Source organism: Phocaeicola massiliensis B84634 = Timone 84634 = DSM 17679 = JCM 13223 (genome assembly GCF_000382445.1).
GTDB classification, from domain to species: domain Bacteria; phylum Bacteroidota; class Bacteroidia; order Bacteroidales; family Bacteroidaceae; genus Phocaeicola; species Phocaeicola massiliensis.
In genome coordinates, this window is sequence record NZ_KB905472.1 from 1778741 (window position 1) to 1826898 (window position 48158).

A 48158-nucleotide genomic window follows, 5' to 3' on the forward strand; every position below is an offset into this window, starting at 1 on the left:
TTGATACTTGGCAATATCTTCCAATGCATTTACCTGCCGGAATTTTGCCCAAGCTTCGGGACTGTTGATAACGACAAGCGTATCACCTACTTTTACATTCTGCCCTTCCTTCACTAAGAAAGTATCTATGCGTCCCGGCAATTTACCGGAAATGCGAATCTCGGTGGCTTCTATTTGTCCTTGCAATATCACAGGTTTATTGCTCATGGCAATAATACCGATAACAGACACGACCACAACCGCTACCAGTACCACCATGAAAGCAACGGCTAATTGTTTCTTTTGCTTTTCCATATTTTAAATTATTCTTTTATTATTGGAGAATCCCCCGATTCATAAGTAGGAAATATAAAATCTTCCGTCTTTCCTGCACGACTGTATTGCCAAAAAGTCTCGGGCACTCCACAGGTAGCAAGCAAAGAAGCCAACGATACATCATATTGATAATATGCCATCAGAAAGGCTATCTGGATTTTAGATAACATCGTTTCAGCGTCTATCACTTCGGTGGAAGTTGCCATGCCTTCCTGAAATGATTTTTTACGAATTCTCACCAATTCACGGCTCATCTCAATCGTTGTATTCAAGGCAGCTACATTATCCCGGGCATTCTGAATCTCACTATACAGTTTATCAACCAACACACTCAGCTCATTCCGGGCTTTTTCTCGCCCCAAAGTAAGTGTTTGTTTTGTCAGTCGAGCCTGACGCACATTTGCCTCACGATTCAGGCCATCAAATATATTCCACGTAAAGCCCACTCCTACCATTGTGCGAGGCATCAGATTACGAGGAAGATTATCGGCATACAGAGTTTGCTTACCGAAAAGTGCAATATTTGGAACATAAGCACTCTTACTGATTTTTAATTGGTTATCTGCCATCGACTCTTGTAATCGAAGTTTATTTACCATATAATTATTGCCACCTATCAAGTTCTTAAAGTACAATTCATTCGGCAAATCATCATTCATAAAAAGTGGAGAAACAGGATTGATAACAGTAACATCTTCCACATTCAAAAGAACTTTCAAAGCATTCTGAGCTACTGTCAAATCTTTACGTGCAGACTCCAGTTCACGTTTAGCCTCATCCATACTGACCTGAGAGAAAAGACGTTCCGCTTTGTTTATCATACCGTTAGCCTCCAATTTCAGAGCGTTCTGATAATGCTTCTGAAGACCATTATAGGTTTCTTCACGCACTTTTACTACGCGTTGTGCCAAACGAAGGGCATAATAAGCAGCTACCAAATCTGTCTGAAGAACGGCTTCCGTTTCTTCACGGTCTACTTGTGCGAAATCCACCATACGATTCCCTATTTTAGTGGCAAAGACTCGCTTTCCACCAGTAAAAACAGGCCAAGTGATATTGGCATCAATAGTAGTCAAGTTACGTTGAAGCAATGGAAAGGTCAGTGTATGTGTTCCAATATTGTCTAAAATAGAAGAAATAAACCGGTCGTCAGGCAAAATGGAATGAACAAAATCTTTCGCCGGATCCGTAAATTGTTTTAATGGTTCTTTCACCTCTATGTTGTTAGACAAATGTACATAAGCTCCGGTTGCATTAAGAGATGGATACCAAAAAGAATTCATCTTTTGGCGTTCACTGCGTGCTATGCCCACCGCCTTATCAGCCATCTGCAATGTCCGATTCCCCTTATTCATCAAGGAGACGGACTGTTCCAAAGTTAAAGACACCTCCCCACTCTGCGCCCACAGTCCAACAGGAAGGAATAAAAGACATAAAAATAGTTTGTAATAATACATATAGGCTTTTGTTTCTGTTATGATGTAGTAAACAGAAAACAAAAGAGAATGTTTAAAAGAAAAAGAAAAGTAAGAAGCCTACTATTTATTGAACAATTCAAAAGTAAACTTGAACCCGAAAGTATCGAAACGTCCGTTAATAGTACTCACAAACGCACCTACATCAAAGATATGTGTACCTATCCCATACCCCAACTCTATATAGGGATTTAAATGAGGCATGAACAAGACACCTGCATACAACCGCTCCTGTTGAATCATCCCCAACCAGCGATTCAATGGCTTCAATAGAATGAACGGTGATTCGTAAGTAAGATTGCCACGCCAATACTGACGGGAAGAGTTGTACCAACGTCCATCCAACAATTGAAAAGTTCCTCCGATTTCATCATTCCAACCTTCCGGCAAATTATGACGGGAGAAGTTGGCGAAATCCACAAAATACACATCATTCTGTTCTGTAAACATACCACCGCCTATACGGTAACCTAAACTACGGATACCTCCTAATTTTAAATTTTGCTGAACATCAACTTCCCAACGTTCATGCGAACCGGTACTACCTAACACCCCTTTGATACCACGTTCATAATCTAATGTAAACGTAGGCATTTTCGAACCTACATTCATCTTACGATGTCCATTCATATAATAATACATTCCGGGAGTCCACTCAATACGTACACGGGGTGCAAAGGTATTATACTCCGAGCGAATACCTTTTAGTGCCAACCAATCCTCTTCAGGCAAAGGCTTCTCTACCTCCAATCTTTTCTTATTTGCCAAATAACGCCAATGGATAGAGACACCCGCCTTGATATACAAACCATTCACCACTTCAATATTATGGAACAAATTCAAATACACATCTTTAAAATAATCCAGTTCCACTTTATCAAAATTGAATGTACTATCAGGCAATTGTTTTAATTGGTCCAATACCACGCTACTATAAATACGGTTACCATTACCCACATTGATTTCAAATCCCGCCTGTTTCTCGGGCCAATACTGAAACTCTGTGTCTGCCTTTACATAAAGCTCTTTACGCGTGAAGTTATAACCAATCTGCGGTACAATCCTTAACAAACGCCCTGTATGCTGGAAGTAACGGTTATATTTAAACTTCTGCTTATAAGAGAAGCCCCGGCTATGACTGTAACTGAACAGCACCGGATTGATAAGCGGAGAGCAACGAACACTGCCAATACCAGCCAAGTTAACATTGTAGCTACTGATAAGAGCATCACCCAATTGCCCCCAAAACTCGATACTTTTACTCTTTTTCTTTTTAGGTGTATGCAATATCGTATCACGACGCATAGCAAATTTTTTATATAAGCTATCTTCATCTACAGACAAAGGCAAAGGGCGAAGTTCCTTGAACTTATCTTTGTCCGTTATCAACTGAGCCGAGTCACAAGTCAACTGATAAGACTCCGTTAAATCATGATGATGCTTTTTACTCGACTTACGTCTGGCTTCTCCCTGATTATAATAATGTATCTCATGGTATTTCATCCAGGCATTGCAATTCATCTCCAGATGATTTCCTAAAAATTTAAATATCAAATTCAAATCAAAACGCACAGGCAGAAATTCTTCATCACCTTCCTCCCCCATTATAATATTTACCTTAAAATTTATCACATCATATACTCCTTCAATATAAAGTTGGCGGATAGTCCATACCTGATCGCTTACCCACATATATCCACTGACCAACTGAGTTCCTTTAAATTTAGGAATAATAAGTATTTTATATTTCTGGCAATCATTAGGACCGGCTACCGAATCGAGTAAATAAGTATAATACCGACTAGCCTTCTTATCAAGAGGTGACAAAAGTTTATCCGACATCAAAGATGAAGAATAGATATTCATATTCAAATACTCCGCTATATCGGCAATCTGTCCCCGGTCACGAGGAAAAGTGGAAGACACGGCTTTTATCTTACGATCATAGATATCAGGAGCCGTATAATGCATCTCACTCACAGACTCTATCATATAATCGTTCACATTCTTCTCAAACCGAAACATAGAAGGCACATAGCGAATAAGATGATTCCTCTTATGGACCTTGAGTTTTCCTTTTAAATACAAATCGGCTTTATATTCATCAATGATGCGTGAATAGAAAGGAGAAAACTGAAATATATTCTGAAGTATAGAATCGGCAACCACAGGTTTATCGGGTATACGCTTCTTTGACCTTTTGGCAGACATACCCAAAGGAAGAAGCAAACATAATATCAGTATCCCAATAATCCGTATATATTTCATTAAGTCTTGTTTTCTTTATCCGAATAGCAAATATACAATAAAAATATTACGACCTTAAGAAAAACAAAAAACTTTAGCTACTTTTGCATCTGAACTATTAACCCTTAAAGACCATGAAACATTATTCTATTTTAGTCCATTTATTACTGTGGGCGGTTTCCACCTCATTATCAGCACAAAATCTCTTCCCCACTCCGGCAAACTACCAAAGGAATAAGGGTGAATTTATTATTACGAAGGCTACTAAAACTTACGGAAATCAAACGTATGCCGACAAAATAGCCTCACAAACCTCTTCTAATTTAACACAATCTAATGAAAATGCTGTAGCAAACGTCATCGCTTTTTTCATAGAACCACAACTGAAACTGGCAGAAGAAGGATATACCCTGCAAGTGAAAACAGATAGCATTATACTGAAAGCCGCTACCGAAGCCGGGCTTTTTCACGCCAAAGAATCCTTATTACAATTGTCGCGTTTCGGAAATGGAAAGGTAAAGTGTTGCACTATCAATGATGCCCCCCGTTATCAGTGGCGTGGTTTCATGCTGGATGAAAGCCGTCACTTCTTCGGCAAAGAAAAAGTGAAGCAATATCTGGACATCATGGCTTCGCTCCGTCTGAATGTATTCCACTGGCATCTGACCGATGAACCGGGATGGAGAATCGAAATAAAAAAATATCCCAAACTGACTCAGATAGGTGCCGTCGGTAATTATCATGACCCGAAAGCACCTGCCACATTCTATACCCAGGAAGATATAAAAGAAATAGTAGCTTATGCCGCTGAACGACAAATTATGGTAGTTCCTGAATTTGACATGCCCGGCCATGCCACTGCTGTATGCCGCGCTTATCCTGAATATTCGGGAGGCGGTGAAGGCCGTTGGCAACATTTCACTTTCCACCCTTGCCGGGAAGGAACTTACCGGTTTATCAGTGACGTACTGGATGAAATCGTGAGCCTGTTTCCTTCTCCTTATATACATATAGGTGGTGATGAGGTACACTACGGCAATCAAAGTTGGTTTACCGATCCTGAAATTCAGAACTTTATTAAAGAAAAAAAATTAGTAGACGAGAAAGGACTGGAACATTACTTCCTCCGCCGCGCTGCAGACATCGTAGCTTCAAAAGGAAAAACCATGATTGGTTGGGATGAAATAATTGATGCCGGTATCTCACCCCGCAAAGCGGTAGTAATGTGGTGGAGGCACGACCGCCAACACCAGCTGGTAAAAGCCTTGGAAAATGGTTATCGGGTCATATTGACGCCACGTCGTCCCATGTATGCTGATTTCACCCAGTTCGGTGCCCACAAAGTGGGACGCCAATGGGCAGGATATAACACCATAGAAAACTTATATAACTTCCCCGAGCCGATATCCCATTTGATGAAAGGATATGAAAACCAAGTCATGGGTATGCAAATGTCTTTATGGACAGAAAGAGTAGCCGACTTCAAACGATTGGATTTTATGGTCTTCCCACGCCTGATAGCTTTGGCAGAAGCAGCTTGGACACCTGAAAAAGCAAAAGAATGCAGCATGTTTATGCAGCGTCTGCCCTACTTCCTGAAATACCTGGATAGTATGGATATCTATTACTTCAATCCCCTAAACCCGACTGAACGTGAAGAGCCCGGGGCTCCCGAAAAAGAGGATGTACTACAAAACGGATAACCGGCTTTCATCATAACTTCTATCATTTTGCATATAAAAGTGTGTCAAAACGCTGATAATACTGTCATTCTGAACTTTGCGAAGAATCTGCAAACATAAAGTAGATGTAAACAGCTCCTTCACTTTGTTCAGAATGACAAAATGATACACCATTTTAGTTTTGGCACATTTCCCATAACATTCAGCAGACAGCATTCGGAAAAAATGAAGTACACATAAGTTCACTCCCTACTGCAAAACAAATCTCTTAAGTAAACTGAAAATTGATAATCAATATAGCAAATATTTAATCAAAAAGCAGTAATTTTGCACCGCAACAACCAGTAAAAGAAAGACAACATGTCAAAAATGAGATTTTTTGCTCTTCAAGAACTTGCCAACCGACGCCCTGTCAAGGTTGACTATCCTTCTGAGAAGTTATCTGATTACTACGGCGACCACGTTTTCGACCGTAAGAAAATGCAGGAATATCTGCCCAGTGAGGCATATAAAGCAGTTATAAACGCGATTGAAAAAGGAACTCCCATCAACCGGGAAATGGCTGATATGATAGCCAACGGTATGAAAAACTGGGCAAAAACCTTCAACGTTACTCACTACACCCATTGGTTCCAACCCCTGACAGACGGAACAGCCGAAAAGCACGACGGCTTTATCGAATTCGGTGATGACGGCGATGTAATAGAACGCTTCTCCGGCAAACTGCTCATCCAGCAAGAACCTGACGCCTCATCTTTCCCTAATGGCGGAATCCGAAATACATTCGAAGCACGCGGCTATACGGCATGGGACGTTTCTTCTCCTGCTTTTATTGTAGACAGCACATTGTGTATCCCCACTATTTTCATATCCTATACAGGCGAAGCACTTGACTATAAAACACCTTTGCTGAAAGCACTCGGTGCAGTGGACAAAGCAGCAACCGAAGTTTGCAAGATGTTTGACCCGAATGTAAAACGCGTGTATGCAAATCTGGGTTGGGAACAAGAATATTTTCTGGTAGACACCGTACTTTATAACGCACGCCCCGACTTGTGTCTCACCGGCCGCACCCTGATGGGACATTCTTCTGCCAAAGACCAACAGTTGGATGACCACTATTTCGGCTCCATACCTTCCCGTGTCACCAATTTCATGAAAGAATTGGAATTGGAATGTCACCGTTTGGGTATCCCGGCCAAAACACGTCACAATGAAGTTGCCCCCAATCAGTTCGAACTGGCCCCGATTTTTGAGGATGTCAATTTGGCAAACGACCATAATCAATTGGTTATGGATTTAATGAAACGCATCGCCGCCAAACATAATTTCACTGTACTACTTCACGAAAAACCATTTAAAGGAGTTAACGGTTCGGGTAAACATAACAATTGGTCACTCTGCACCGATACCGGCATCAATTTATTCTCTCCGGCAAAAACTGCCGAAGGAAATATGTTGTTTCTCACCTTTATCGTTAATGTGCTGATGATGGTATACAAAAACCAGGACTTGCTCCGCGCTTCCATTGTAAGTGCCGGTAACAGCCACCGTTTAGGAGCCAATGAAGCTCCCCCTGCCATCCTGTCCATTTTCTTGGGACGCCATTTATCCCACATGTTGGACGAAGTAGTGGCACGCCTGAGCGATGCCAAACTTACTCCCGATGAAAAGAAGGCATTACAGTTAGGTATCAGTCGTATCCCTGCCATCTTGCAAGACAATACCGACCGCAACCGTACCTCCCCCTTTGCTTTCACCGGAAACCGCTTCGAATTCCGTGCTGCAGGCTCTTCTGCCAACTGTGCTGCCTCCATGATTGTCATCAATGCAGCCATGGCTCACCAACTGAACGAATTCAAGGCACAAATAGACCGACTAGTGTCTGATGGAATGGAACAGGAAGAAGCATTATATAAAGTATTGAAAGAAACTATTATTGCTTCTCAAAACATCCGCTTTGAAGGCGATGGTTATTCAGATGAATGGAAAGATGAAGCAGCCCGTCGCGGACTGACCAACATTTGCCATGTGCCCGAAGCCATCATGAAATTCAACGACCCGCAATCACGTTCGGTATTGATTGGCGAAAAAATATTCAACGAAAATGAATTAAATTGCCGTATCGAAGTAGAACTCGAAAAATTTACCAAGAAAGTACAGATTGAGAGTCGTGTGTTAGGCGACCTTGCCATTAACCATATCGTCCCCACAGCAGTAATATATCAAAACAGATTATTAGAAAACCTACGTGGACTGAAAGAGATATTCTCTACCGAAGAATACGAAGAAATGACAGCCGACCGCAAAGATTTGGTACGTGAAATCCAACGCCGCATCCTCTCTATCAAAAAAGCCGTACATGATATGACCGAAGCCCGCAAGGTAGCCAATCACCTCGGCAGTCAGGTTGAAAAGGCATTCAGCTATGAAGAAAAAGTCCGTCCCTACCTTGAAGAAATTCGGGAACACATTGACAGTTTGGAACTCGAAATCGATGACGAAATCTGGCCATTGCCTAAATATCGCGAATTATTATTCACGAAATAAAGTAAAAGGGAGAGCAATCTCCCTTTTTCCGTTATTTTTCTAAGTTAAATTTCTTCTTTCATTATTTTCTTTCTATATTTGTGCTCTATAACACGGTTTTATAGCACACCTATGGTAAAAAAAGAATTATCAGAAACAGAGATTGCCGAAAGTATACCTGATTTGTGGCAACCTTTAACTCAAGAACAAAGAGAGTTCTTGGCTCAGAATTTTACAATACAAAAATATAAAAAGAATGAAACCATTTATTGTGAGGGAGAAACTCCCATGCACTTGATGTGCCTCCTAAGTGGTAAGGTAAAAATTTACAAAGAAGGTGTAGGCGGACGTAGCCAGATTATACGGGTTTTAAAAACAAAAGAATATTTTGCTTACCGCGCTTATTTTGCCGAGGGCAATTTTGTTACGGCAGCATCTGCGTTCGAACCGTGTACTATCTGCCTAATCCCCATGCCGGCCATTATGAAATTAGTGAAAGCAAATGCTGAATTAGCATTGTTTTTTATCCGCCAGCTCTCAATTGATTTGGGCATCTCAGACGAAAGGACAGTCAACTTAACCCAGAAACATATCCGTGGCCGTTTGGCCGAATCGCTTCTTTTCTTGAAAGAAACCTATGGATTGGAAGAGGATGAATCTACATTGAGTATTTATCTTTCACGCGAAGACTTAGCTAATTTATCTAATATGACAACATCGAATGCTATTCGCACACTTTCCAACTTCGCTACTGAAAAATTAATCACAATCGACGGTAGAAAGATAAAAATCATAGATGAGGAAAAGTTGAAAAAGATTAGTAAGATAGGATAAAATTTCCTGCTTCCTTCTTTTTATTTAATATCATTGCACTCTCATCACTGTAAGGGGGATGTGGTAATTATCCACTACCTTCTGATTTAGGGTCCCCCTCCTACAGAAACAATCGCTTTCACACAGAATCTCTACAGACAGGAGCTTTCAATTCCCATTATGTGTGAAAGGAACCACACCTTTACCGGCTTGCCGACATAATGTCATCTTTCGGGTCAGCTGACACTATACCCTCCGATTTCCAAGCTCTGCATACGTTTTGAACTCTCTAAGTCGTTTCATTAACCAGACTAAACGTTTTCCTCCTTTCGGTTATGCCTGTCTGTCAGTCGAACTACTACAGTCTTCCACCGTGGACTGTATAGTCCGTTGCCGTAGACTGTACAGTCCATTGTAGCAGACTGTACAGTCCGCTGTCGGAGACTGTAATAATCTTCCGTTTAAAAGACCTTGGCCGACCCTAAGAAACGGCTTACTCTTCCCTTGGTTACGATACGCTATAAGGAGATAAAACAGTGATTTAAATCCCCAAGAAAACAATGCGGCTCCATCTTTCCCAAATAAGACCGGACCGTCACGGAAAGCACTACGACCTTTTAAAAGCCACAAAACCTTAGGACACTACTCTGAAAATACACAGAGCTTTCATTGCCATACTGCAACCGGAACTTTCAGAGTATCCTCATATTAACTTCCCGATGTTTGTGAAACTCCCCCCTCCCTTCTGCACAAAATAAAAATCTCTTCCACCAAAAAACAATTTTCTTTTTCGGCTGTTCTTATCATAAAACCAAAACCAAAAAACTATGAGCAAAGGTAAATTATGGGGAATAATCCTCTTTATATTAATAGTACTGGGATTCGGCATCTGGCTGTACACTAGTTCTAATGTAAAAAAAGATGTAGACAAGGAAGGCATAGAAATATTAGATGATATGACTATCCCTGCCGTAAACTAAATAATAAACACTAACTTAAACTTTTTCATTATGGCTAAAGAAACAGTAAATATCCTAAAGGATAAAATTGACATCGTAGAGTTATTGGCTCAACTAAATGCAGCCTTGTCTGAAGAATGGTTGGCTTTCTATCAGTATTGGGTAGGTTCTTTTGTAGTAGAAGGTGCCATGCGCGGCGACGTACAACGCGAATTCCAAGAACATGCTGCCGAAGAATATAACCATGCAAAACTATTAGCCGACCGCATTATCGAGCTGGAAGGTGTGCCCGTGCTCGACCCGAAACAATGGTTCGACCTTGCACGTTGCAAGTACGACGCTCCCGTAGATTTCGGTTCGGAAGTCTTATTGAAACAGAATGTCGAATCAGAGCGTTGCGCTATCTACCGCTATCAGCAAATTGCCGAATTCACCAACGGAATTGATTTCACTACCTGTGACATTGCCAAACATATCATGGCTGAAGAAGAAGACCACGAACAAGATTTGCAGGATTATTTGAATGATATTGCCCGTATGAAAGCATATATCTTAAAAAAATAGCCACATCTGCCAATGTGCTTCCCATAGATACAGGAAGAGAAGAAAGGGATGTGTCAAAACTAAAATAGTCTATCAATCGTAAACTGTAGGAGTAGGGTTTGCCTGCCCGAACCGGCAGTCATGCCCTTGGGAGTAATATACAAACAAGCTGTTTTTCGGACGAGCGAATCGCGCCCCTACCAACAAAATGACAGCATTATCAACGTTTAGACACAACCCCTTCATTGTATCATTTCATCACCTTTATAAAGCTTGACGAATACGAATCAACTTAGTCAACAATCCTTCCAGCAAATCAAGCTTTAACATATTAGCTCCATCGCTTTTTGCAACGGTGGGGTCTTCATGTGTTTCCATAAACAGACCATCTACCCCCACTGCTACTCCCGCTTTGGCAATCGTCTCTATCAATTGAGGCATACCACCGGTCACTCCACTGGTTTGATTGGGTTGCTGCAACGAATGAGTCACATCAAGAATCACAGGATGTCCGAAAGACTTCATCTCAGGGATACCACGATAATCCACCAACAAGTCCTGATAACCAAATGTAGTACCGCGTTCGGTCAGCATCACTTGGTCATTACCGGCTTCCACCACTTTATCGGCTGCAAAGCGCATGGCACCGGGAGAGAGGAACTGTCCCTTCTTTATATTAACAATCTTTCCGGTCTGTGCTGCTGCGACCAATAAATCGGTCTGACGACAAAGGAATGCCGGAATCTGAAGTACATCCACATATTCGGCTGCCATTGCCGCTTCTTCGGCAGAATGAATATCGGTCACTACAGGAACATCAAAGGTCCGGCTCACTTTCTGTAAAACTTTCAACGCTTTTTCGTCACCGATGCCTGTAAAAGAATCCAGACGTGAACGGTTCGCCTTACGATACGAACCTTTAAAAACGTATGGAATGTTAAGTTTATCAGTCAGCTTCACTACATGCTCGGCTATACGGAGAGCCATTTCCTCACCTTCTATCACACATGGACCGGCCAACAGAAAGAAATTGTCACTCTTCTTTAAATCTGAAATTGTTATCATATTTATTTCTATACTTTGAGAAATTATTCATCTTACATCATTGCCCTATCAATTAGGAATGATCAATGTAATAGCTTCCGGCATAATAGACACTTCCAAGGGAAAATGCCTGTCCAAAATTCGTCCATCCAGACTAACGGAAGCATTCTGCGCACGCAGAATCTTAACTTTACGCGTACGATATGGTTTCACCATTTTATGATTCAGAATTCGTCCCTTCAGTAGCATTCGTAGCCCTGAAAGCAACTGCAACAATTCGGGACGGTATATAACAGATACATCAAGCCAGCCATTATAAGGAACCGCACTCGGAGTAAGACCATAGCCACGGGCACTACCTACACAAACAGTCATAATACGACCACGGATATGTTCATCATTGACACGCAAATGCATACGATAAAGCTTACGCTCAAACAACAATAAAAACATGGAAGCAGCAAATGAAAGTTCGCGAATTCCCCAAAAGCGACGAGTTCCATCTGAGATTTGCACTATGCGGGCCCCCAGCCCAATGTAAATGGCATTAATGAAATAACGATTAGTATGCTGTTCACCATCAAAAAAGTTACAACACCCCACATCAATCTTTCTCAGACGACGATTGATAACCCAGTCCACCGCCTGCTTATAATTATCTTCATCCAATCCCCAATATTTGGCAAAATCATTGCCTATGCCATTGGGAATAATCCCCAAAGCAATATTCTCCTTGTCTTCGGCTGAAGAACTCATAATACCATTGACAGCGTCATTAATAGCACCGTCTCCACCCACCACTACAATGGTTCGATAACCGTTATTGGCCAATGTCCGCGCCAACCGCTCCACAGAGCCGAACCCCTCCGACTGAACATAATCAAATACGACTTTACGGCTTTCCATATAGTCTCGTATCTCATTCCATCTCTTTTGAGTCTTCCGGCTACCGGCTTTCGGATTATATATGATTCCCCACCTGCTTGGTTCTACGGCCATAATATCTAACTTTTAGTATCCAACAAATTCATTATCTTCTCAACTTTCTCTTCCGTGGACATCCGGGCATCCAACCAATGAATGGTAAATCCCCTACGTTCCATTCCACGAAACCATGTCATCTGCCTCTTGGCAAACTGATGAATGGCGGTTTCTAGCTGACGGAACATATCATCGAAAGAGAGCACTCCGGTGGCATATAAAGTCAGGTACTTATATTCCAAACCGTAGTATATCAAGTCTTCGGAAGCAATCCCTCCTTCCAACAAGGCTTTTACCTCGTCCACCATTCCCTCGTCAAGGCGTTGCTTCAGCCGACGGGTAATCTTCTGCCGACGTAATTCTCTATCAATATCCACTCCTATTATCAAGCTATTCAACACAGGGAACTCCCTGTACTCAGGCGGTTGCTGCTTGTAATATTCTTCAATTTCAATAGCACGGATAGCCCGCTTCACAGTATCCACATCAGTAGAATTATGCAATTTCTTGTAGGTTGACAGCATTTGCGTCAGCTCTTCCAAAGACTTATCAGCCAATGAAGTACGTAATTGGGGATTTTCAGGAACCGGCAGCAACCTGTATCCTTTCAGCACAGACTCCAGATACATACCCGTGCCACCACATAAAACCGGTAATTTACCTTTTTGTTTAACTTTATTATATGCCGCAAGAAAATCTCGCTGATATTCGAATACATTATATTTATACCCGGGGTCTACAATATCAATCAGATGATAAGGCACTTGATGACCGTTTACGACATAATCAGCCAAGTCTTTCCCTGTTCCGAGATCCATCCGGCGATATATCTGTCGGCTATCTCCGCTAATAATTTCAGTGTCGAGCTTGTATGCTAATGCAACCGCCAATGGGGTTTTTCCCGAGGCAGTAGGGCCCAATATCGTTATCAAATCATAATTTACCATCTAAAAAATAGTTCTGCCACTGTTTCTCTTAATCCAAAACAGCTTTTCGGTTAATAATTGCACAAAGATAACGAATTTGTGTAATCTACAACCAAGAAAAGGAATAAAAGTCACAGAATTACTTGTCAGATACAGCTTGTTGCAGAGTTTTCCACGTTTTCATACTTAATATCTTCACAAACCGGATATTATTACTTCCCTCCTTTGCCCAATTACATATTTGAATGGAGCGTTTCTCAGAATCGGGATGCGTACTCACCCACTCGGTCAATGAAGGCAACTCCTCCTCTTTAGATAGCCTGAACAAAAATTCACCAAAAGGTTCCGGATTTATTCCTGATTGTAAAAGATAAAAAACGGCTGTTTTATCGGCCTCACTTTCCAATGTACGGTCATAGGCAGTAGAAGAAAGAAGCTTGGCAGTACTTCTCAACACTTCTCCGCTTTGTCCCCCCGATGCCATACCCACTAAAGCCGAAAGTCCTACTTCCTTCACTAACTTCTTCATGATATGACCTTTCTGCATATGAGCTATCTCATGAGCCATCACCCCACATAATTCTTCTTGATTTTCGCATTTAGCAATAAGCGAAGTAAAAACAACAAGATGATTATCAGGAAATGCAAAAGCATTTACTTCATTACTTTGTACAACGTGCAATTTTATTTTATCACGTTCTATATCATTGGCCTCACACAAATGTGACAACAACGAATCCAATGGAGCAAGAACTGTGTCCGACTCCAGAAAAACAGCAGATCCGGAGTACAAATCCCAATACATATCTCCCAGTTTCTCCTCGATAACTGTCTCACGCAAATCAAAAACCGAAAGCCAGTCTACACGCGAAAAAGAGAATAACACAATTAAAAACAACATTGCCGATACAATCGACTGCAAAAATATTTTCTTTATCATGGCTTACAAATCAAATCTGTCAAACCTCCGTAAACATACCACTCTATCTGTTTGCCCTTTCTTACTTGTACGGCAGAAACCACCGTAGCGACCAAATCTACAACATTAAAAAGTACAACGGTAAACAGGTAAGCGAAATAAAAAGAAGTAAGTTCCACATCTCCAAAAAGCAAACCGACCGTCCACCAAAACAACACACTATTAGTACAGAATAAAGGAAGCTGAGATACCAATGCCTGTGTGCAATGCCAGCGCACAAAATACGTCCGATGCCTATTGGCTAAATAAAAAACAGCTGTTGCCAGCAAGTTTATAATAGGAAAAGGTAATCCGGCCATCACAGCCAATAATGCCATTAGATAACTGTTTGAGGCAGCCTCCAATTCATGTTCTGCGGGTTTATAGTATATCATAAGCCTTTATAAATATTCCAACACCAATTAATTAATACAAGAAAAAGGAAAATAATGAAGATGCGTTTTCGGATAAAAATCCGTCCAACCCATAAATAAAAACGAAAAAAAGAATCTTTTCCCTTAATGATATCCAATAAAATCCACCCAGGAACCAGCAACATCAATACTGCCAGTAAGACACCATTCGGGTTAAGTAGTAATGATTCCTTCCAATGCCCTTGACAGAGTGCTATGAGAGCCCGTGTAGAACCACACGCAGGACAAGGAATATGGAAAAACTGCTTAAATAAGCATCCTCTCCACACTCCTTCTTCTGCATGCATGGACGAAGCAGCAAGCCATACATACCCGGCAGCACAAGCAACAACCGAAAGCATGTACAGACCCTTTTTCGTCATTAAAGTACCATTTGAAGTTTTTGCATATTTTTGTCGCGGGCAGCTCCCATGATAAGGAACCAGTCTACAATAGTCCAAATACCAAAACCACCGCAAGTAATTAACTTAGCAATTCCCAATCCTGTATCTCCGATAAAGAAGCGGTCAATACCCAACGAACCGGCAAACAGAGAGATAATCAAGCAGATGGTGGGATCTTTAAACTGCATAACCTGCAACATTGACCATTTTGAATCGTCAGCAGCAAGCAACATGTCTCTGATTGCTGCTACTTGATAATCGGGAAAGAACTTTCCGTTTGCCATTATAAAGGCATCTACTTTTTGTGCATCCATAACTTCTATTTGTTTAATAATATTCATCGAATAGCACAAAGATATAATTATATTTAATATATGCCACATCTTTTCACAATAAATTGCAGATGAGACATAAAAAAGCCGTCCAAATTACTTTGGACGGCTTTTATTATATGGATTATAAACTGATTAGCAGTTTACAGAAGCCATGTGAGCGATCAAATCCAACACTTTGTTAGAGTAACCGATTTCGTTGTCATACCAAGAAACCACTTTAACGAAAGTATCAGTCAAAGCGATACCGGCCTTAGCATCGAAGATAGAAGTACGAGTATCACCCAAGAAGTCAGAAGAAACAACTGCATCTTCAGTGTAACCCAATACACCTGCCAATTCGCCTTCAGAAGCTTCTTTCATAGCTGCACAGATTTCAGCGTATGTAGCCGGTTTAGCCAAGTTTACTGTCAAGTCAACTACAGAAACGTCCAAAGTCGGAACACGCATTGACATACCAGTCAATTTACCGTTCAATTCAGGAATAACTTTACCTACAGCCTTAGCAGCACCGGTAGATGAAGGGATAATGTTGCCAGAAGCAGCGCGACCACCTCTCCAGTCTTTCATAGAAGGACCGTCAACTGTTTTCTGAGTAGCTGTTGTAGAGTGAACAGTAGTCATCAAACCGTCAGTGATACCCCATTTGTCATTCAATACTTTAGCGATAGGAGCCAAACAGTTAGTAGTACAAGAAGCGTTAGAAACGAACTGAGTACCCTTAACATAAGTTTTTTCGTTTACACCGCAAACGAACATCGGAGTGTCATCCTTAGAAGGAGCAGACATAACTACATATTTAGCACCAGCTTCGATATGAGCCTGAGCTTTTTCTTTAGTCAAGAACAAACCAGTAGATTCAACTACGTATTCAGCACCGATTGCATCCCACTTCAAATCAGCCGGATTTCTTTCAGCTGTTACGCGGATTGCATTGCCGTTCACGATCAACTTGCTGTTTTCTACGTCAGCTTCGATAGTACCGTCAAATTGTCCGTGCATAGTGTCATACTTCAACATATATGCTAAGTAATCAACCGGGCAAAGGTCATTGATACCTACGATCTGAATATCGTTTCTTTTCTGAGCTGCACGGAATACAAAACGGCCGATACGACCAAATCCGTTAATACCTACTTTAATCATTTTGTTTAAATTTTAAAGGTTTTATAATATAGCTTTTAAACACTCTACGTTGGAATGTTGTTAAACGTTTAATATTTATTTCCTAAACGCGGTGCAAAAATAAGAATTTGTTTTTATATTCGCACATAAATTCATATTAAAATAAAAAAAAATGGGAAAAAGTAGCTTTTTGCAAGATTTTAAAGCATTCGCAATGCGCGGAAACGTCATTGACATGGCAGTCGGTGTCATCATCGGTGGTGCCTTCGGTAAAATAGTATCTTCCATTGTAGCCGATGTTATCATGCCTCCCATCGGATTACTGGTCGGAGGCGTAAACTTTACAGATTTGAAACTACAATTAAAGCCTGCCGAAGTGGTTGACGGTGTAGAGAAAGCCGCTGTAACCCTCAATTATGGTAATTTCCTCCAAGCCACGTTTGATTTCATCATCATCGCTTTCTCTATATTTTTATTTATCAGATTACTTGCCCGCCTGAACCGCAAGAAAGAAGAAGTTCCGGCTTCTCCTGCAGCACCTCCTGCCCCAAGTAAAGAAGAAGTGCTGCTAACCGAAATCCGCGATTTACTGAAAGAACAGGCAGACAAGAAATAACAGGAAGATTTTAGAATAGAAAAGGAAGGGGATTTTTACACATTCGTATGTGTGGGCCTATTTTATATATGTGTAGCTTCACGCTTACGAACGTGTAAGACGATGTTTTTCATGTCATTGTTACCAGTTCGGCAACTGCAATTGCCGGATTAGCCAATCCCGTTTTTGCTTTATTGTGAAAGCAAGATGAAGCTACAGCATATCAAAGCATGAAGTTTTTTACGCTCATCTACAAAAATGCCTCTACGGTATGACGGTTTTATAGTTTTTCTGAGTATCTTTGCGGCACGAAAACATTTACATATCATAATAATATGCAAGAAAAAATCATTATTCTCGATTTCGGCTCACAGACCACACAGCTCATCGGCCGTCGTGTCCGCGAACTGAATATGTATTGCGAGATTGTGCCCTACAACAAGTTTCCTCATGATGATCCCTCGGTTATCGGTGTCATCCTGTCAGGAAGCCCTTTCTCTGTTTACGATGAAAGCGCATTTAAAGTTGACTTAAGCAATATTCGTGGAAAATATCCCATTTTGGGTATCTGCTATGGCGCACAGTTTATGGCATACAGTAATGGCGGAAAAGTAGAACCGGCCGGTACACGTGAATACGGACGTGCCCATCTCTCTACCTTCGAACATGAGAACCCCTTATTGAAAGGTATCCGCGAACAGTCTCAGGTATGGATGAGCCACGGAGATACTATCACAGCTATCCCCGAAAACTTTAAAATCATCGCTTCAACAGATAAAGTCGCTATCGCTGCTTATCAAGTAAAAGGAGAAAAAGTATGGGGCGTACAGTTCCATCCGGAAGTATTCCACAGTGAAGACGGTACCCGGTTATTGAAAAACTTCGTAGTAGATATCTGCGGTGGCAAGCAAGACTGGAGTGCAAGTTCATTTGTTGACACCACTGTGGCAGCTCTGAAAGAGCAAGTGGGTAACGACCGCGTTATTCTTGGCTTAAGCGGAGGTGTAGATTCATCTGTTGCAGCTGTATTATTGCACCGTGCCATTGGCAAGAACCTGACTTGTATCTTTGTTGACCACGGCTTATTACGCAAGAATGAGTTTAAAAACGTAATGCACGACTACGAATGTTTGGGATTGAACGTAATTGGTGTAGATGCCAGCGACAAGTTCTTTAAAGACTTGGAAGGCGTGACTGACCCTGAACAAAAGCGTAAAATTATTGGCCGTGACTTTGTAGAAGTATTCAATGCCGAAGCACATAAAATAACCGACGCCAAATGGTTGGCACAAGGCACTATCTACCCTGACCGCATTGAAAGTCTGAACATCACAGGAAAGACAATCAAAAGCCATCACAACGTAGGTGGTCTGCCCGAAGAAATGCACCTTAGTTTATGCGAACCTTTACAATGGCTTTTTAAAGATGAAGTACGCCGTGTAGGTCGTGAATTAGGCATACCCGAACATCTGATTACCCGTCATCCGTTCCCCGGTCCGGGTCTAGCTGTACGTATCTTAGGCGATATTACCCGCGAAAAGGTACGCATCCTGCAAGATGCAGACGACATCTTTATCCAAGGTTTGCGCGACTGGATGGTAAAAGATGCCACGGGCAATGATATTGCTCTTTACCACCAAGTGTGGCAGGCAGGCGCCATCCTGTTACCTGTACAAAGCGTAGGAGTAATGGGCGATGAACGTACTTACGAACGTGCTGTGGCTCTGCGTGCCGTAACCAGTACCGATGCCATGACTGCCGACTGGGCTCATCTTCCTTACGAATTTATGGCTAAGGTTTCAAATGATATCATTAATAAGGTAAAAGGCGTAAACCGCGTTTGCTATGATATCTCATCCAAACCACCCGCCACAATTGAATGGGAATAACCTAAATATACTCACTGTAGGGAGGAAACTTCCTGTTCCTTCCTACAGCGAATGATTAAAATCTCTCAATAAACTATGGCAGATAATTATATAGAAAGACAGTTCGAACAATATCAAGCTAAAAAGGCCGCTTGGCAAAAGCCTCTCAAACATACTTCCAAGAAGACAAATTCCAAAAGAGTTTTTATAACCGGAGGAGCCAACGGCATTGGCAAAGCCATTGTAAAAGCATTTCGACAGAAAAATTATCCGGTAGCATTCTGCGATAAAGATGAAACTTCAGGACTGCAAACTGCCAAAGAAACAGGAGCTGCATTCTATCTTGTAGACATACAGAATAAAGAAGCCCTGGAAAATTGTATGCTAAAAATCATCAAAAGATGGGGAGATATAGATATCTTAATCAATAATGCAGGAGTGAGTCTCTTTTCTGACCTCACCGAAACAAGTGTAGAAGACTTTGACCAAATCTTATCCATCAATCTCCGACCGGTGTTTATAACCTCAAGACTTCTTGCCATCCACCGCAAAGCTCAAGATTCTCCGCAACATTATGGCAGAATCATCAATATCTGTTCCACGCGCCATTTAATGAGTGAACCGGGAAGTGAGGGTTATGCCGCCTCTAAAGGAGGAATTTATTCACTCACCCATGCACTTGCCTTATCGCTTGCCAAGCAACATATAACTGTCAACTCCATCTCACCGGGATGGATACAAACACAAGAATATGAACTTCTCCGCCCCGAAGACCATACACAGCACCCTTCCGGCCGGGTGGGAAAACCGGAAGATATTGCCCGGATGTGCCTGTTCCTTTGCCAGGAAGAAAATGATTTCATCAATGGTGAAAACATAACAATTGATGGCGGAATGACCAAAAAGATGATTTATATAGAATAAATCATCTCTGCCTTTATCTGCATATTTCCTTTTCCATCGCCATTTTTTCCGGCTTCAGCACCTTCTTCCCTATTTAGTACTCGAATGCTTCTTACTTTTGTCTCAAACTTAAAAGACAAAATATGAAGATAAACGTACATTCCATGTTATTATTCAGCCTTGCCGCACTACTTTCTTCCTGTGCCACCGAAGGCAATGACAAAAAACAAGACTTTATTGTAAAGACAACACAAGCTGTCCCGGTTTTACATCAAGAAGAGAAAGAATTCTCCTTTATTGCCCAGCCTTTCCGCACTTCCGAATTATCCTTTCGGGTGGGCGGTCCCATTGACCGTTTCGATGTATATGCCGGTAACCGATACAAACAAGGCAGCATCATAGCCGAAATAGACCCGCGTGATTTCCGCATTCGTAAAGAACGTGCCGAAGCAATCTACCATCAGGCAAAAACAGAGTTTGAACGTATACAAAAGCTATATGATAAAGGAAACATCTCCGCAAGTACTTACGAAAAAGCAAAAGCAGACTATACCACTGCCAAAACAGCTTTCGATACCGCTTCATACGAACTGGAAGATACACGCCTTATCGCCCCATTCAACGGTTATGTAGGTGAGGTATATATAGAGAAATTTCAGGATGTGAAGGCTACGCAACCCGTCATTTCTTTTATTGATATCGACCAACTTAAACTGGAAATTTACGTCACTCAAGACATTGCTTATACAGCGCAAGCCATGGATACAATACAAGTACGATTTGACGCACAACCCGATAAGGTATATAAAGCACAGATAGCGGAAATTTCCAAAGGAACCACCCGCAACAATCTCTCCTATCTGTTAACTGCTTTACTCCCCAATAAAGAAGGAAAATTACTGGCAGGCATGTCCGGCAAAGCAAAATTGAATCATCCTTCGAAAACACCGGATATTACCAATGGAGTAGCCATCCCCCAAACGGCTCTTTGCCATCGTCCTACAGAAGGCGATTATCTGTGGGTAGTGGATGCCAACACCCAACAGGTGAACTTAAGGAAAGTAAAAAAAGGAGATTTGTTACCGGACGGATATGTAACCATTACCGAAGGTCTACGTCCCGATGAAACTGTAGCAACCAGCGGACTCCGCTTCTTGTCGGACGGAATGAAAATAAATGCAGATAACAAATAATATCAAAGAAGCAAACAGTTATGAAATTAGTTAAATACTTCCTGCAAAAGAAGTCAGTCACCCTCCTGCTATTGGTATTGATATTGGCGGGCGGCCTATTCTCCTACATCAAAATGGGAAAACTGGAAGACGCTCCTTTCACCATCAAACAGGCACTCGTACTGACTCCCTACCCCGGAGCATCTCCCTCCGAAGTACAATCTCAAGTAACCGATATCCTAGAAGAATCCATTCAGTCTTTGAGCGAACTCTATTATCTGAAAACAGAGAATCGCGCCGGGCTCTCCAAAATCACCGTCTATGTGAAAAAAGAAACCCGGGCAGACGAGATGCAACAACTATGGGACAAATTACGCCGCAAGGTAAACGATGTACAAAGTAAGCTTCCTGATGGAGCAGGACCTTCGGTTGTCAATGACGACTTTGGAGATGTATTGGGTGTTTTCTATGGGCTTACCGGAAATGGCCATACCTATCGGGAACTGGAAGACGAGGCTAAAATCATCAAGAATGAGCTTCTGAAAGTAAAAGATGTAGCTAAAGTGGAAATCTACGGAGTACAGACACCCACCATCGATGTATCTGTCAGCCCATCCGTCATGGCGCAAAGCGGAATTACCACTTCCGACATAGTCCGTGCATTCGAAGCACAGAACAAGGTGGTGGATGCCGGAGGAATTGATGCCGGACAGAACCGCCTACGCATCGAGTCAACCGGAAATTTCTATTCATTGGACGACATCAGAAACCTGACTATCGTTTCACGCTCAGGCGAACATTTCCGCCTCGCCGATATAGCACAAATAGAAGAAAGCTATCAAACACCTGCCAGCAACCTGATGCGCATCAATGACCAGCCGGCCATAGGCATTGCCATCTCTACCGTACCTACCGGAAATGTAGTGGATATGGCAAAAGCCGTGAAGGATCGGATTGATAAACTATCCCAATCCATGCCCGAAGGATATGAACTGACCTCCATCTATGACCAAGGATATGAATCAGACGTTGCCAATCAAGGCTTTATCTTGAACCTCATCATTTCCGTTCTAACCGTTATAGCCATTCTGTTATTTTTCATCGGATTCAAGAATGGTACTTTGATTGGCAGCGGACTGATTTTCTCCATCTTTGCCACGCTCATTGTCATGATGGCTTGCGGCATCGCGCTTCAGCGAATGTCACTTGCTGCCATCATTATCGCCATGGGAATGCTGGTGGACAATGCCATCGTCGTTTCAGACTCCGCCTTAATCAATATGGAACGCGGAATGCGGAAGCGTGTCGCCATCATGCGCGCCTGCTCAGCTACAGCTTTGCCCTTATTGGCGGCAACTGTCATCGCTATTCTTACCTTCCTCCCTATCTATTATTCACCACATATCACAGGTGAACTGCTATCTTCACTAGTCGTGGTTATCGGAGTGTCATTGATGTTCAGTTGGGTGTTCGCACTGACGCAGACTCCTTTCTTTATACAAGAATTTGTCCGTCGCCCGCGTCCCGAGGAATTGAAAGCCGCTTTATTCGACGGAAAATATTATAATCGTTTCCGCAACTCCCTGCACTGGGTACTCTGCCATCGATCGGTTACTATCGGTTCACTGGTAGTTATGCTGATACTTTCTGCCTGGAGTTTTAAATTTATACCTAAAGTTTTTGTACCTGCGCTAGACAAACAATACTTTACGGTAGATATGTGGTTACCCGAAGGAACAAACATCAATGAAACAGACCGCATGGCAAGCAACCTGGCAAACTATATCCGCGGACACGAAGAAACTGAAATGGTTTCTACTTACATCGGCCGTACGCCGCCCCGTTACTATCTGTCTAATGTAGCTTTCGGACCTCAGTCCAACTATGCACAGATATTGGTAAAATGCAAGACCTCTCAAGAATCAAGAAAATTACATGCCTTGCTGCAAGACTCCATCCGTCAGAAATACCCCGAACCACTGATAAAAGTAAATAAGTTCGAGCTTAGCCCCCTGACGGAAGCGGTTATCGAAGCCCGCTTCTTAGGACCGGACCCCGCTGTACTGGATTCACTGACAGGAAAAGCAATCGAAATAATGCGTCGCAATCCTAAAGTCGCAGATGCCCGCAACGAATGGGGAAATATGTCCTTGATGATTCGCCCTGTCTACGACCCTGTAAAAGCCGGTGCACTGGGTATCACCAAAGCCCAGATGATGCAATCTGTCAAATCTGTCAGTGATGGAACTCCCATAGGAATTTATCGGGATAACGAAAAGAAAGTACCCGTATTGCTAAAATCAGAAGGAGTCCATATTACGGATGTCCAGTCTTTAGGTGATTTCCCTGTTTGGAACGGAGAGCATTCAGCACCTCTATCGCAAGTGACGGAAAAGATTGAAACCACTTGGGAGTTTCCACAGATACGCACATACAACCGCCAATTGTCCATGGCAGCCATGTGTGGAGTGAAACCGGGACACACCATGGCCGAAGTGCATGGAGAAATACGAGAAGAGATAGAAGCAATAGAATTGCCTGAAGGGTATAGTTTCTTTTGGGATGCCCAATACAAAGACCAAGGTGAAGCGATGCAGGCTATTGCCAAATTCTTTCCTCTGGCATTTTTAATGCTGGTAGTGATTCTGGTTGCATTATTCGGCAATTTCCGCCAACCGATCATTATTCTATGCATACTCCCATTGTCTCTTATCGGTGTTGCCGTAGGAATGTTACTCACAGGATTTGATTTCGGCTTCTTCCCCATTGCCGGATGGTTGGGACTACTGGGTATGATTATTAAAAATGTGATTGTACTGCTGGATGAGATAAATATACAACGTCGAAACGGAGTAGCTCCCTACACAGCCGTTGTAGAAGCCACAGTATCCAGAACACGTCCTGTATTGATGGCAGCTACCACTACAATTCTGGGAATGGTTCCTCTGTTGTTCGATATAGCATTCGGAGGTATGGCAGCCACCATTATTTTCGGATTGACATTCGCCACATTGTTGACATTATTTATAACACCAACACTGTATGCCATGTTTTATAAAATTAAGTAATCATGTTATCGAGGCTGTCCCAAAAGTTCAACTGCTCAATCATTCCGTCATTCTGAACAATGTGAAGAATCTGAATACGTTCATTGTGTGTTTACAGATTCTCCGTTGTTCTCAGAATGACAAAGTAAAAAAATAGTGCAATATATCTTTTTCGGACAATCTCCTATGGTAAATATAACCCTCAAAATAGATATAACTCATGAAAAAAATTAATATACTGTTTATCTTTATTTTTAGTGTTCCGTCCGCTACTTTCGCCCAACAAAGTGATTTATTGGAAAAGTACAGGTCGATGGCTGTGGAATACAACCACGACCTGAAGGCGGCGGATAAACACATTTCTGCAAGTATCGAATTGGAAAAAGCCGCCCAAAAGGATTTACGTCCCAAGTTATCGGGTGACGCCAACTTTCAATATACCGGTAATCCTATCCGGCTCACTCTAAACCTGCCCAGCATGCAGAATCCATTGACTTTCGAAGGAAAAGACATGAAATATGGCGCTTCCCTCACGTTGCTACAACCGGTCTATACAGGCGGTCGGCTGCTGGAAACCATCCGAATGGCAAAACATCAACATAGTCTGGCAGCACATCAGGCGGAATATTTCCGTTCCGCCGTGTGCTACCAAACTGATATGCAATATTGGAACACCGTGGCCCGTGCCGAACTATTACAGGTTGCCACCGACTATCGAAATTCCATTGCTTCGCTCGCCAAAACCATCCGTGAACGAGTGGAAGCAGGCTTGGTAGACCCGCAAGACCTACTCATGGCAGAAGTAAAGCTAAATGAAGCAGAATACCAATTGCTTCAGGCAAAAAGCAATCTTGAAACCGGAAGAATGGCACTCAACTCACTGATTGGCATGGAACTCAATAAGACAACAGAAGTGGAAGACAGCATTCCTTCCATAGTTATGAATGAAGAATTATGGAACTTGGATGGATGCAACCGACCGGAATTAAAAATGGCATACGACCAAATCAACATTGCCAAAAGTTCAAAGAAACTGACAGACTCAAAATATAAGCCGCAACTTTATGTCGGTATAGAGGGTAGTTATTCCTCGCCCGGGTATAACTTCAAATCCGACCTCGACCCTAATTATGCTGTTTATGCCAAACTGTCGGTTCCTATTTTCGAATGGGGAAAACGGCGCAATGAGAAACAGGCATCTTCTTTCCAAGTCGGTGCAGCTACTGATAATCTCCATCAAGTAAGTGACCATGTAAACCTGGAAGTCCAGACAGCCCGTGTATCATTATCTCAAGCAATGGAACAGGTACAATTAACCGGAAACTCATTGGACAAAGCTCGCGAAAACGAACGTATGGCATTGGAAAGATATGCGGAAGGAAAAGTGTCGGTAGTGGAAGTAATAGAGGCCCAAAACTATCGGCAAGTCTCACAAACCAATTATGTACAAGCTAAAGTTTCCGCACAAGGACACTATTCCGCATTACTGAAGGCATTGAACAGATACTAAAAAAGAGGACTGCTGAAAAAGGTGGAAGAATCTTTTAAAAAGACCTTGAGGTTTTCAAAAAAGACCTTGAGGTTTTTTAAAAAGCCGGAAGAGTTTTCAAAAAAGACCTTGATCTTTTTCCGGAGAAACAATGGCAACAACAAATCCTTCCTCTTTTTTTTATTATAACGGTTATTACCCTGAAATAACAGATGGCATATCATAAGTTTAACTTATTACTTCATGACAACATGCACATTTCACGCCAAATTACTGTAAAACAATACATTATCCTCATATTATGTGTGAAACATGTTTTTGTTTATCTGTATCTCCGGTGTCATCTCCTAATTTTATCCCTCTTTACTCTATATTATTCTGTAAAATATTGTAGCTTTGTTCACATGAAATGGAATGTTGTACTATATGGTCTTCTGTTTTCCGGATTAGGAGTTTTTTCCTATCTCCTGCTGGCTAATTATTCTGAGTTACCCCCTCAGGTGTCAGATATACTCTATTCTAAAGGAGCTTTTATCTTTTTTATCTCCGCTTTCAATATCCTCGGTTATTCCACCCTGCGACTCAGTTCATGGTTAAACAACCAGTACGCACTGAACCTTCGCAAACGTTGGAAAATCATCACTATCTATATAGCTGTAACTCTTCTATTCTTTTTACTCAATTACAGTTTATTGATTATCGGAAAGCTTTTAGTGGGTTCCTATAATATCTTTATCTTCCCTAACGGTGGCTGGCGCATCCTCATTTTGGTGTGGCTGGTAGAATTAGTAATCGTAGGGTTACTTCTCTCCAATCGCTCCATTCAAAACACATTGAAACTGCAACAGGAGGCTGCCGAACTGCAAAAGGAAAACAACACAGCCCGTTATGCTGCCTTGCAAAACCAACTCAATCCGCACTTTCTATTCAACAGCCTCAACACACTGATTGCCGAGATAGAATACAATCCAAGCAACGCTGTCCGTTTCACCAAGCATTTGTCCAGCGTCTACCGTTATGTTCTCCAAAGTCAGGATAAAACCTTAGTTCCCTTAAATGAAGAATTGGATTTTATGAAATCCTATCTCTTCCTGCATGAAGTGCGACTGGGAAACTGTATCAGCTGTGAATGCCTCGTCCCCGATGATTATTCTGACGCTATGCTTCCACCCCTGACTTTGCAACTGCTGGTGGAAAATGTCATCAAGCACAACTCCATCACTTCCGGTAAGCCTATGCGAATCCACATCGATATAGAAAATAATTACCTGATAGTAAGTAATCCTATCCAACCTAAAAAAAGTAATGACTCCTCATCGGGAGTAGGTTTGAACAATCTTTCCAACCGCTGCAAACTAATGCTCGGTGAAGAAATCATTGTCATCAAAGAAAACAATTCATTCACCGTAAAAGTACCTTTAGGATATGAATAAACTAAACGCAATCATTATAGAAGATGAAATACCTGCAGCACGCCTGCTACATTCCATGATTACCCGTTTGCGCCCTCAGTGGACACTAACCATCGTACCGGGCAGTGTGGATGAAGCTGCATCCTGGTTTAAAGAAAACCCACAGCCCGACCTTATCTTTCTTGATATTCAACTGGCAGACGGTAACGCTTTCGATTTTCTTTCTACCGTCCAACCTTCTTCTGTCATTATCTTCACCACCGCCTATGACCAATATGCCATACGTGCATTTACCGTAAACAGCATAGATTATATACTGAAACCTATTGATGAAACACGTCTGCTTGATGCCATCATTAAATACGAGACTTTACAAAACAAAGGAATACCCCACCCCCAAGAATATCTGAATACTTTATTGGACACCCTGCAACATAAAGAAAGACGTTACCGTACCCGTTTCCTCATTTATGGAGCCGACCGTTTTTGGTCTCTCCAGGTAACAGATATAGCCTATTTCTATTCTGAAAACAAAATAACCTTTGCTGTAACCAAGAAAGGACAGGAACACATTATCGACCTGTCCCTAAACAAACTGATGGAACAATTAGACCCTGAACTATTCTTTCGCGCCAACCGTCAGGTCATAATCAGCATTGATTCCATAGACCACGCCGAGCCTTATTTTAACGGCAAAATAGCAATAAGTGTTCTTCCTCCTTACAAATCACAAATCACCATCAGTGAGGAAAAACTTTCTTCATTCAAACTTTGGCTAAACTACTGAAAGCCGGGGTTGCCTCATAGCACCATCAGAACTTTTCGGGGCAACCCCAAGTCACATTACTTTTCATGCTCGGTTTTTGCAGCAGGGAAATAGCGTTTAACCCTTTTGCACATTTCGATATACCCTCTCTCGCTTACTGAATTATCTACGCGAAGTAAAACCGAAGCATTCTTCCCATATCGTCCTTGATAGGATTTCAACCTATTCCCCGTAATATCGTGGATTCTTTCTTGCGGTTCAGTTCCGGCAGCACCTATCAACAACTCGGCACCATTCACACCATATTTCCGCGGACCGTATACATAGACCATATAAGGACAAACCTCGTCCACATCACTTGCTCCTTTTGCCACATATTCCGCACGCAGATCATCAAAAGCCAATTTTATCTCTTTTAGCATCCCAAGCACCTGTCGCTTATCCGAATTCACATCATACACCATATATAAAAAACGAGGTTCGTCCTTTTTCTTTTCCAATCTGTCTGCTTCACGAGCCGAACGAAGCCGCCCGGCTATCACTTGACGGGGATCGGTCAAGATTTTATAAACAACCGTATCGAACATTACTTCATTACTGCCATTCATATAGAGCCTGTGCGTCTGCGTTGTACGCCATACATAGCGCCCCTCCGGAGTACGATGATGCTTCCACCACGCATCCGATTTCTCTTTAAAGAATTGTTTCATCGAAGCAATCTCTTCGGTCAGTTTGCTTTCTGCAATCGAGTCCTGAAGTAGTGCATCCTGTGTCATAAGTTCCATTTGCAACAACACTTGTTTTTCACTCATTTCGGGCTGTGCAAAAGCATATACCACCCCTGCTGCCACGGGAACAGCCAACAACATACGCAGCCGTACCCATCCGTTACTTCTTTTTTTAAGCATCATGCCAATACGATTTTTAAGTTTACTATGATCGAAGCCATTGGCCATAGAGTAGAGCCTTGTACCAACAGCTTTTTTTACTAATAACAACTGGTATTGAACCATATTTACACCTGAAGAAATTACTCCTTCATCGGCTTCATATTCGTGCAAGTTACGCAACTCCTGCCACAATACCCATGTCATCGGGTTAAACCAATGAAAAATAAGCAGACAATGCATCCATCCCAAATCCAATGTGTGATAGTAAGATAAATGCATTTTTTCGTGTATCAGAATAAGTGAACCATCCTGCCGATAGTCTTCTTCAGACATCACAATATATTTCCACCAACTAAAAGAACATACTTTTCCGGGAAGAATCACTAATCGGAAGCTTCCTTCCCTCTGCACCGGCTTGCCATGGATAAGATGCCACAACCGCCCGAAAGAATAAACAAAAAACAAGAATACACCGACAGCTCCCATAGTATAAAAGAGGCTTATAACGGTCAACAAAGACAGACCACATATTCCTTCTGATTTTCCTTGCTGAAACGGTAAATGTTCCGCTCTTGCATCCCATCCGTTTTCTGCCAGAAATCCGGTAGCAACCTTTCCGTCTGATGGCATTTCTTCAAATATCTCCCCTACCATCATGACCGATTGTTGAATAGGTGAGAGAATACTAACCGATACAGGAATCAAAGGGATGAGCCAACAAAACAGTGTCCCCACCCAGAAAGCCCAACGGCTAAAACGAAAATGAGTGATGTTCTTCAACAATGTGATATATAGAATTGTAAAAAGAAACAAGCAGACACTACTCTTCAGAATGAAAAACAAAAAAGTTCCCATAATCACCTCCTTACTTTCTGCCTTTTTCTATTCGGGCTATCAAGTCCTTTAATTCATCCAGTGGCATCCGTTCTTCTTCTATTAATTGAGATACCACATTTATATAAGAATTATCATAAAATTGGGAGACAACTTCGTTTAATGCAGAACCTTTGTATTCAGACTCGCTTATAACAGGATGGTACTGATATGTATTCCCATAAACTTTGTATCCCACAAAACCTTTTTCTTCCAGCCCGCGCACCAATGTGGACACAGTATTATAATGCGGCTTCGGTTCATTATACAATTCGAGCAAATCACGGACAAACATAGGACCTTTACTCCAGAACATCCGCATAATCTCTTCTTCTTTAGGGGATAAACGTTTCATAAATACTAGTGGTTTAAAGTTCTGAAGCAAATATAACTAATTAAAATCAATAAGCAACTAATAATATTAGTTTTAATACTACCATTATTAGTTATTAACTATAATATTTTAGTTTAATAGCGTTATTAACAATAAGAAAGACTTTATGTATCTTGTCTATGCACCTATCAGAATATAAAAAAGGAACATCCACCCGATGATGAATGTTCCAAACTCTATACTATATCTAACTAAGGCAAACCTCTATGGAAACAAGGTAAAACCATTATAACAATTATTCCACCGGCGGAATCTCTAAAATACTACCATAACGGTGATACTCAAATGAAATACTCTGCTCCTTAATATAATGAATAAGTTCCACACGACCATTCTTCACAGGTTTGGCTGTTGCAATATATTTATCAGTACGAGCTGCCTCCTCATACATCTCCATCGGAATATCCACCCCACAAGTACGAATACGTTCATACTCTAGCATACTCTTCAAGAACTCTTGCAAAGATTCTTTCTTCAAAGAACAACCAAGAGAAGCCAATGCTGTCATACGGTCATCGCCAGGCTCAAAACTAATAGTCAGAGGGGTATGACAAATCTTAGCTGCAAATGCAATCATCTGCGCATCTTCATTAGTATCACCCGGGAAAAGACGGAGTACCATATTACGCAATGGCAAGTAACGAAAAACGTTTTGCTCACCATACAGATTATTAATATCACGTGCATGAGCAAATTCCTGTTCGTATGCCTTCGGATAACTCTGTTTATAATCTGTGGTACTTCCGGGCTTATCGGAAATCTTCACAAAGCAAGCACAATAATTGGGACCTCCGGCTTTCACACCACCACCAAATGCGGAAAGTTTCATACCGCCAAAAGGCTGACGATTTACTATAGCTCCTGTTATACCACGATTGATATATAAATTACCCGCCATAATAGAGTTCTTCCATAACCGTTGTTCTTCTTCATCCAAACTCTGCAAACCGGAAGTCAGTCCATAGTCCAAGCTATTAACCAGTTCAATACCTTGCTGTAAGTTCTCTATGCAAACCACACTAAGCATGGGACCGAACAACTCCGTTCGGAAAGAATAACTTCCCGGTCTCACTCCCCACTTCACTGTTGGGGCCAAGACATACTTATTCTTATCAAGGAACTGAGGCGGAACAAGCCAAGATTCTCCTTGTTCCAACTCCAATGCTTTCAGCAATTTGTCATTTCCATTAGTAATCATCGGACCAACAACATTACCGGGATTCCATACACTTCCCACCTTCATGCTGGTTGCGGCATCCTTCAGCTTTTCCCTAAAATTCTTATCCTCATATACCGAACGCTCCACCAGTAATAACGAGCAAGCGGAACACTTTTGTCCGGCATTGCCGAAAGCAGAAGCTACGACATTCATAATGGCATGGTCACGATCTCCGGAAGCTGTCAGAATTATAGCGTTCTTGCCCCCTGTCTCTGCAGACAACGGAGTAGAAGGATTACTGCGAGCGATGTTTTGTGCTGTGTCTGTACCGCCTGTCAAAATGATATGTTTGATAGCAGGAGCAGAAGTGAGTACCTTCAATGCATCACGATCAGTAATAATCACTTGCAAAGCCTCTTTAGGAACTCCTGCATCCCAAAAAGCTTGGGCAAACAACCACGCCACAGGAGCAGCAACAGTTGCCGGCTTCAGAATAACAGTATTCCCTCCGGCAAGAGCCGCTACAATTCCGCCAATAGGAATGGCACAAGGAAAATTCCACGGAGAGATAACCAATACAGTACCTTCCGGTGTAATATCCACATCAGGCAAATCAGCGAACAGCTTCATACTAGTGGTATAGAAACGGGCATAATCAATTCCTTCCGAAACTTCCACATCCCCCTCCACTACCGTCTTCCCGGTAATAGCACACATACAACCTATCAAGTCACCTCGCATTTCACCCAACCGATTAGCCGCTTCATACATTATCTTATGACGCTCCTCAAGCGTAGTCTTTCTCCATCCTGCAGGGTCACTCCCGGCTATCTCAATGATTCGACTTATCTGTTCCACATTTGCCTGAGACATTTCACAAACGCATACCTCATCATCTTGACAACGATCCATATAGCGATGACGTTTATCACAAATCACCATCTCTTTGCCTACCTGCAAAGGAATAATCCGAGGAGAATCCAATATGGATTTTTTCCATCCGGCAAAGATACCGCGCACCCATTCCTGATTTTTGACGAGATCAAAGTCGGTATCCGGCTCGTTTCTCATCTCATCAGTGGGTGGAACAGGAGTATAACGGTGCATACGATTCTGTGTCCGTGTCGGAATATGGGTAATACTATCCTTCATCCGATAGGCTTCTTCAAACTGGTTCTGCAAGAAACGCCAAGTATCGGTACCGGGCTTCAAGTTAAACGAGTGAGTAAGGAAATTGTCGGGAGCCGTATTTTCGTCCATACGCCGCACCAAATAGGAAACAGCATTGAGAAAATGCTCGTCTTTTACCACCGGAGCATAAAGAATCACATGATTGCCAAGCTGAGACTGTGCACGCCACACATGGTCTGCCATACCCTCCAGCATCTCAAAAGTCATATATTCGGCACTACCCAATTTCTGACTCAGTAAATAAGCATAAGCTATTGTAAACAGATTGTGAGAAGCCACCCCTACATGCAATACTTTAGCATTCCCGGGCTGTAAAGCACGTTCCAAAATATGAAGATAATTGGCATCAACTTCAGTTTTAGAAGTTCGCACCGGATTAGGCCATCCACGCAAAGAGGAAATCACAGTTTCCATCTCCAAATTGCAACCTTTCACCAAACGCATTTTTACCGGAGCTCCACCTCTTGCCACGCGTTCTCTGGCAAAATCCAACAATTCTGTTTGAAACTCATAGGCATCAGGCAGATAGGCTTGAACTACAATACCTGCCGAATAATTTTTAAATTCCGGCTTATTCAGTACCTCCTTAAATAAGCGCAAAGTGAAATGGGCATCTTTATATTCCTCCATGTCCAGATTGACAAACTTGGCACGTTTCACTCCGTTTTCATCCACATAAGGATAATCCATCGCCTTTTGGTAAAGAGCAGACATACGTTTCACCAGCTCCGGAAAACTTTCAGCATAGTTCAGTGCATGCGTTTGGGCATAGATACCCGAAATTTTAACGGAAATATAATTGATGTCAGGAGCTTCCAATGCTTCCAGATAATGATGATAACGATGGTCAGCTTCTCCGTTACCCAATACGACCTCCCCCAGCAAGTTTACGTTCTGCCCGATTTTCTGTCTGAAACGAGTGGCAAGATGTTCCGTCAATTGAGGACGGGCCTCATCAAGAATCACCTTAGAGGTATCGGAACGGAGACGTTTCTTTATAATGGGAATAGCTATAAAATCAAAATGATATCCAAATGCCTGATACATTTTAAAAAGGAAGGCATCACGCTTATTAAGAAACTCAGGTACACCGTAACGGTCTATCAACTTCTTAATGCGCTCAGCCAATTTCTTACGGTCACGAATTTGGGAAGACTCATCCAACATCTTCACCAAAAACTTCTTGTCTTGCGGACGTTGCACCATAATAGCATATTTATGCTGCTCTTTACGTTCTTCATCTGTGATGGTTTGTTCACATGTGTTATACAACCTCAGTACCCATTCCTGTACTTCAGCGATAGTCGGTCTGTTGTCCATAATATACTCATGTTATAATGTGTGTAAGAAATAAGGATTAAAAAATCACCGAAATAGCTGAAACACCAAAATGGTTGGACTAAACATAACAGCACGATACCGGTGCAAGGTATGAAGTGCTTGCTGAGAAAACCGGTCAAAAAGAAGTTCTCTGTCCATAATTAACTTGCTTAGAATGTGTAACTGCTCAAATGCAAATATACACTAATTCTTTTATTATCAAAGAGAAAAGGGAGAAATTATCTTCTCCCTTTCTTCTTAACTTTTATGCATCCAAATAGAAGCGACCTTTTTTCGCACTGCAATCACATTGAACACCGACACACCGGCAAACAGCAAAACTCCCACCAGCATTGCCTGCCACACACTTCCTTCGTCCAACTGTGGAAACAGTTTTCCAATCCATTCCATGTAGCTTCCACGCACATACAATACGATACTTATAGAAAGCACCAGCACAATGGCATTCAAGCCTAAAGTAAGGAGTTGATAAAACAATGCTACCTTAGCCGGGCTGTATCCTATCAGCAATAAATTCTCCAGCTTAGTCGTATTCTTCTGCAACAACAGATAGATACTCAACATTAGAATATAAAATGACAATACACTGATAAGCAATCCGACAGAAAGTACAATCCCTACAATAACTTTTAGAAACCAAGTAGTCTTTCCGGCATCCAATTTATCACCTTCCGTATCATAGCCTTTATCCTTAAAATATTTAGCAATACGGTCGTCAGTCGGATTATTAACTTCTACAATAAGACGTGAAGGTTCGCTCTTGGTTCCGGGTGCAAAGCTCTCATTCGCCCATCTCATAAAAGTTTCAGGAACAAGAATCGTATTCAGACGATTGGAGAAACCGACAATATTTCCTTTAAAGACTTCTCTGCGCCCGTCACCGCTAATACGGATATCAAGATTTACCATTCCCATCACCCCTTCCGAAAGTTGTGGCAAGCTACGGCTTTGAGCAAATCCGAAATTATATAAATTCAAATAATTACGTGGAATGATAATGGGAATCACTGGCTCGTTCTCATTAAACACCCACTTATCAAGATTCACATCTACAAACCCATCAGGAACAGATTCGAAAAACATATCCGTAGACATCTGCAAACCGACTTTTTCCATACCCATTCCCGCCGATACTTTGAACTGTGAAGGAGTAAAGGCTCCTACCTCTTTGGTAAACGACTGTGCCTTAATATCAGCTATATCCTTATCCGAAAAAGTATTGCTTTTTCCTACAAATGCCCCTAGCGTACTTACCTTTTTACTGACAATGATATAATCCTTTTTGATAAAACTATCTCCTTCCGTAAATACCGGCAAAATATCTTTATAAAACTGAACACTCAACAACACAATCACCATACCACACAAATTGGCAAAGAAGAAACCTGCCAATTGAGGTAAACTGATATGCTGACGCAGTAATTTCCAAACCAAGCTCATAGTCTCAATATTTTTGTGTAGTTCAACTCCAAATGTTTTCCAATAGAAGTTACAATGATTCCGGCACCTTGTTTATCTGTCTCTTCCACTAATATCTTCGACATAAGACGTCCGTTTTCTTCATCCAAGTGACTGATAGGCTCATCAAGAAAAATAAAGTCGAATGGTTGGCAAAGAGCACGGACAAGCGCGACACGCTGTTGTTGCCCAAAAGACATTTTACCCACCGGAGTATCCCATTTATCAGCTATGCCAAACATCTCAAGCCAAGCCTTAATTTCTTGCTTTGATTTATATCCTGTGAGAGAATTCTTGAGTTGAATATTCTCCCAAGCTGTGAGTTCAGTGAAAAGACGTAATTCCTGAAACAACATGCTAATCGAATGCTTGCGAATCTCCACCCAGTCAGTTACAGAGAAATTACGAATATTCTTACCGTCAAAACTGACAATCCCCTGATAGTCGTTTCGATATCCATATATGTAGCTGCAAAGTGATGACTTGCCCGTGCCCGATGCCGCTTCTATCAGATACGCTTCACCACGTTTCAGTTGCAATGACTGATGCCACACATCGGAAACAATAAAATCCCTTCCTGCAAAAACAGCAGGAAGGGTTTGTTGTAATTCTATGCTATTCATAAATTATCCAATGCATGTACTATAAGTTGCAGTACGTTTGTACTCTTATCTTTCATTACAATATTCATTTGTCCGTTCTTCCAATCGGGCGCCATCACATCAACGTATTCACACGGTCCGAAGAGATTATTCATAATCATGACAGTCTCTCCTCCCAATATCCGCGAAATACGAGGAGCAGCACCAAGCTCCTTCACCAATTCCACTGTATTGAAAACCATGAAACTACGGTTCTTGGTCACTTCAGCCGCCCAAGGAGTGTTCTGCAAAGAAACACCATAACGTCGGCCCGCTTCATCAGCCATTTGCTCATTGTTGGATAAATAAAACAAATTATCTTTTACTCCGAACCAAATGCTTTGGTCATACATACGGAATTCATATTGGTCTGTACCGGTAGAATTCAACTTCATTTGACCACCCGACAATGCCAACAAGGGACGAAGCTCTTCAAATGCTTTCAAGAACTCCTTATTCGTAACATCTGCATACACCAGTAAATCATTATTTACCAACGAACTAAAACCAATAGCTATATCACCGTGAATGGCAGAAAATATGGTTTTCAGATCTATTGGTAACATCGGATTATCCAATGATTGTTTGATGGTAGGATTTTCACAAAGTAAGTTATAAATTGCCTCACCATTAAAATTGGCACTTGCCCATAGTAGTGTATTTGCCGGAAAATATTCCATATATGTTCCTTTCAACAGCGTAGAAGTTTGTGTCTGCTTCTCATACAACGCAATCAATTCTTTATTCTCAATCAACGATTCAAAATCTACCACAACTTTTCCCTTCTCAAACGTAGTAGAAAGCAAACATTTAATATCTTCCAGCCTTAAATCGGCCGGCATCCCCATACGCATTTGCATGGTTGCCTCACGTGGTAACACAGACATATTGGCAACTATATTAATATCACCTTTGGCGTCTCTTAGTTTTGCAAAATCCGAAGTAGAAGCATAACTGTTTGCTGTATCCTGACGCATCCACGCCAACAATGTATCTTTCATCCCCTCAGGATTACCGTAAAGAGTTCCTACCAACAGAAATGTACCATTATTATAGGCACACAAACCATTGCCCAAAATAGTCCAAGTACACCCGCTTTCGCTTTTCAAGTCCGAACATAATCCCTGCTCCTTTAAAGATTGCATCAGAGATCTCACCTTACTTTCACTCGATACCTTTGCCACAACTGCAAAAGTATTGGAATTAGAAGTAACAAACAAATACACTCTATCTGTTAGTGAAAGCCCTGTTTCGGCAGGATTCTTCACTATCTTCTCGGCTGTAGCATAAGCTTCGCCTTCCAGTCCACTTTTCAAGACATCCGTCAGTTTTGTTACTACCGACTCTCCTTCTTTACCATTGATACCACTTTTTTGTGCCATCGACTTAAAATCCAATGACACCACCATTGCCGCATCTTTGGGAATAGCATTCGTATATTCACTGCTCTCTGAGCATGAAGCCAGGAATGCCATTATTACCAGCAGGGCAAATCCCCAAATTGTTTTTCTCATACGCTTATTTTTGGTTTAATAAATTCATGGTATGACAAGCCACCAGTGCTGCGGTCTCAGTACGAAGACGCGATTTTCCCAAACTAATTGACTGAAATCCATTAGCTATAGCTTTCTTGACTTCTTCCTCGCTGAAATCTCCTTCGGGTCCGATTAAGACAAGAGCATCTTCACCCGGACAAATCACATCTTTCAACAAAGGTTTATCACCCTCATAACAATGAGCTATAAACTTCTGTCCTTCAAAATCACGAGTAATAAATTTATTGAAATCTGTCATCTCGTTCAAGACAGGTTTGGTCGCCTTTAGTGATTGTTTGACAGCAGAGACCAATATCTTTTCTATACGTTCTGTTTTAATAACTTTCCGTTCGGAATAACGACAGTTAAGGAAGGTCAGTTCGTCAAATCCTATTTCGGTTGCTTTTTCCACAAACCATTCGGTGCGATCCATATTTTTAGTTGGTGCCATGGCCACATGCAGATAACCATTCCACCCTTTTTCCTGTGGTATGGTTTCTGTTACTTTCACTTGACAACGTTTACCACCGGTTGCACTAATTACAGCCTTATAAAAATTTCCTATTCCGTCAGTCAATGTCACTTCGTCTCCTATCGATAGACGCAAAACTCGCAAACAATGCCCGGCTTCCTCTTCAGGAAGCTCAGGATTTATGGCTATGTCGGGTGCATAAAATACGTGCATAATTCTATTCTTTATATTGTTTCTTCAGCTCCTCACGCCGCCTTATTTCATCTCTCAAGCGAGAGGCCTGTTCATAATTTTCTTCTGCGATAGCTTTTGTCAGCGCTTCTTTCAATACAGAAATGCCAACCATATTGACAGTTACAGAGAATGAACTGTCACTCTCTTCCCGCAAATGCTCTTCATCCATAATTTGTGCAGTGGTATATATAGGGCATTTATATCGCAACGCCAATGCCACTGCATCCGAGGTACGCGAATCAATCTTTATCTCCTCTCCTGCATTATCGAAGAAAAGATAAGAATAGTAAATTCCATCTTCTACCTTATATATTAAAATCTTTTTCAGAGTTACTCCCAACTCCCTCGTCAGTGACAAGAATAAATCATGCGTCCACGGACGTGGCAATTTATAATTCAACATCTTAATTCTAATAGCCTTCGCCTCTAGAGAACCGATAATGACAGGCAATTTTCTATTGCCATTCACTTCTTCCAGCACTAATGCATACGCATCTACAGGCTGCAAGGTAGAAGACATGTCATGCAACTTCAACTCTATTTCATCCATAATCCAATCTCATTATATGCCCGATACGGACAATACCTACTTATTATTTAATCATATTTCTTCGGGAGTGTGCTTATACCTGAATATTAGAGCAAACAGCACAGCCACTACCAAAGCGTATCCCGCAAATACAAACCATGCACTGCTCCATCCGGCTACCTGTGGTGCGTCACTGCCGAAATCTACAAAATGATTCACTACCATCTGAGCACTCAGTGTTCCTACTGTTGCACCGATACCATTTGTCATAATAACGAACAATCCTTGTGCACTGGAACGGATAGCCAAATCTGTTTCTTTATTAACAAAGAGCGAGCCTGAAATGTTGAAGAAATCGAATGCCACGCCATATACAATCATAGATAAAACGAACATCCATACTCCCGATCCCGGATTGCCTAGTCCGAATAATCCGAAACGCAATACCCATGCCAGCATAGCAATTAACATTACACGCTTAATTCCAAAATGCTTCAACGCAAAAGGAATAAGCAGAATACACAACGTTTCCGAAACCTGTGACAAAGATATCAATGCATTGGCATGCTGCACGCCAAAGGTATTCGCATATTCGGGAATCTTATCGAAACTACTAAGGAAGGGATTGGCAAATCCGTTGGTTATCTGCAAAGAAACACCCAACAACATAGAGAACACGAAAAATATAGCCATTTTTTTACGTTTGAATAGTAAAAAAGCACGTAGTCCCATCGCATCTACCAACGACTTCTTTTCATTTCCTTTATTCACAGGACAGTTCGGCAATGTAAATGAATAAACTGCCAGCAATAACCCGAAACAAGCGCACGAAAAGAACTGCATATAATTGGCTTGAAAGCCCAGTACATCTGTGAGCAACATAGAACAGATAAAGCCAATTGTACCAAAAATACGAATGGGTGGGAATGCAATCACCGGATCCAGTTTCACTTTATCCAATGCTGTATATGCCACAGAATTAGAGAGTGCCAGTGTAGGCATATAAAATGCCACACTGAAAGAGTACAGAGTAAAAAGGGACACAAACTCCGTATTATCTCCCGATGCCATTCCATAATAACCGGCAGCAATCATAAAGACAGCTCCCATAAAATGGCAGAATCCCAAAAGCTTTTGAGCAGGTACCCAACGGTCGGCAATGATTCCCATAACAGCCGGCATAAATAATGACACAATGCCTTGCATAGCATAAAACAGACCGATTTTTTCACCCAACCCAATGTTATATAGATAAGTACCCATAGAAGTCAGATATGCGCCCCATACAGCAAACTGCAAGAAATTCATGACAATCAATCTGAATTTCGTTCCGGTGATTTCGTTTTTCATCTTTCTTTTTAATGTGTGTTTTTTTATAATACCTGCAAAGATATAAAACTATTCTATTTTTTGCGGAAAATGGACCAAAAAAGAAAAACCCACCGGCTATTTCACAATAACCGATGGGTATAAACACGATTAAAAAGTTAATTCTAATCTCAAAGAGAGAGTGTGTTATTATGAAAACACTTTATACTTAATCATTATCTTTCACCAGTTTACCATCAACGTACACTCTACCATTATTGATTTGTACGTTTTTAGCCTTCCTGATACCTGTCACCCGTTTTCCATTCAGGTATACATCTCCGTTCTTATCAATAGTGGTAGTGGTCTGACAAAACTGCTGATTGGTATTCTCAATTATCCAATCCACACCGGTTACCTCCCTACCATTCTTCAATGGACTGATAATAATGGTAAACGACACATTGCCACTTTCATTCGTCGTCAATGTATAAGTACGTTTTTCATCATCAGTACGAAAGATAAAAGTAAAATTAGCCTTTTGTCCTGCATTTCGTCCTTTGGGCATATCCTTTATGGCTGTTTCAGCATATTCTTCATCCTTCTCAAAAGCATCGATAAGGCGCTTACCCAATTTAGTGTCTTTGACAGAATAAGTTTTTACCACCTTTATTACCTTGCGTGTTTTAGGATCCCGCTTGGTCACTGAATTGATAGCCACATCATCCCTTTTTTCAAGTTCATTTGCCATCTTATCGATTGTTATTTGCGCTTTTATTCCACTCACGCCACAGCCCAACAATAAACAGACCATGACCAATCTCAACAATGTTTTCTTTTTCATATCTATCTAATATTTTAGTTATTGACCAAATCTTCCTTTTCCTTTATTTCCTGTTCCGAACGATGAATTTCATCTATCCGTTGCCGTGCCAATTGTTCTACCTCATTGGCATATTCCAATGTTTCGATAATACACGGCATAATCTTTTTCACATCGGTTATGCGTTTGCCATTCACTTCTATATAACTACCATCATAGCAAGACCACTTATGATTTTTTGCTAGATTTTGTCCTGAGAAAACCAGTAACCCCAGCCCCAATGTAACTACTACCATCGCTGCAATCCCTGCACTCCATGCCGTTACGGGAATACGAAGACTGAAGGTTTTTCTCTTTTCTACTTTTGTATCTTCCATAGCTTGTGGCTTAGGTTCCCCCTGCATACCTCCCTCATACCAGGCAAACATCGGCGCATATTCTTTCAGGTGAGCGGGCACATTGCCTGTGCAGAAAAAACGATAAATGGCCTGTTCTTCGGCATTGGTCGTTTCACCATCCAAGAAACGATTGATGTATTCTTCTATGTTCTTATTCGTCAGTTCCATCATCTATTATGTATCATAAATTGTTCACGTACTTTCTTTCTTGCCCGCGACAGATTAGTTCGCACAGCTACCGGTGTACTGCCTGTCATTCGGGCTATCTCTTCCACTTCGAAACCTTCAATGTGCTTCATCCTGAGAATGGCTTGCTGAAGATTGGGTAAAGTAGATATAGAATCAAGAATCTCTTGCATATTCTCTTCTGCCACCAACTTCATTTCCGGATTATCCCCACTGCCTATACGGACACCTTCTTCCAATTCCACTTTTTCTATCCGGGCTCCCCTTATGCAGTTAATGCATAAATGCTTGGTTATAACAATGGCAAGTGCATCTACGCTGCGGTATTTGTCCAACTTTCCACGCAGAAACCAAAGCTTCAATAGCACATCCTGTACTACATCTTCTGCATCGTCGGAATCTTCCAGATAACGAGTGGCCATTCTGAGTAAGGCCGGTCGCATTCGTTTTGCCTCTATTTCAAATTCATTTTGTTCCATGTTCACTATTAAGACACAGACACACCGTAAATGTTACATCAAAGACATCTTTTTTTTAGGTTCAGTGAACTTTTTTGGGGAGTTTCATTCCGCGTCAGAGAGCACGCTTTTACACGGGGTTGTGTCAAAACGTGGATAATGCTGTCGTTTAGCTCGTAGAGGCGAGCTTGCTCGCCCGAAAACAGTTTGCTTTGAGTCTTCGGGCAGACAAACCCTGCCCCTACAACTGACGATAGGATAGCCCGGTTTGGTTTTGAAACACTCCCTAACGTGTTTTTTACTCGAAAGAATGGTTCATCAAATTCCTTTTGTATCCCGAATAAATCAGTGGAAAAAGAATAAAAAACGCGAATATCCGGGACCGAATCCTGAATATTCGCATTTCTCTTTTTCTTTAATTAATCTTCACGCTTACGAAACTCCTGCATTTCAGGATACATACCTGAATCTATCTCCACGGAAAATAAGTTTCCAAACTTCAAAATAATAAAGTCGTAGCGGCAGTATCCATCCATTCCGTCATCAAGCGATAATAAATCGGATATTCTGTCGGAGTAATCAATTGTTTTTTCAACTTCAGAGATCGAAATATTTCTATCTTATCTCCGGTTTTCTTCACCGCCACTTCTACCGTACCGATATTATTATCAATCTTTTTAACGACCGGAAGGGCTACAGGAACCATTCCGCCTGTTGTTTCTACAATACAGGTATATGTCTCGTCAGGCAGATAAGAAAGAAGAAGATTCACAGGACGCTGCGAATTAAGCGTAGTCATCCGCCCTTCGTAAGCAGCCCACCCTTCAGATGCTTGCGGCAACGTATACATTCGATAACCGCCCGCCAAAACCTTACCTCCTTCAGGAGTTATTTTCAACGTATCTGTCCTTGAAATAGCATGCGGCTTGACTGCCGGTTGCACAGGATGTGCATCCATGTTCACAATGGCATAGAAATCTCTCAAATCTGCTATTGCCTGATTTTCTACAAACAAGCCATTCAGAGCAGACAATCCCACAGCATCCTCATCGGTTGCTTTTAAAAATGCCGCTTTCACTTCTGTCGGAATACCTGCTGCTTGTTGCAACGCAGCCTGCAACACACTTTTTTCCTCTATTGTTCCATACGCCGAACGAATCACTTCCGATGCGGGACGCAAACGATACCCTGTTTGAAGCAATGACAAACGACAAGTACCCAAGCTACGGATATAAGTTTCCAATCGGTGCACTTTTTCATCGGTAGTCTTTGCATCTGCTGTCAGTTTTTGAGCTAACTCAGCCACTACTTTATCATCGGCAACCGGAAACTGCTTTTTGAGTACTTTCAAAGCATTGGCTTTCGAACCATAAGTAGAAGCTACAACAGCCTGCATATTTCCCGCCGGAACAGAGACTTCCAGCATACGAGGACGAGGTTGAACATTTTTGAGTGTCCAGGTTACAGTTTTCATACCGGCAACAGTTTTCACAACAGGAGTCATTTTACCGTTCAACAATTCGTAATGCAAAGGTTTATTGTCGGGTACAGACAGTGAAAGTACATATTCTTTTATCGGAGACAACTCCTCTACCGACTCACAGATATCCAATTCGGGAAGGTAACCCGGACGAGTGATAACAGAATAATCCAAATAGATAGTGGCCCCCAATTCAAGTCCGGTATGCACCACAACCATCTCTTTCAAACCATTGTAAGCCGGAGCATCGGCAGCAGCCGAGGGAAGTACCTCTACAAAAGCATTATCGGGAGTCTTTACTATACTTCCATCTTTCTGACGAGTATACGATTCATGTATCTTCAGTTCCTGATAAGCAGGATTGTAAATGATAAAACTCTCTCCATACAGACCATTCATAGCTGCATGAGTAAACAAAGTCAATTCTTTCTGTACACGCATCTCCTGACTGCCATCCGTACGAAGCGTGTAAGATTTGACCAGCTTACCGAATTCTGCTTCGGAAGCAGCTTTTGTTGGAAGCACTAACATCAATAATAGTACAGACAACATACATATATAATAATATCTTTTCTTCATTCTGCCTTACTTTTTAATCACTAAATAATCTCCATATGTCTTATGAGCATTCACAGCATCACGATAATTGTCCCAATCCGAAGCCTCATAAACCCGTTTCTTCAAAGCAAGCTTGTTGTACAGGAATATCTTATTTCCTTTTTGTGCCAACGAGCCTTCAAAATCAGCACTGCAACCTTCCACATTGTCGTTTCTATCTGAATTTGCCATCTTATATCCGGCAGGAAGCTGAATCGTTTCGTCTAATTCCACCAGCCGTGAACAAGCATCTTTAAAACCATATTTACGTTCTTTTACTCCGGTATCTATTCGCAGATACGAACGCACCTGGTTATAAAGATTGTTCATCACCATCGGATGGAAACACAACATATCTTTTCCTTTCAGAGCATAATCCGGAATTTCATAACGAAAAGTTATTTTTATAGGAGCTGATTGATAATCTTTGGGATTCCGTCCATAATCCACACTGAGCAACCGGGCTTTCGGAGAAACGGCAAGCAACTGACGTTCCATCGTATTCTTCCATTCACTCTGAAAACCGGTAGTGAATATACGACGGATATTGCTGTCGCTCTGTCCTTCGGCAGTCACAGTGAAAGTGCCACGCAAGGTACCGTCGGCATCCAGACGATTGTCCGCCTTGATGCGGAAATAATGATTTTCGGGAGCGGAAACAGGTGTCAGGCACAGGTCCGAACCTTCGGGAACACCCGGCAAGTAATTCTGTTGTTGTTCGGCGCTACTCCACAATTCACGACAGAAAGGCACCCAAGTCGGATCAAGAGGCATATAAGTACCGTTACTCAATTTCACTACTGCCACGCAGTGGTTAAAGTGATCGGCAGGAATACTTTCTACACGGCTTCCAGCCATTGTCATTGCGGGATAAGCCTCAAAGCCCGCCATACGGAGGAATGAAATCAAGGTTCCGGCAATATCCTTACATACACCGCATCGGTCAGTGTAATTCATTTTCGTATTATGCAAGGTATATCCCTCCCCTTTACCCATCGAGATGCCGGCATAGCGGATATTATCTGCCACCCAATGGGTAAGTACAGCAATCTTTTCCATTTCAGTCTTCTTGCCTTTAATAAGTTCATCCACCTTCTTCTGAGCTTCAGGCAATGGAGCAAAACTGCCATAGTCTTCATTCACCTTATTGAACCATAATGATTTATCCTGCCATTGGGGAGTGGAAGACATCATCAGTTTGGGAGCAGCGTCAAAAAGGTCTACCATATTCGGCTCTCTGCCAAAAGGCATCATATCGTTCATGGCAAAGGTATATGCCTTGCGACCGTCTTCATAACGCATGGAAGAGGCACATTCACCCTGATAGAACTGGAACTGCATCTCCTTCTCCATCGGAACAACCACTTTATAGACTTTTCTCACTGTAGGATGACTGCTCCAGAAAGGAACAATATCGTAGAACTGTCCACGCATAGGAGGAATGAATTTGGAATCATCTTCTTGTGTAGCAGCCAGCAATGCATAAGTGAAACCTTTCTTTGCTATCTCATAATCAACAATATCGCCGGGTTGCAAAGCACCAACTTCAAGCATAATCTGACGCGCCCCCCAATAAATGGCACGTGCAGGAGCAGCATAATCGCAGGTCTTTGTCACATCAAGGTTCTCCACTTTTCCGTCTGCACGGTAGACAGTCACCCGTTTAAACTCGGCATGGGCTGTGAGCGGGTCATAGTCATACTTAATAATCCGATTGGATACGGCTCCTTTCGGAGTTTGTACTTTTATTACTTTACATACGGCAAAAGAGCCCTGTCCGGTAGGTTGGACAGACACTAATGTACTGTCCAGCAAAGTCACGCAATCGGACTTTTCATAAGCCTTTCCTTGAGCAGCCTCTTCATAAGCTTTCCAGCCTTGAGCGGATGCACTAACCGAAGCCAGAAGGAAACAAGCCAATGTTACAGATAGTTGTTTTCTCATGTTTTTCACTTACAATTTATTTTATAACGGCAAATGTAAGTAAAAACTTCGAATCAAACAGGATATTTCTTATAAAAAGGATAACGCAAAAACTCTATTTATCGAAATCTGACAACCATGATTACCGGATTATCATCCTCATCCAATCCTTGCGCAACAGTCTTCAACGAACCTTCCAACTGTCCTTCTTCCAATGCTTCTTTCAGAGCAAACGACTCCAGCGTCTGATAGACACAATCTTTCTCGCCATTACTTCGTATCGTGTAACTCCATTCTTCAGATGGAAAGTCTTTGTTTCTAAATGTGGGGCGGAATATCTCTCCTGTCTGCCGATCATAAACCAACGAATAACTCTTATCATCCTTTATAACCATATCTGTCATATCCAGAGACGAAATCTGGCATTTCAGGAAATAATAACGTGAAGTAACTCCCTCCAAACGCAAATAATATTTTCCACCTTCCGAGTCTCTGACAGAAGGAGTACGTAACAATATGGGGAATAACCCATTTGTCTTTTTGTTTATCCGATAAATAGTATCTGAGGCAATATCATTCAGATAAGTTTCCCCACCTTGCCCCAGCATAACTTCACACCACAGATATGCTTTCATATTCTCATTACCCTCTATCACAATAGATAAGCTGGCATCCCATGTCTTTACATATTGTAATGAATCAATGTTTCCACCTGACTTGTCCAACAACATGATAGGACAATATGCGATCATTTCTCCTTCCTTACCGACATTGGCCTTTTCCTTAAACAGAATAAGTTTATCGGCCGAAAAGTTAAACATATCCCCTTGTCGGATATTAGCTTTTGTATCCAATGTCTGTTTGTAAGTACCATCGAATGCATAAACATATACTTTAGTAGGCGAACCTAACACATAGACCTCACCACGTTGCCAATCCACATCAACACGCTGAATGACATTATATTCTTCGGGACCGTCACCTTTTCGGCAAATAAGATTTTTCGCCTTGCCGTCACGGTCAAACAAAAACAACTTACCTCCTTGTTGGCTCACGCCAAGTATTCCCTTGTCGGAAACGGCAGCTATTGTACCCTGAAACAACATTTCCTCATTTGTTTCCAATGGTATATATTCAATGTCAGCCACATCCTGAAGAAATATTTCCTTCTCGGGATACTCCTCATTAACATCAATTTGGGGCAGTAGTGCCTCTTTATATTGTCCGTCACCGCTACATCCTGCCAAAAAAGCAAAAATAAATGCAGCATACAACCTATTATATTTCATTTCTTATGAATTTATAAATTAATATATTCCTATTGCTTAACCACAAAAATCATTGAAGAATATTTCATTTCCCTGATATGATTCAGAACTATATTTGTGCTTTCAGAAAAACCTGAGTCTTTTCAAAAAAGAGCCTGAGATGTTGTAAAAAATTCAAGAGATTTTCCGGAAAGATCAAGTCCTTTCAGGGAGAAGATAAAATAATACCGATGAGAGAATTTTGTCCGTCAGTTTGGCTGATATAATCTTTTTTCACACATAACAAGTATGAAACCTTCTGTTCATGGGGGATTCCGTGTGAGAACCATCCTCTTATTAATAAGGAATTCGAGCACGGTAAAATTGGAGTTGCGATTGAATGATGCTTCACAGCATCATTCAATCTGACTTGTTTTCGTCCTTTTCCGAACATTACGTTCGGCTCGTCATATCATTAACATATCAATATATCAAATTGCACAATACCATTATCTAAAAACCAGAACAGGCATTCACATAAGTTTTAAGACACACACCACATCAAACAAGGGCATCCATCTATTATTCATGGAAACAATCTCCCAAGTCTTGACAAAAATGAGGTCTTAATGCATTCGCTTTTATCGTTCCAAGAAACAATGTTCACACTGAACGACATGACAAAGATAAACATTAAAATCAGGTTTACAAAAATAAAAACGATAATATTTCATTTCTTGAAAATAATGGGACAGTAGAGAACCGGGAACAGTCCGAAAACCCTGTGGATGATAAGAGTTCAGTCATTATTCTTGGGGATTTAACATATCAATCAAATACCTGTCCTGATGTTGTCTGCTCCGGTTTTCAACCCCTGCATGCATTTTCGAGTTTCCTAAGCCGTTTCATTAGCCGGACCAAGCGTTTTCGTCCTTTCGGTTATGCCTGTTTGTCCGTCGGATTACTACAGTCTCCGGCAGCGGACTGTATGATTCATTGCAGTGGACCGTACAGTCTGCTACA

At 41.6% G+C, this 48158-nt stretch carries 39 protein-coding genes (1 of these 39 cut by a window edge); 13 read left to right on the forward strand and 26 right to left on the reverse strand.

The annotated features are described in order from the left end of the window. The 3 genes from HMPREF1534_RS11555 to HMPREF1534_RS11545 form a co-directional block, all read right to left on the reverse strand. A protein-coding gene (locus tag HMPREF1534_RS11555; protein WP_005939205.1) for an HlyD family secretion protein crosses the window boundary here: on the reverse strand, nt 1–294 show its start. Its footprint begins 702 nt before the window's first position; 294 of the gene's 996 nt are visible here — the first part of the coding sequence; it begins with the start codon at nt 292–294; the stop codon falls past the left edge of the window. Nucleotides 295–302: 8 nt separating this feature from the next. Next, a complete protein-coding gene (locus tag HMPREF1534_RS11550) occupies nt 303–1772 on the reverse strand; it encodes a TolC family protein (protein ID WP_005939208.1) in 1470 nt (489 codons plus the stop codon). Nucleotides 1773–1853: 81 nt separating this feature from the next. Next, a complete protein-coding gene (locus HMPREF1534_RS11545; RefSeq protein ID WP_005939212.1) occupies nt 1854–4058 on the reverse strand; it encodes a DUF5686 family protein in 2205 nt (734 codons plus the stop codon). Nucleotides 4059–4171: 113 nt separating this feature from the next. On the opposite strand from HMPREF1534_RS11545, the gene HMPREF1534_RS11540 reads away from it, so the two are divergent. The 5 genes from HMPREF1534_RS11540 (at nt 4172) to HMPREF1534_RS11525 (ending at nt 10584) form a co-directional block, all read left to right on the forward strand. Beyond that, nucleotides 4172–5740 (forward strand): beta-N-acetylhexosaminidase, encoded by a 1569-nt coding sequence (locus HMPREF1534_RS11540; RefSeq protein WP_005939215.1) that lies wholly within the window; start codon nt 4172–4174, stop codon nt 5738–5740. Between the two features lie 339 nt (nt 5741–6079). Beyond that, a complete protein-coding gene (locus tag HMPREF1534_RS11535; RefSeq protein ID WP_005939217.1) occupies nt 6080–8269 on the forward strand; it encodes a glutamine synthetase III family protein in 2190 nt (729 codons plus the stop codon). A 111-nt stretch (nt 8270–8380) separates the two neighbouring features. Further along, nucleotides 8381–9082, forward strand: coding sequence for a Crp/Fnr family transcriptional regulator (locus HMPREF1534_RS11530; protein WP_005939221.1), 702 nt, complete (start codon nt 8381–8383; stop codon nt 9080–9082). A gap of 806 nt (nt 9083–9888) precedes the next feature. Next, a complete protein-coding gene (locus HMPREF1534_RS19745; protein ID WP_005939224.1) occupies nt 9889–10041 on the forward strand; it encodes a CcoQ/FixQ family Cbb3-type cytochrome c oxidase assembly chaperone in 153 nt (50 codons plus the stop codon). A 30-nt stretch (nt 10042–10071) separates the two neighbouring features. Further along, nucleotides 10072–10584 (forward strand): ferritin-like domain-containing protein, encoded by a 513-nt coding sequence (locus tag HMPREF1534_RS11525; protein WP_005939227.1) that lies wholly within the window; start codon nt 10072–10074, stop codon nt 10582–10584. A 243-nt stretch (nt 10585–10827) separates the two neighbouring features. Here HMPREF1534_RS11525 and kdsA read toward each other — a convergent pair whose 3' ends face one another. From kdsA to gap, 8 genes are all read right to left on the reverse strand, one after another. Beyond that, on the reverse strand, nt 10828–11625 hold the full coding sequence (kdsA, locus tag HMPREF1534_RS11520; RefSeq protein WP_026231511.1) for a 3-deoxy-8-phosphooctulonate synthase: 798 nt from the start codon (nt 11623–11625) through the stop codon (nt 10828–10830). A 51-nt stretch (nt 11626–11676) separates the two neighbouring features. Beyond that, entirely contained in the window at nt 11677–12606 is a 930-nt protein-coding gene (locus HMPREF1534_RS11515; RefSeq protein ID WP_005939233.1) for a diacylglycerol/lipid kinase family protein, read from the reverse strand. A 5-nt stretch (nt 12607–12611) separates the two neighbouring features. After that, a complete protein-coding gene (miaA, locus tag HMPREF1534_RS11510; protein ID WP_005939236.1) occupies nt 12612–13535 on the reverse strand; it encodes a tRNA (adenosine(37)-N6)-dimethylallyltransferase MiaA in 924 nt (307 codons plus the stop codon). A gap of 118 nt (nt 13536–13653) precedes the next feature. Then, nucleotides 13654–14454, reverse strand: a complete 801-nt coding sequence (locus HMPREF1534_RS11505; protein WP_005939238.1) for a M48 family metallopeptidase — start codon at nt 14452–14454, stop codon at nt 13654–13656. Beyond that, nucleotides 14451–14867: a DUF4870 domain-containing protein gene (locus HMPREF1534_RS11500; RefSeq protein WP_005939240.1), complete on the reverse strand. Its 417-nt coding sequence runs from the start codon at nt 14865–14867 to the stop codon at nt 14451–14453. The genes HMPREF1534_RS11505 and HMPREF1534_RS11500 overlap by 4 nt, the downstream gene beginning before the upstream one ends. Then, nucleotides 14864–15247, reverse strand: a complete 384-nt coding sequence (locus tag HMPREF1534_RS11495) for a DUF2752 domain-containing protein (RefSeq protein WP_005939243.1) — start codon at nt 15245–15247, stop codon at nt 14864–14866. The genes HMPREF1534_RS11500 and HMPREF1534_RS11495 overlap by 4 nt, the downstream gene beginning before the upstream one ends. A gap of 20 nt (nt 15248–15267) precedes the next feature. Next, a complete protein-coding gene (locus tag HMPREF1534_RS11490) occupies nt 15268–15603 on the reverse strand; it encodes a TM2 domain-containing protein (protein ID WP_005939244.1) in 336 nt (111 codons plus the stop codon). 153 nt (nt 15604–15756) lie between these two features. Beyond that, nucleotides 15757–16767 carry a type I glyceraldehyde-3-phosphate dehydrogenase gene (gene gap, locus HMPREF1534_RS11485; protein WP_005839282.1) on the reverse strand — a complete coding sequence of 337 codons (1011 nt, stop codon included), beginning with the start codon at nt 16765–16767 and terminating at the stop codon, nt 15757–15759. Nucleotides 16768–16918: 151 nt separating this feature from the next. Between gap and mscL the strand changes: the two genes are divergently transcribed. From mscL to HMPREF1534_RS11445, 8 genes are all read left to right on the forward strand, one after another. After that, nucleotides 16919–17362: a large-conductance mechanosensitive channel protein MscL gene (gene mscL / locus HMPREF1534_RS11480; RefSeq protein ID WP_005939246.1), complete on the forward strand. Its 444-nt coding sequence runs from the start codon at nt 16919–16921 to the stop codon at nt 17360–17362. A 314-nt stretch (nt 17363–17676) separates the two neighbouring features. Continuing rightward, nucleotides 17677–19230 (forward strand): glutamine-hydrolyzing GMP synthase, encoded by a 1554-nt coding sequence (guaA, locus tag HMPREF1534_RS11475; protein ID WP_005939248.1) that lies wholly within the window; start codon nt 17677–17679, stop codon nt 19228–19230. 75 nt (nt 19231–19305) lie between these two features. Beyond that, nucleotides 19306–20133, forward strand: a complete 828-nt coding sequence (locus HMPREF1534_RS11470) for an SDR family NAD(P)-dependent oxidoreductase (RefSeq protein ID WP_005939250.1) — start codon at nt 19306–19308, stop codon at nt 20131–20133. Nucleotides 20134–20255: 122 nt separating this feature from the next. Further along, entirely contained in the window at nt 20256–21305 is a 1050-nt protein-coding gene (locus HMPREF1534_RS11465) for an efflux RND transporter periplasmic adaptor subunit (RefSeq protein WP_018452688.1), read from the forward strand. 20 nt (nt 21306–21325) lie between these two features. Continuing rightward, nucleotides 21326–24352 (forward strand): efflux RND transporter permease subunit, encoded by a 3027-nt coding sequence (locus HMPREF1534_RS11460; protein WP_005939256.1) that lies wholly within the window; start codon nt 21326–21328, stop codon nt 24350–24352. Nucleotides 24353–24551: 199 nt separating this feature from the next. After that, nucleotides 24552–25841: a TolC family protein gene (locus HMPREF1534_RS11455; RefSeq protein WP_005939261.1), complete on the forward strand. Its 1290-nt coding sequence runs from the start codon at nt 24552–24554 to the stop codon at nt 25839–25841. A gap of 383 nt (nt 25842–26224) precedes the next feature. Then, nucleotides 26225–27253 carry a sensor histidine kinase gene (locus tag HMPREF1534_RS11450; protein ID WP_018452685.1) on the forward strand — a complete coding sequence of 343 codons (1029 nt, stop codon included), beginning with the start codon at nt 26225–26227 and terminating at the stop codon, nt 27251–27253. Further along, the gene (locus tag HMPREF1534_RS11445; protein ID WP_005939265.1) at nt 27246–28019 is read left to right on the forward strand and encodes a LytR/AlgR family response regulator transcription factor; all 774 of its coding nucleotides are present in this window, start codon (nt 27246–27248) and stop codon (nt 28017–28019) included. The genes HMPREF1534_RS11450 and HMPREF1534_RS11445 overlap by 8 nt, the downstream gene beginning before the upstream one ends. A 56-nt stretch (nt 28020–28075) precedes the next feature. Here the strand turns inward: HMPREF1534_RS11445 and HMPREF1534_RS11440 are convergent, their stop codons facing one another. From HMPREF1534_RS11440 to HMPREF1534_RS11370, 15 genes are all read right to left on the reverse strand, one after another. Next, on the reverse strand, nt 28076–29743 hold the full coding sequence (locus tag HMPREF1534_RS11440) for a M56 family metallopeptidase (RefSeq protein ID WP_005939267.1): 1668 nt from the start codon (nt 29741–29743) through the stop codon (nt 28076–28078). A gap of 10 nt (nt 29744–29753) precedes the next feature. Further along, on the reverse strand, nt 29754–30116 hold the full coding sequence (locus HMPREF1534_RS11435; protein WP_005939270.1) for a BlaI/MecI/CopY family transcriptional regulator: 363 nt from the start codon (nt 30114–30116) through the stop codon (nt 29754–29756). A 274-nt stretch (nt 30117–30390) separates the two neighbouring features. Next, the gene (locus HMPREF1534_RS11430) at nt 30391–33825 is read right to left on the reverse strand and encodes a bifunctional proline dehydrogenase/L-glutamate gamma-semialdehyde dehydrogenase (protein WP_005939272.1); all 3435 of its coding nucleotides are present in this window, start codon (nt 33823–33825) and stop codon (nt 30391–30393) included. 258 nt (nt 33826–34083) lie between these two features. Continuing rightward, a complete protein-coding gene (locus tag HMPREF1534_RS11425) occupies nt 34084–35286 on the reverse strand; it encodes a hypothetical protein (RefSeq protein ID WP_005939274.1) in 1203 nt (400 codons plus the stop codon). Then, nucleotides 35283–35927 carry an ATP-binding cassette domain-containing protein gene (locus HMPREF1534_RS11420; RefSeq protein ID WP_005939277.1) on the reverse strand — a complete coding sequence of 215 codons (645 nt, stop codon included), beginning with the start codon at nt 35925–35927 and terminating at the stop codon, nt 35283–35285. Before HMPREF1534_RS11420 ends, HMPREF1534_RS11425 begins: the two co-directional genes overlap by 4 nt. Continuing rightward, a complete protein-coding gene (locus HMPREF1534_RS11415) occupies nt 35924–37459 on the reverse strand; it encodes a DUF4836 family protein (protein WP_005939280.1) in 1536 nt (511 codons plus the stop codon). Before HMPREF1534_RS11415 ends, HMPREF1534_RS11420 begins: the two co-directional genes overlap by 4 nt. Before the next feature lie 4 nt (nt 37460–37463). After that, nucleotides 37464–38165 carry a 16S rRNA (uracil(1498)-N(3))-methyltransferase gene (locus HMPREF1534_RS11410; RefSeq protein ID WP_005939282.1) on the reverse strand — a complete coding sequence of 234 codons (702 nt, stop codon included), beginning with the start codon at nt 38163–38165 and terminating at the stop codon, nt 37464–37466. A 4-nt stretch (nt 38166–38169) separates the two neighbouring features. Beyond that, on the reverse strand, nt 38170–38736 hold the full coding sequence (locus HMPREF1534_RS11405; RefSeq protein ID WP_005939284.1) for a bifunctional nuclease domain-containing protein: 567 nt from the start codon (nt 38734–38736) through the stop codon (nt 38170–38172). Between the two features lie 51 nt (nt 38737–38787). After that, nucleotides 38788–40065 (reverse strand): MFS transporter, encoded by a 1278-nt coding sequence (locus tag HMPREF1534_RS11400; protein ID WP_005939286.1) that lies wholly within the window; start codon nt 40063–40065, stop codon nt 38788–38790. 187 nt (nt 40066–40252) lie between these two features. Then, nucleotides 40253–40867, reverse strand: coding sequence for a DUF5024 domain-containing protein (locus HMPREF1534_RS11395; protein ID WP_005939289.1), 615 nt, complete (start codon nt 40865–40867; stop codon nt 40253–40255). 14 nt (nt 40868–40881) lie between these two features. Then, a complete protein-coding gene (locus HMPREF1534_RS11390; protein WP_005939290.1) occupies nt 40882–41412 on the reverse strand; it encodes a hypothetical protein in 531 nt (176 codons plus the stop codon). Further along, nucleotides 41412–41909 carry an RNA polymerase sigma factor gene (locus HMPREF1534_RS11385; protein ID WP_005939291.1) on the reverse strand — a complete coding sequence of 166 codons (498 nt, stop codon included), beginning with the start codon at nt 41907–41909 and terminating at the stop codon, nt 41412–41414. Before HMPREF1534_RS11385 ends, HMPREF1534_RS11390 begins: the two co-directional genes overlap by 1 nt. Nucleotides 41910–42387: 478 nt before the next feature. Continuing rightward, nucleotides 42388–43947 (reverse strand): DUF3857 domain-containing protein, encoded by a 1560-nt coding sequence (locus HMPREF1534_RS11380; RefSeq protein ID WP_005939293.1) that lies wholly within the window; start codon nt 43945–43947, stop codon nt 42388–42390. 6 nt (nt 43948–43953) lie between these two features. Then, entirely contained in the window at nt 43954–45909 is a 1956-nt protein-coding gene (locus HMPREF1534_RS11375) for a DUF3857 domain-containing transglutaminase family protein (protein WP_005939296.1), read from the reverse strand. A 98-nt stretch (nt 45910–46007) separates the two neighbouring features. After that, a complete protein-coding gene (locus HMPREF1534_RS11370; RefSeq protein WP_005939298.1) occupies nt 46008–47177 on the reverse strand; it encodes a 6-bladed beta-propeller in 1170 nt (389 codons plus the stop codon). Nucleotides 47178–48158: the final 981 nt, after the last annotated feature.

Bases quoted from the DNA above. Each gene is read 5' to 3' on its own strand.
- HMPREF1534_RS11550 (WP_005939208.1), bottom strand. From the start codon at position 1,772: ATGTATTATTACAAACTATTTTTATGTCTTTTATTCCTTCCTGTTGGA.
- HMPREF1534_RS11545 (WP_005939212.1), bottom strand. From the start codon at position 4,058: ATGAAATATATACGGATTATTGGGATACTGATATTATGTTTGCTTCTT.
- HMPREF1534_RS11540 (WP_005939215.1), top strand. From the start codon at position 4,172: ATGAAACATTATTCTATTTTAGTCCATTTATTACTGTGGGCGGTTTCC.
- HMPREF1534_RS11535 (WP_005939217.1), top strand. From the start codon at position 6,080: ATGTCAAAAATGAGATTTTTTGCTCTTCAAGAACTTGCCAACCGACGC.
- HMPREF1534_RS11530 (WP_005939221.1), top strand. From the start codon at position 8,381: ATGGTAAAAAAAGAATTATCAGAAACAGAGATTGCCGAAAGTATACCT.
- HMPREF1534_RS19745 (WP_005939224.1), top strand. From the start codon at position 9,889: ATGAGCAAAGGTAAATTATGGGGAATAATCCTCTTTATATTAATAGTA.
- HMPREF1534_RS11525 (WP_005939227.1), top strand. From the start codon at position 10,072: ATGGCTAAAGAAACAGTAAATATCCTAAAGGATAAAATTGACATCGTA.
- HMPREF1534_RS11515 (WP_005939233.1), bottom strand. From the start codon at position 12,606: ATGGCCGTAGAACCAAGCAGGTGGGGAATCATATATAATCCGAAAGCC.
- miaA (WP_005939236.1), bottom strand. From the start codon at position 13,535: ATGGTAAATTATGATTTGATAACGATATTGGGCCCTACTGCCTCGGGA.
- HMPREF1534_RS11505 (WP_005939238.1), bottom strand. From the start codon at position 14,454: ATGATAAAGAAAATATTTTTGCAGTCGATTGTATCGGCAATGTTGTTT.
- HMPREF1534_RS11500 (WP_005939240.1), bottom strand. From the start codon at position 14,867: ATGATATACTATAAACCCGCAGAACATGAATTGGAGGCTGCCTCAAAC.
- HMPREF1534_RS11495 (WP_005939243.1), bottom strand. From the start codon at position 15,247: ATGCTTTCGGTTGTTGCTTGTGCTGCCGGGTATGTATGGCTTGCTGCT.
- HMPREF1534_RS11490 (WP_005939244.1), bottom strand. From the start codon at position 15,603: ATGGATGCACAAAAAGTAGATGCCTTTATAATGGCAAACGGAAAGTTC.
- gap (WP_005839282.1), bottom strand. From the start codon at position 16,767: ATGATTAAAGTAGGTATTAACGGATTTGGTCGTATCGGCCGTTTTGTA.
- mscL (WP_005939246.1), top strand. From the start codon at position 16,919: ATGGGAAAAAGTAGCTTTTTGCAAGATTTTAAAGCATTCGCAATGCGC.
- guaA (WP_005939248.1), top strand. From the start codon at position 17,677: ATGCAAGAAAAAATCATTATTCTCGATTTCGGCTCACAGACCACACAG.
- HMPREF1534_RS11470 (WP_005939250.1), top strand. From the start codon at position 19,306: ATGGCAGATAATTATATAGAAAGACAGTTCGAACAATATCAAGCTAAA.
- HMPREF1534_RS11465 (WP_018452688.1), top strand. From the start codon at position 20,256: ATGAAGATAAACGTACATTCCATGTTATTATTCAGCCTTGCCGCACTA.
- HMPREF1534_RS11460 (WP_005939256.1), top strand. From the start codon at position 21,326: ATGAAATTAGTTAAATACTTCCTGCAAAAGAAGTCAGTCACCCTCCTG.
- HMPREF1534_RS11455 (WP_005939261.1), top strand. From the start codon at position 24,552: ATGAAAAAAATTAATATACTGTTTATCTTTATTTTTAGTGTTCCGTCC.
- HMPREF1534_RS11450 (WP_018452685.1), top strand. From the start codon at position 26,225: ATGAAATGGAATGTTGTACTATATGGTCTTCTGTTTTCCGGATTAGGA.
- HMPREF1534_RS11445 (WP_005939265.1), top strand. From the start codon at position 27,246: ATGAATAAACTAAACGCAATCATTATAGAAGATGAAATACCTGCAGCA.
- HMPREF1534_RS11440 (WP_005939267.1), bottom strand. From the start codon at position 29,743: ATGGGAACTTTTTTGTTTTTCATTCTGAAGAGTAGTGTCTGCTTGTTT.
- HMPREF1534_RS11435 (WP_005939270.1), bottom strand. From the start codon at position 30,116: ATGAAACGTTTATCCCCTAAAGAAGAAGAGATTATGCGGATGTTCTGG.
- HMPREF1534_RS11430 (WP_005939272.1), bottom strand. From the start codon at position 33,825: ATGGACAACAGACCGACTATCGCTGAAGTACAGGAATGGGTACTGAGG.
- HMPREF1534_RS11425 (WP_005939274.1), bottom strand. From the start codon at position 35,286: ATGAGCTTGGTTTGGAAATTACTGCGTCAGCATATCAGTTTACCTCAA.
- HMPREF1534_RS11420 (WP_005939277.1), bottom strand. From the start codon at position 35,927: ATGAATAGCATAGAATTACAACAAACCCTTCCTGCTGTTTTTGCAGGA.
- HMPREF1534_RS11415 (WP_005939280.1), bottom strand. From the start codon at position 37,459: ATGAGAAAAACAATTTGGGGATTTGCCCTGCTGGTAATAATGGCATTC.
- HMPREF1534_RS11410 (WP_005939282.1), bottom strand. From the start codon at position 38,165: ATGCACGTATTTTATGCACCCGACATAGCCATAAATCCTGAGCTTCCT.
- HMPREF1534_RS11405 (WP_005939284.1), bottom strand. From the start codon at position 38,736: ATGGATGAAATAGAGTTGAAGTTGCATGACATGTCTTCTACCTTGCAG.
- HMPREF1534_RS11400 (WP_005939286.1), bottom strand. From the start codon at position 40,065: ATGAAAAACGAAATCACCGGAACGAAATTCAGATTGATTGTCATGAAT.
- HMPREF1534_RS11395 (WP_005939289.1), bottom strand. From the start codon at position 40,867: ATGAAAAAGAAAACATTGTTGAGATTGGTCATGGTCTGTTTATTGTTG.
- HMPREF1534_RS11390 (WP_005939290.1), bottom strand. From the start codon at position 41,412: ATGGAACTGACGAATAAGAACATAGAAGAATACATCAATCGTTTCTTG.
- HMPREF1534_RS11385 (WP_005939291.1), bottom strand. From the start codon at position 41,909: ATGGAACAAAATGAATTTGAAATAGAGGCAAAACGAATGCGACCGGCC.
- HMPREF1534_RS11380 (WP_005939293.1), bottom strand. From the start codon at position 43,947: ATGAAGAAAAGATATTATTATATATGTATGTTGTCTGTACTATTATTG.
- HMPREF1534_RS11375 (WP_005939296.1), bottom strand. From the start codon at position 45,909: ATGAGAAAACAACTATCTGTAACATTGGCTTGTTTCCTTCTGGCTTCG.
- HMPREF1534_RS11370 (WP_005939298.1), bottom strand. From the start codon at position 47,177: ATGAAATATAATAGGTTGTATGCTGCATTTATTTTTGCTTTTTTGGCA.